At 67.7% G+C, this 57,281-nt stretch carries 49 protein-coding genes and 1 pseudogene (2 of these 50 running past the window's edge); 24 read left to right on the top strand and 26 right to left on the bottom strand.

Annotated elements, in window-relative coordinates:
• Positions 1–887, bottom strand: partial view of a tetratricopeptide repeat protein gene (locus ABZ803_RS14385; protein ID WP_357037120.1) — the 5' end (the start) only. 1,954 nt of this gene lie to the left of the window's left edge; only the first 887 of its 2,841 coding nucleotides appear in the window; its start codon is at positions 885–887; its stop codon lies off the left edge, out of view.
• Positions 888–1,082: 195 nt separating this feature from the next.
• On the opposite strand from ABZ803_RS14385, the gene ABZ803_RS14380 reads away from it, so the two are divergent.
• The 3 genes from ABZ803_RS14380 to ABZ803_RS14370 all read left to right on the top strand — a co-directional run bounded on the left by ABZ803_RS14380 (position 1,083) and on the right by ABZ803_RS14370 (position 4,857).
• A complete protein-coding gene (locus tag ABZ803_RS14380) occupies positions 1,083–2,162 on the top strand; it encodes a saccharopine dehydrogenase NADP-binding domain-containing protein (protein WP_357037117.1) in 1,080 nt (359 codons plus the stop codon).
• 373 nt (positions 2,163–2,535) lie between these two features.
• On the top strand, positions 2,536–3,183 hold the full coding sequence (locus ABZ803_RS14375; RefSeq protein WP_357037114.1) for a hypothetical protein: 648 nt from the start codon (positions 2,536–2,538) through the stop codon (positions 3,181–3,183).
• Between the two features lie 183 nt (positions 3,184–3,366).
• The gene (locus ABZ803_RS14370; RefSeq protein WP_357037111.1) at positions 3,367–4,857 is read left to right on the top strand and encodes a glyceraldehyde-3-phosphate dehydrogenase; all 1,491 of its coding nucleotides are present in this window, start codon (positions 3,367–3,369) and stop codon (positions 4,855–4,857) included.
• 119 nt (positions 4,858–4,976) lie between these two features.
• On the opposite strand, the gene ABZ803_RS14365 is transcribed toward ABZ803_RS14370, so the two are convergent.
• Positions 4,977–5,741: an ion channel gene (locus tag ABZ803_RS14365; protein WP_357037108.1), complete on the bottom strand. Its 765-nt coding sequence runs from the start codon at positions 5,739–5,741 to the stop codon at positions 4,977–4,979.
• A 366-nt stretch (positions 5,742–6,107) separates the two neighbouring features.
• On the opposite strand from ABZ803_RS14365, the gene ABZ803_RS14360 reads away from it, so the two are divergent.
• Together ABZ803_RS14360 and ABZ803_RS14355 are read left to right on the top strand one after the other, a co-directional pair.
• Positions 6,108–7,259: a lipase family protein gene (locus ABZ803_RS14360; RefSeq protein ID WP_357037198.1), complete on the top strand. Its 1,152-nt coding sequence runs from the start codon at positions 6,108–6,110 to the stop codon at positions 7,257–7,259.
• Between the two features lie 244 nt (positions 7,260–7,503).
• A pseudogene (locus ABZ803_RS14355) lies at positions 7,504–8,115 on the top strand (VWA-like domain-containing protein); the annotation flags it as partial.
• A 100-nt stretch (positions 8,116–8,215) separates the two neighbouring features.
• Here ABZ803_RS14355 and ABZ803_RS14350 read toward each other — a convergent pair.
• The gene (locus ABZ803_RS14350) at positions 8,216–13,681 is read right to left on the bottom strand and encodes a carboxyl transferase domain-containing protein (protein WP_357037105.1); all 5,466 of its coding nucleotides are present in this window, start codon (positions 13,679–13,681) and stop codon (positions 8,216–8,218) included.
• A gap of 348 nt (positions 13,682–14,029) precedes the next feature.
• Here ABZ803_RS14350 and ABZ803_RS14345 point away from each other — a divergent pair, with 348 nt between their 5' ends.
• Positions 14,030–14,335 (top strand): hypothetical protein, encoded by a 306-nt coding sequence (locus tag ABZ803_RS14345; RefSeq protein ID WP_357037102.1) that lies wholly within the window; start codon positions 14,030–14,032, stop codon positions 14,333–14,335.
• A gap of 106 nt (positions 14,336–14,441) precedes the next feature.
• Here the strand turns inward: ABZ803_RS14345 and ABZ803_RS14340 are convergent, their stop codons facing one another.
• Positions 14,442–15,023 carry an XRE family transcriptional regulator gene (locus ABZ803_RS14340; RefSeq protein ID WP_357037099.1) on the bottom strand — a complete coding sequence of 194 codons (582 nt, stop codon included), beginning with the start codon at positions 15,021–15,023 and terminating at the stop codon, positions 14,442–14,444.
• Between the two features lie 227 nt (positions 15,024–15,250).
• On the opposite strand from ABZ803_RS14340, the gene ABZ803_RS14335 reads away from it, so the two are divergent.
• Positions 15,251–15,700 (top strand): class I SAM-dependent methyltransferase, encoded by a 450-nt coding sequence (locus tag ABZ803_RS14335; protein WP_357037095.1) that lies wholly within the window; start codon positions 15,251–15,253, stop codon positions 15,698–15,700.
• Between the two features lie 25 nt (positions 15,701–15,725).
• Entirely contained in the window at positions 15,726–16,217 is a 492-nt protein-coding gene (locus ABZ803_RS14330) for a DinB family protein (protein ID WP_357037093.1), read from the top strand.
• A gap of 193 nt (positions 16,218–16,410) precedes the next feature.
• On the opposite strand, the gene ABZ803_RS14325 is transcribed toward ABZ803_RS14330, so the two are convergent.
• The 4 genes from ABZ803_RS14325 to ABZ803_RS14310 all read right to left on the bottom strand — a co-directional run bounded on the left by ABZ803_RS14325 (position 16,411) and on the right by ABZ803_RS14310 (position 19,931).
• Positions 16,411–17,580: a 3-oxoacyl-[acyl-carrier-protein] synthase III C-terminal domain-containing protein gene (locus ABZ803_RS14325; protein ID WP_357037090.1), complete on the bottom strand. Its 1,170-nt coding sequence runs from the start codon at positions 17,578–17,580 to the stop codon at positions 16,411–16,413.
• 187 nt (positions 17,581–17,767) lie between these two features.
• On the bottom strand, positions 17,768–18,259 hold the full coding sequence (locus ABZ803_RS14320) for a nuclear transport factor 2 family protein (protein WP_357037087.1): 492 nt from the start codon (positions 18,257–18,259) through the stop codon (positions 17,768–17,770).
• Positions 18,260–18,282: 23 nt separating this feature from the next.
• Entirely contained in the window at positions 18,283–19,110 is an 828-nt protein-coding gene (locus ABZ803_RS14315) for a TIGR03619 family F420-dependent LLM class oxidoreductase (RefSeq protein ID WP_357037084.1), read from the bottom strand.
• On the bottom strand, positions 19,107–19,931 hold the full coding sequence (locus tag ABZ803_RS14310) for an SDR family NAD(P)-dependent oxidoreductase (protein ID WP_357037081.1): 825 nt from the start codon (positions 19,929–19,931) through the stop codon (positions 19,107–19,109). Before ABZ803_RS14310 ends, ABZ803_RS14315 begins: the two co-directional genes overlap by 4 nt.
• Before the next feature lie 70 nt (positions 19,932–20,001).
• Between ABZ803_RS14310 and ABZ803_RS14305 the strand changes: the two genes are divergently transcribed.
• Positions 20,002–20,601, top strand: coding sequence for a TetR family transcriptional regulator (locus ABZ803_RS14305; protein WP_357037079.1), 600 nt, complete (start codon positions 20,002–20,004; stop codon positions 20,599–20,601).
• Between the two features lie 163 nt (positions 20,602–20,764).
• Entirely contained in the window at positions 20,765–21,880 is a 1,116-nt protein-coding gene (locus tag ABZ803_RS14300) for a hypothetical protein (RefSeq protein ID WP_357037077.1), read from the top strand.
• A 74-nt stretch (positions 21,881–21,954) separates the two neighbouring features.
• On the opposite strand, the gene ABZ803_RS14295 is transcribed toward ABZ803_RS14300, so the two are convergent.
• The 3 genes from ABZ803_RS14295 to ABZ803_RS14285 form a co-directional block, all read right to left on the bottom strand.
• A complete protein-coding gene (locus ABZ803_RS14295) occupies positions 21,955–22,797 on the bottom strand; it encodes a dienelactone hydrolase family protein (protein WP_357037074.1) in 843 nt (280 codons plus the stop codon).
• A gap of 194 nt (positions 22,798–22,991) precedes the next feature.
• Positions 22,992–25,370, bottom strand: a complete 2,379-nt coding sequence (locus ABZ803_RS14290; protein WP_357037071.1) for a SpoIIE family protein phosphatase — start codon at positions 25,368–25,370, stop codon at positions 22,992–22,994.
• Positions 25,370–29,908 carry a HAMP domain-containing protein gene (locus ABZ803_RS14285; protein WP_357037068.1) on the bottom strand — a complete coding sequence of 1,513 codons (4,539 nt, stop codon included), beginning with the start codon at positions 29,906–29,908 and terminating at the stop codon, positions 25,370–25,372. The genes ABZ803_RS14290 and ABZ803_RS14285 overlap by 1 nt, the downstream gene beginning before the upstream one ends.
• A 557-nt stretch (positions 29,909–30,465) precedes the next feature.
• On the opposite strand from ABZ803_RS14285, the gene ABZ803_RS14280 reads away from it, so the two are divergent.
• Positions 30,466–31,923, top strand: a complete 1,458-nt coding sequence (locus ABZ803_RS14280; RefSeq protein ID WP_357037065.1) for an amidase — start codon at positions 30,466–30,468, stop codon at positions 31,921–31,923.
• 76 nt (positions 31,924–31,999) lie between these two features.
• Positions 32,000–32,551: a dihydrofolate reductase family protein gene (locus tag ABZ803_RS14275; protein WP_357037062.1), complete on the top strand. Its 552-nt coding sequence runs from the start codon at positions 32,000–32,002 to the stop codon at positions 32,549–32,551.
• A gap of 163 nt (positions 32,552–32,714) precedes the next feature.
• Here the strand turns inward: ABZ803_RS14275 and ABZ803_RS14270 are convergent, their stop codons facing one another.
• The 3 genes from ABZ803_RS14270 to ABZ803_RS14260 all read right to left on the bottom strand — a co-directional run bounded on the left by ABZ803_RS14270 (position 32,715) and on the right by ABZ803_RS14260 (position 34,843).
• Complete coding sequence (locus ABZ803_RS14270; RefSeq protein WP_357037059.1) at positions 32,715–33,086, bottom strand: TetR/AcrR family transcriptional regulator C-terminal domain-containing protein; 372 nt, start codon at positions 33,084–33,086, stop codon at positions 32,715–32,717.
• Positions 33,087–33,322: 236 nt separating this feature from the next.
• Entirely contained in the window at positions 33,323–33,601 is a 279-nt protein-coding gene (locus ABZ803_RS14265; RefSeq protein ID WP_357037195.1) for a MerR family transcriptional regulator, read from the bottom strand.
• A 513-nt stretch (positions 33,602–34,114) separates the two neighbouring features.
• Positions 34,115–34,843, bottom strand: a complete 729-nt coding sequence (locus tag ABZ803_RS14260; protein ID WP_357037056.1) for an SDR family NAD(P)-dependent oxidoreductase — start codon at positions 34,841–34,843, stop codon at positions 34,115–34,117.
• A gap of 97 nt (positions 34,844–34,940) precedes the next feature.
• Here ABZ803_RS14260 and ABZ803_RS14255 point away from each other — a divergent pair, with 97 nt between their 5' ends.
• Positions 34,941–35,798 (top strand): LysR family transcriptional regulator, encoded by an 858-nt coding sequence (locus tag ABZ803_RS14255; RefSeq protein WP_357037053.1) that lies wholly within the window; start codon positions 34,941–34,943, stop codon positions 35,796–35,798.
• Between the two features lie 151 nt (positions 35,799–35,949).
• Here the strand turns inward: ABZ803_RS14255 and ABZ803_RS14250 are convergent, their stop codons facing one another.
• A complete protein-coding gene (locus ABZ803_RS14250) occupies positions 35,950–36,615 on the bottom strand; it encodes a TetR family transcriptional regulator (protein WP_357037050.1) in 666 nt (221 codons plus the stop codon).
• A 438-nt stretch (positions 36,616–37,053) separates the two neighbouring features.
• Here ABZ803_RS14250 and ABZ803_RS14245 point away from each other — a divergent pair, with 438 nt between their 5' ends.
• Together ABZ803_RS14245 and ABZ803_RS14240 are read left to right on the top strand one after the other, a co-directional pair.
• Positions 37,054–37,818 (top strand): BTAD domain-containing putative transcriptional regulator, encoded by a 765-nt coding sequence (locus ABZ803_RS14245; protein WP_357037047.1) that lies wholly within the window; start codon positions 37,054–37,056, stop codon positions 37,816–37,818.
• Between the two features lie 158 nt (positions 37,819–37,976).
• Complete coding sequence (locus tag ABZ803_RS14240) at positions 37,977–40,052, top strand: serine protease (RefSeq protein WP_357037044.1); 2,076 nt, start codon at positions 37,977–37,979, stop codon at positions 40,050–40,052.
• 231 nt (positions 40,053–40,283) lie between these two features.
• Here ABZ803_RS14240 and ABZ803_RS14235 read toward each other — a convergent pair whose 3' ends face one another.
• Positions 40,284–40,628 (bottom strand): DUF6223 family protein, encoded by a 345-nt coding sequence (locus ABZ803_RS14235; protein WP_357037041.1) that lies wholly within the window; start codon positions 40,626–40,628, stop codon positions 40,284–40,286.
• A 193-nt stretch (positions 40,629–40,821) separates the two neighbouring features.
• Between ABZ803_RS14235 and ABZ803_RS14230 the strand changes: the two genes are divergently transcribed.
• Both ABZ803_RS14230 and ABZ803_RS14225 read left to right on the top strand, forming a co-directional pair.
• Positions 40,822–41,904, top strand: a complete 1,083-nt coding sequence (locus ABZ803_RS14230) for a histidine kinase (protein WP_357037038.1) — start codon at positions 40,822–40,824, stop codon at positions 41,902–41,904.
• Complete coding sequence (locus ABZ803_RS14225) at positions 41,901–42,563, top strand: response regulator transcription factor (RefSeq protein WP_357037035.1); 663 nt, start codon at positions 41,901–41,903, stop codon at positions 42,561–42,563. The genes ABZ803_RS14230 and ABZ803_RS14225 overlap by 4 nt, the downstream gene beginning before the upstream one ends.
• Positions 42,564–42,654: 91 nt before the next feature.
• Here the strand turns inward: ABZ803_RS14225 and sigJ are convergent, their stop codons facing one another.
• The gene (gene sigJ / locus ABZ803_RS14220) at positions 42,655–43,545 is read right to left on the bottom strand and encodes an RNA polymerase sigma factor SigJ (RefSeq protein ID WP_357037032.1); all 891 of its coding nucleotides are present in this window, start codon (positions 43,543–43,545) and stop codon (positions 42,655–42,657) included.
• Positions 43,546–43,679: 134 nt separating this feature from the next.
• On the opposite strand from sigJ, the gene ABZ803_RS14215 reads away from it, so the two are divergent.
• Positions 43,680–44,264: an NAD(P)H-dependent oxidoreductase gene (locus tag ABZ803_RS14215; protein ID WP_357037029.1), complete on the top strand. Its 585-nt coding sequence runs from the start codon at positions 43,680–43,682 to the stop codon at positions 44,262–44,264.
• Positions 44,265–44,274: 10 nt separating this feature from the next.
• Positions 44,275–44,736, top strand: coding sequence for a nuclear transport factor 2 family protein (locus ABZ803_RS14210; protein ID WP_357037026.1), 462 nt, complete (start codon positions 44,275–44,277; stop codon positions 44,734–44,736).
• A gap of 329 nt (positions 44,737–45,065) precedes the next feature.
• Here ABZ803_RS14210 and ABZ803_RS14205 read toward each other — a convergent pair whose 3' ends face one another.
• Positions 45,066–45,458: a group 1 truncated hemoglobin gene (locus ABZ803_RS14205; RefSeq protein ID WP_357037023.1), complete on the bottom strand. Its 393-nt coding sequence runs from the start codon at positions 45,456–45,458 to the stop codon at positions 45,066–45,068.
• A 798-nt stretch (positions 45,459–46,256) separates the two neighbouring features.
• Between ABZ803_RS14205 and ABZ803_RS14200 the strand changes: the two genes are divergently transcribed.
• Both ABZ803_RS14200 and ABZ803_RS14195 read left to right on the top strand, forming a co-directional pair.
• Positions 46,257–46,751 carry a DoxX family protein gene (locus ABZ803_RS14200; protein ID WP_357037020.1) on the top strand — a complete coding sequence of 165 codons (495 nt, stop codon included), beginning with the start codon at positions 46,257–46,259 and terminating at the stop codon, positions 46,749–46,751.
• Positions 46,752–46,893: 142 nt separating this feature from the next.
• Positions 46,894–47,310, top strand: coding sequence for a VOC family protein (locus ABZ803_RS14195; RefSeq protein WP_357037018.1), 417 nt, complete (start codon positions 46,894–46,896; stop codon positions 47,308–47,310).
• A gap of 82 nt (positions 47,311–47,392) precedes the next feature.
• On the opposite strand, the gene ABZ803_RS14190 is transcribed toward ABZ803_RS14195, so the two are convergent.
• The 5 genes from ABZ803_RS14190 to ABZ803_RS14170 form a co-directional block, all read right to left on the bottom strand.
• Positions 47,393–48,337, bottom strand: coding sequence for a hypothetical protein (locus tag ABZ803_RS14190; RefSeq protein WP_357037015.1), 945 nt, complete (start codon positions 48,335–48,337; stop codon positions 47,393–47,395).
• A complete protein-coding gene (locus ABZ803_RS14185) occupies positions 48,318–48,923 on the bottom strand; it encodes a hypothetical protein (protein ID WP_357037012.1) in 606 nt (201 codons plus the stop codon). The genes ABZ803_RS14190 and ABZ803_RS14185 overlap by 20 nt, the downstream gene beginning before the upstream one ends.
• Positions 48,924–49,249: 326 nt before the next feature.
• Entirely contained in the window at positions 49,250–49,651 is a 402-nt protein-coding gene (locus tag ABZ803_RS14180) for an MFS transporter (protein WP_357037009.1), read from the bottom strand.
• A complete protein-coding gene (locus tag ABZ803_RS14175) occupies positions 49,630–50,361 on the bottom strand; it encodes an MFS transporter (protein ID WP_357037006.1) in 732 nt (243 codons plus the stop codon). The genes ABZ803_RS14180 and ABZ803_RS14175 overlap by 22 nt, the downstream gene beginning before the upstream one ends.
• Before the next feature lie 154 nt (positions 50,362–50,515).
• A complete protein-coding gene (locus tag ABZ803_RS14170; RefSeq protein WP_357037003.1) occupies positions 50,516–51,307 on the bottom strand; it encodes an MBL fold metallo-hydrolase in 792 nt (263 codons plus the stop codon).
• A gap of 87 nt (positions 51,308–51,394) precedes the next feature.
• Here ABZ803_RS14170 and ABZ803_RS14165 point away from each other — a divergent pair, with 87 nt between their 5' ends.
• Complete coding sequence (locus tag ABZ803_RS14165; protein ID WP_357037000.1) at positions 51,395–51,994, top strand: ABATE domain-containing protein; 600 nt, start codon at positions 51,395–51,397, stop codon at positions 51,992–51,994.
• Between the two features lie 1,068 nt (positions 51,995–53,062).
• A complete protein-coding gene (locus ABZ803_RS14160; protein ID WP_357036997.1) occupies positions 53,063–54,331 on the top strand; it encodes a TMEM143 family protein in 1,269 nt (422 codons plus the stop codon).
• Between the two features lie 340 nt (positions 54,332–54,671).
• Here the strand turns inward: ABZ803_RS14160 and ABZ803_RS14155 are convergent, their stop codons facing one another.
• Positions 54,672–55,265: a hypothetical protein gene (locus ABZ803_RS14155; protein WP_357036994.1), complete on the bottom strand. Its 594-nt coding sequence runs from the start codon at positions 55,263–55,265 to the stop codon at positions 54,672–54,674.
• A 151-nt stretch (positions 55,266–55,416) separates the two neighbouring features.
• Here ABZ803_RS14155 and ABZ803_RS14150 point away from each other — a divergent pair, with 151 nt between their 5' ends.
• Complete coding sequence (locus ABZ803_RS14150; RefSeq protein WP_357036991.1) at positions 55,417–56,220, top strand: HEAT repeat domain-containing protein; 804 nt, start codon at positions 55,417–55,419, stop codon at positions 56,218–56,220.
• 106 nt (positions 56,221–56,326) lie between these two features.
• On the opposite strand, the gene ABZ803_RS14145 is transcribed toward ABZ803_RS14150, so the two are convergent.
• Together ABZ803_RS14145 and ABZ803_RS14140 are read right to left on the bottom strand one after the other, a co-directional pair.
• A complete protein-coding gene (locus tag ABZ803_RS14145) occupies positions 56,327–56,764 on the bottom strand; it encodes a DoxX family protein (protein WP_357036988.1) in 438 nt (145 codons plus the stop codon).
• A 435-nt stretch (positions 56,765–57,199) separates the two neighbouring features.
• A protein-coding gene (locus tag ABZ803_RS14140) for an alpha/beta hydrolase (RefSeq protein WP_357036985.1) crosses the window boundary here: on the bottom strand, positions 57,200–57,281 show its end. It continues 650 nt past the right edge of the window; 82 of the gene's 732 nt are visible here — the last part of the coding sequence; its start codon lies off the right edge, out of view; it ends in the stop codon at positions 57,200–57,202.

Genomic DNA, 57,281 nt, shown 5'->3' with positions numbered 1-57,281 from the left:
CGGATGAGCAGCGACATCAGTGTCGATTTCCCGGCCCCGGCCGGTCCGATCAACGCCTGCAATCGATCGCCGCCCGCTTCGACGATGTCGGCGAGGGTTTCCTGCACATGCGAGGTCAAAGAGACGCTGCGCACCAGATGATCCACCAGGCCCGCCGCGGGTCTGCCGGTCACCGCGTCTCTGGACCGGGACCGGTTGGGCACCAGCCACAGGCCCTGGTCCCCGCGGCGCACCTGAGTGCCGTTGAAGGACAGATGCCGTGCGGTCTGCCGTTGGCACGCGGTGCTCAGCTCCGGTGTGAGGTCGGCACACAGCAGATTCGTTCCGCTGCCGGGTAGGCCGGTATCGAAGGTGCGCAACAGTGTTCGACTGAAACAGCCGTCGTATGCGTTGCCGTCGTCCGATGCGACCAGCAGTTCCATCCGTCCCGCGGTCTTCTCCAGCATCCGCACCCAGCGGTTCCCCGCGCCGATCGCGCCGGTACCGGCCTCGCACGCATCGACGAGGACGATGAGCCCGTCCAGTGCCCGCGTGTTGCCCAATTGCTCGGCTACGGCATTGACCAGGTTGAAGCCGGAATCGGAGTCCAGAGGCATTTCCGAGTCGGCGGCGAGTAGATAGAAATCCTCGTCGTTGGCGGTGAACCCGTGACCGATGAAGGCGATCAACAGCGTCGCTCCCAGCTCGTCGGCCTGCTGGAACGCGGCTTTGACACGCCGCTTGAGTTCGATGACCGTGGGGTCGACCAGGGGTCCGTCACCGATCGGTAGCCAATGGCCCACCGTGGTGAAAGCCGAGTAGAGCGCCGCGGCCAGCTCACCGGTGAACCCGAGTCGCGGGAATGCCGCGCACTCCGACGCGACAACCAGAGCCAGCCTCTCCGCCATGGAAGAACTATCGGGCAGGGCGACCCACGGGCACAACAGCGCTCGGCGGTAAGGACTGTGCGAACATGCCGGACACCGCGTCCGGACGAGGATCCGCCGCACCCGTCATGATCTTGTAGCCGGGACAGCGCACTCAGTGCGGAGTGACTGCTACTTCCCCTGTCCATCCACGAATAGAAACGTAGGTGACTGCCAATGCCGAAAATCGTGTTGTTCGGCGCCACCGGGTACACCGGCCGCCTGACCGCGGAAGCGTTGATCGCCCGCGGGGCCGCCCCCGTGCTGGCTGCCCGCAATTCCGCCGCGCTCGAGAAACTGGCCGCCGACCTCGGTGGCGCGGAGACCGCGGTCGCCGACGTGACCGAGCCCGACTCGGTACGGGCCCTGCTGGGCCGGGGCGACGTGCTGGTGACGACGGTCGGGCCGTTTCTCCGATACGGCGGGCCCGCACTGGCCGCGGCCGTGGCGGCGGGCGCGCACTACTTCGACTCCACCGGCGAAGGCCCATTCATCAGCACGGTGTTCGACCGCGACGAGGAGGCCCGCAAGGCGGGAGTGGGCCTGCTGACCGCGTTCGGGTTCGACTTCGTGCCCGGCAACCTGGCCGCCGGTCTCGCCTTACGCGAAGCGCCCGACGCCATCCGCGCCGACATCGGCTACTTCATCGCCAGCCCCGGTGCCAGCGGTGGCACCCGAGCGTCGATGGCCGGGATGCTGTTCGAACACGGCTTCGCCCTCCGCGGCGGCCGGATCGTGCCCGAGCGCACCGGCTCACGGATCCGCACCTTCGACGTCGCAGGCCGCCCGCGTACAGGAGTATCGATTCCCGGATCGGAACATCTCGCGCTGAGCCGCGCCTACCCGAAGCTGCGCGAGGCCGACGTCTACCTCGGCCTGCCTCCCGCGGCCGCTCGTGCCCTGCAGGCCGGATCCTTGCTCACCGGCGCGGTCGCGCGGGTGGAGCCGGTGAAGCGGCTGGCCGAAGGCGCGCTGGAACGCGTGGTGAAGGGCTCGACCGGCGGCCCTGGGCGCGAAGCGCGGGCACGCACGCGCTCTTGGGCGATCGCCGAGGCATTGGACGACACCGGCCGCGTCTTGGCGTCGGTGACCTTGGCCGGGGTCGATCCCTACGACTTCACCAGCGCGATCCTCGCCTGGGGCGCACAGGCCGCACTGGACGGCGGCCTGCTCGGCACCGGTGCGCTGGGCCCGGTCGAGGCGTTCGGTCTGGACGCGCTCACCGCCGCCGCGGCCGATGCGGGGTTCAGCCGGTAAGGCTCGCCGCCGCCCAATCGACAGCCTCCACGCGTCGCGAGGTGCGAAGACATTTCCAGCGGCGGCCGCAGGAGTGGTACGCGACGCGTATGCGCTGAGCGCCGATGTCGATGATGATCGGGCAACCGCTGAGCGGGTGGCTGCCCGGCATCGACAACCGTCGCGGTGAACGGCGAGTTCGCCGACCGGACGCACATCGGGTCTTGCCCCGCTCGCCGCGGGAGCTGATCCGCCACCGGATTCACCCTCGACTGTGTCCGGCGGTGGCACCCGCGGCAGGGTGCCTTACCGGGACCAACGGGCGTGACATTTTCGCGACCATTTCGTAATGTATCGGTGACCTGCTCTCGACAGTAAACCGGTAACCGACATAATGCCTGGCCAACACCGCAAACGAACCGCAGCCCGGAAGCTCACCGCTCTGGCTGTGTGCGGTGTCGCGGCAACTCTCGCCGTCGTGCTGTGGGCGGCGTTACGCCCGGTCCCGGCCGCTCAGCACGTGGCGGCGGTCGATTCACCGCAGTCGACCGCCGTCGAAGCCCGCCCGGTCCCGACCGTCGTTCCGCCGATGCCTCAGCCGGTGCCGGCCGCGGCGGCCGTCGAGCCACCCCCACCGTCGGAGAAGAACGCCGCACAGCACCCGCCCCCACCACCTCCCTCCGTCCCGTGCTCGACGGAACTCGCCGGTACGAGGCCGCACGTGGCAAGGGTGGGCAACATGCTCAAGAAGACGTTCGGCCTCACCGACGTCGGTGGCGCCGTCGGCCGTGCCGACGGCGACCACGGTGCCGGCCTGGCCCTCGACCTCATGACATCCGATTCCGCGCGCGGCGACGCGATCGCCGACTTCGTGCTGGCCAACAAGCAGCGTTTCGGTGTGACGTACGTGATCTGGCGGCAGCGGTACAACGACGGCAGCGGTTGGTCGTACCTGGAAGACCGCGGGAGCCCGACCGCCAATCACTACGACCATGTGCATGTGTCGTTCGAGAAGGCTGCCGAAGTGGACGTCACCTGCTGACTACGCACTGTTATGCGCCGACGGGTCGCGAGCACTTCCATCGGCCCGCCGGTCTGCGCCTGACCGCTTGCTTCCATCGACGTCACGACCTGGCGATCTCACCGGTGGGTAGCCGATCGCAGTGATATCGCGGCCCTCACTAGCATCGATCCGGCGAGAATACCGAGGAATCCGAGGACTGCGTTGACTACCGAACAACTTGACCGCTGGAACGCCCAGGAAGCCGCCGCCGAGGCGATGATTCCCATCATCGGCACGTTGTATCGGCGCAAAGGGGTGACGATCCTGCTGCACAGCCGGTCGCTGGTGAACAAGTCGGTGATCAGCATTCTGCGGACGCACCGCTTCGCGAGGCAGATCGAAGGCGAAGAGTTGTCGGTGGATCAGACCCTTCCTTTCCTGCAAGTGCTCAGCGAGTTGGATCTGGGCCCGTGCAAGATCGATATCGGTCAGTTGGTCATGACCTATCGCACCGACGATCGCGGACTGTCGATCCGCGAGTTCACCGCGGCGGTGCTGGCCGAGGTGACCAACGGCAACAAGGCTCAGTCGCCGGGCCCGAGGGACGTCGTTCTCTACGGCTTCGGCCGCATCGGTCGTCTGGTCACGCGCCTGCTTATCGAGAAGGCCGGATCGGGTAACGGTCTGAACCTGCGTGCCGTGGTGGTGCGCAGGGGAGGCGACGACGATCTGGCCAAGCGCGCGTCGCTGCTTCGCCGTGATTCGGTGCATGGCCACTTCAACGGCACAATCAAGGTCGATACCGGCAATGACACGATCACCGCGAACGGGAACGTGATCAAGTTCATCTACAGCGATGATCCGACGACGATCGACTACACCGAATACGGGATCGACGACGCCATCCTGATCGACAACACCGGCAGGTGGCGTGATCGTGACGGGCTGTCGCAGCATCTGCGCCCCGGCATCGCGAAAGTCGTGCTCACCGCACCCGGTAAGGGCGACGTTCCGAATATCGTGCACGGCGTGAACCACCGCAGCCTGGACCTGTCGCAGCGGATCTTCTCGTGCGCCTCGTGCACGACCAACGCGATCGTTCCGCCGCTCAAGGCCATGGACGACGAGTACGGCATCATCCGCGGGCACGTGGAGACGGTTCACTCGTTCACCAACGACCAGAACCTGCTGGACAATTACCACAAGGCGGACCGTCGCGGCCGGTCCGCGCCGTTCAATCTCGTGCTCACCGAAACCGGTGCCGCGTCCGCGGTCGCGAAGGCGATGCCGGACTTCAAAGCCAAGATCACCGGGAACTCGATTCGCGTCCCCACCCCTGACGTATCGGTCGCGATCCTGAACTTGCAGCTGGAGCGCAAGACGACGAAAAGCGATGTGCTCGAGTACCTGCGTCAGGTTTCGCTTGCCGGGCCGTTGAGCCGGAACCTCGATTACACCGCCGCCACGGACGTGGTTTCCAGCGACTTCATCGGATCGCGCGCCGCATCGATCATCGATGCCAATGCCACGATCGTCGAGGACGACACCGCGATCCTGTATGTCTGGTACGACAACGAATTCGGCTACTCGTGCCAGGTCGTGCGGACGGTGCAGTACATCTCGGGCATCGAGTATCCGACCTACCCGCAGATCAGCGCTCGACTGGAGCACACCGACGACACTCGCGTGCCGACTGCGACCGCCGCGCGGTGACTGCCGCGATGGATGTCGCCGACTCTGCTGCCGGGGGATAAACGACCGGCCGCGGGAAGTATCACTGGGTCGTCGCGTGTTGCTTCCCGCGGAGAGGGTCGGGCAACTGGTGGTGATGATCAGTCGGCCGGCACGGTATCCGGCACGACCACAGTGGAGCGCATCTCGGCCACTTCGGCGCGCAGCGCTCGGATCTCGGCGACGAGTTCGGTGATCTCCCGATCGGTATTCTCCACATTCGCCTCGACACTCTTCAGCTGATCCATCACCCAACTGGTAGTGGTGCCGATCGCGAAACTGATGAGGCCGATGCCGAGGGTCATCAGGATCAACGAGATCAAACGGCCTTCGGTCGTCACCGGATACACGTCGCCGTACCCGACGGTGGTCACTGAGACCATCGACCACCACAGCGCGTCACCGAAATTGTGGATCTTGCTGTCGGCCGCCCCGTACTCCGCGTCGAAGAACGCCAGACTGCACAGCAGCAGGAGCAGTATCGAACTGGCGCCGACGAACACCGCGAGCCTGGCTCTGGTCGTCGTGTTCCGGTTCAACGTGCCGATCACGAGCATGGCTGCGCGCAGCAGCCGCAGCGGGCGAAGCGGCGGCAGCACCACGATCAAGAAGTCGACCGGGTGGGTACGCAGGAACCGCAAGCGGCTCCCGGACAGCCACAACCGCACCGCGAAGTCCAGCGCGAACGCCGCCCAGATCATCACGTCGACCCGGGTAAGCCAGGCGTCCAGACGAGGTGAGGCCTCGATATCGAGCACCTGCCAGGCATAGACGCCGAGGAATACGACGGCCAGCACCATCATGGGAATGCCGGTCGTCCGCTCCCAGGATTCCCTGCGTGTGAACTCGGATTGTGTTTCGGGCATCGGACTACCTGTGTCGCTCGGCCGCGGCGTCGGCGACACCGCAGGTTCGACCGGTGGGATTCCGCGAGAGTCCGGCCGCTTCTCACGCTGATTCTCACACGGAGCCCGAGACGCCGTGCTGACCCCGGTCGGCATTCCAGCGTGTTCGGAGCGGGAGCCCGACATCTTTCCGGCGTGTCGCTGGATGTTTGCGCATGGGGTTGGATTTGAATGCAGGCTGGCTGGTCGACGAATGCCCGCGAACTACCCGTGGAGGTCGAGATCGTGATCGGGCGGTTGTTTTGTTTCCCGGGCGGCAGGTTCAGCGGTGTAGCACGGGCCCTCGGTGCCGTCTGCGCCGTGGCCCTGGGGCTGATCCCGGCGACGATGGCGACCGCGGAGCCACTGTATCCGCGGCCCGATCCCGACCCGTTCTATGCCGCCCCGGCGGATCTGGCGGCATATCTGCCAGGTGATGTGCTCGGTGAACGGGCGCTGCCGCCGCTGGCGATCTTCCCCGGCTCCAGCGTCACGCTGGTCAAATTCCGGTCCACCAATTCCCGCGGAGCACCGATCGCGGCGACGACCACGGTTCTCACGCCGTTCGGCCGCCGGCCGGGTGGGCCACTGCTGTCTTATCAGCACTTCATCAATGCGCTCGGCACCGACTGCGCCCTTTCGCACAAACTGTACGGCGACGATCTGAACCTGACGGTGACCACGCCGATCTTGAACGTGGCGCTGGCGCAGGGCTGGAGCGTCGCGCTGCCGGATCACCTCGGACCGCAATTCGCTCTCGGGGCCGCGCGTTTGGGTGGCCAGATCGTACTGGACGGCATCCGGGCGGTGAAGCGGCTGCCCGCACTCGCCGTGCCGTCCAGCCCAACGGTGATGGCCGGCTACTCGGGCGGCGGCCTTGCCACCGCATGGGCGGCCGCGTTGCAGCCGGCGTACGCACCGGAGCTGGAACTCGCGGGCGCGGCCATCGGCGGCGCACCGATGAATCTGCTGACTATGGCCGAGGCGCTGGGCTTGAACCCGCACCCTTCGTTCGGGTTGGCCATGGCAGCGGCGATCGGTCTGGAGCGAGAGTACCCGGATCGGCTGCCGATCAGCGCGCATCTCAACCCGCGTGGCCTCGAAGTCGGCAAGGCCATGGCAAACAGCTGCAGCAATGAAATCTTGATTTCGGGCCTGGACGGCAGCGCCCGGGACTACATCACAGACACCTGGATCTTCGACAGTCGCGAAGCCCGCTCGGTGGTGGAGGAGAACAGCCTCGAATTGTACGTCGGCGTGCCGGAAACACCGATCTTCGAATGGCATTCGCCGGAGGACCAGCAGATTCCGGTCGATGCCATCGAGAACACCCTCCGCCGTTGGTGCACGGCAGGGGTGCGGGTGCAGACGCTGCGGGTGCCCTCGGTCGAACTGGGCCCCGCGCTCGAGCATTTGTCCCCCGCGGTACTGGGTGCGCCCGCGGTAATGCAATGGCTCGACGCTCGGGTTCGCGGAGAGCCTGCCCCCAGCAACTGCTGACACGCGGCTATGCGGGCATCAGCGGTGATCGGCGCAGACAAGTCGGACCACCCCGTCGTCATCCGGCAGGCCGGGTCGGGGCAACCAGTGGGCTGGACGGTATCCGCGATTCGGTTGGTGCCACGCTCGAGCACCGCCCATACTGCGGGGTCGCCTCCCCATAACCCGCGCACCGTGATCGGCTACCTGCTCCCGAGTGCGTTGCAGGCCTGCGTAGATGGCCCGTCACGATCGACGACCGTCCCAAGCATGGCAGCGCTGGGCGGCAGAGGCGTTCCACCCGCCACAGCCATGGCGCGATCTGCTGGGAGCGGCCGTCCGCTCAGCGGTCTGCGGCGCCGGTGCGGGCGAGGACTACACCTACGGCCGGCCGGCGCGGCGCTCGGCCGGGGTGCCCGGCGTGGTGCTGCCGAGTCTGCGGCGAACGCCACCTCGGGTCTCGGTGCTCATCGACACATCCGGGTCGGTCAGTGACACCGAACTGGGCAGCGCGCTGCTCGAAGTGGCGGCCATCTCCCGTGCCGTGGGCGGCCGCCGCGACCTGGTCACCGTGCTGCCGTGCGACGCGGCGGCCAGGATCGTGCACCCGCTGTGTCGTGCCGAGCGAATACCGCTGGTGGGCGGCGGAGGCACGGACCTGCGCACCGGCATCGCCAAAGCGCTGCGAACCCAACCCCGCCCCGACGCCCTCGTGATCCTCACCGACGGCCAGACCCCCTGGCCGGCCCGACGACCACCCTGCCGGACAGTGGTGGGCCTGTTCCGGCGGCAGAAGGACACTTCGTGGCGCGAACAGGACCCCGATTACGTTCCGGACGCGCCGCCCGCATGGGCTCGGGTAGTCGATATCGGGTAGGTGCCCGCTGATGAGGGTCTTCCTGACCGAAATGGCCGTACGCCGGCAAGTCGCCACCACATTAGGTGGGACTCGTCGGCGTACGGCCACGGCGATCGGATCATCCGGCCAGGCGCGCCTCGATGGCCTCGATGATGCGCGGGCGCAGTTCGGAGGCGCGGATGACGGCGTCCACCGAACCGACCTCGACAGCGCGCCGGATATCGTGCACGCGGTCGAATTCCGCGGCCACATCGGCGAGCTTCTCGGTCCGGACCGACGACCGGATCTCGTCGAGTTCCGCGGTCAAGGACGCGCGCTCGGTGCCGGATGCGATCGCGGCGCGCGCTTCCAGGTCCCGCACCCGCGGATCGGCCGCGGTGCGGGTGTCGACCTCACCGGCGAACACCACCGCGGCGGCCGGAGCGCCACCGAGCACCGAGGCGAAGGAGCCCTCCAGCGCGAGCACGGTCATGTTCGGGTTCAGCGCCTTCGAGAACACCACGAACGCGCCGCCGTGATACCGGGAGATCACGCAGAACACGATGGGGCCGCGGAAGTTCACGATCGCGCGCCCGATCTCGGCACCGTACTCGAGCTGCAGCTTCCGCATCGACTCGGGCGAGCCGTCGAAGCCGGACAGGTTTGCCAGCACAACCAGCGGTCGATTACCACTGGCCGCGTTGATCGCCCGCGCGGCTTTCTTCGACGACCGTGGGAACAGTGTGCCCGCGGTGTAGGTGTCCGGGCCGTCGGTGGACGGGAAGCCGCGTCGCGGGACACCCCGCGACTCGATGCCCAGCAGGCATACCGGGATGCCACCGACATGCGCGTCCTGCACCACCGCGGTCTCGGCGTCGGCCATGCCCGCCCACCGCTCCAGCACCGGGTGGTCCTGGTCGGACAGGGCCCGCATCACGGTCCGGATATCGAACGGCTTCTTGCGGTCCCGGTTCTTCGCGGCGGAGAAGATCTCGCCGACGGTCGTGAAGTCGCTGTCCGCCGCGACGTGCGGGAAGTCGGAGACATCGCGATCGATGGGGTCGCTGGTCTGCGCTCGCCGCGGCGTCTGCTCGCCGGGCGCGACGTAGGTGTGGTCGTAGTGCGACATCAGCACGTCCCGCGCGGCGGTCAGGTTCGGCGCCCAGTACTGCGCCTGCCCGTTGGGACCCATCACCCGGTCGTAGCCGCCGATGCCGAAGTTGTCCTCGGCCGACACACCGCCGGAGAAGTCGAGCGCCTGCTTGCCGGTGAGCACCATCGCGGAGTCCGGCGTCATCACCAGGATGCCCTTGGTGTGCATGAGCATCGTCGCCTCGGCGTTCCAGTACGGCTGCGCGCCGACATTGATGCCCGCCACCACGATGTTGATCTCGCCGCCGTCCTGGGTGAACTCGACGATGCGCTTGAGCGCCGCCGCCACCCAGTCCATGTTCTCCGTGCCGGACCGCATCGAGATCCGCGCGCCGGAGGACAGCGCGTACCACTCCAACGGCACCTGCATCCGTTCGGCGAGGTCCAGCGCGGCGATCACGCGGCGGCACTCCGGCTCCGACAGCGCGCCCAGCGACTTCGTCGGATCACCGAGCAGCGCCACCCGCGTCACGCCCTGCGGATGCCGCTCGGTCGGCGTGGTGACCACACCCGCGACGAGGGCCGCGGTGTTGCGCCCCTTGGGCCGGTCGACCGGTACCAGCGTGTGGTTCTCGTCGAGGTCGTACTCGGCGAAATCACCGAGCAGACCGGTCAGTTCGTAGGGGTACACGGTGTTGCGGCTGCTCGCCCGCAGCACCTTCTGCCGATACTCGTCCAGCGGCTCGACCGGCTCGTCGGTGGGTTCGCCGACGGTCACCTCGGTACTGCCGGTGGCGCCAAAGGAGATGCGGACGGCGATCTTGGTCAGCTCGCCGGTGCCCGGGTCCCGCTGCCGCGCGATGAGCAGGATCTCCTCCAGCCCGGCGCCCGCGGCGGTGGGCAGCACGTGTCCGCCGATGGTCTGGAGTTCGGCCCGGGTGACGTCGATCGGCGGCCAGATGTACATCACGATGCGGTTGGTGTTGAAGCGTTTCGCCGACGGCCGCTGCGACTGTGCCCGGCGGATCGAGTCGACGCAGGTGGCGATGGTGCTCTCGGCCGTGGGCAGCGCGAGCAGCCTGCCGTCGTGCTCGCGCAGCGCCGCCAGGTCACGCACCTGCGCGAACGCGATGAGCCGATCGTCGGCCGGGTTCTCCTTCGCGACGCACCGGAACAGGTAGATCTCGTCGTCGTCCGAGGACGGCAGCCTGGTGAGGTCGAACTTGCGCAGCCGCTCCAGCTGCATCCGCTGCGCGATATAGGGATGCAGGCCGCGGATCAGCCGCTCCTCGGCCATACCGGTGGCCGACGGGCGGAAGGTGAAGTGGTGGTGCATCACGGCGCCGCCGCTGCCCGCGACCGTGGCGGTGATGCGGTGCACCTGGCTCGGCCACTGGTGGGTGCCGATGACCTCGTGCAGCGCCGCCGCCATCGCGTCGAAGTCGCCGGGCTGCTTCTCCCAGCTGAGGTAGATGTCGGCGTCGATGGACGTGGCGCCCGCGGCCAGTTCGGTGAGCCCGCGCAGCGCGGTGTCGAGCGCGTCGAAGCTCACCGCGGTGGACACCAGGCTCGAGCCCGCTCGCTCGGCGATCACGAATGTGCAGCCGCCCACCTCGTGGGTGTGCACGCCGGTGAGCCCCTTGTTGCCGTAGTACCGGCGGGTGAGCACCTCCAGCATGACGGTGTGGTCGGGGTAGCCGCGCTCCAGTCGCTGGCCGAGCAGTCGCACCAGCGGTTCGGTGCTGCGCACCATGTCGGAGATGCGCTCGGCGCGATCGGGGGAGCTCGGGTGCGCGTCCAGGTGGCGCAGGTGCCTGCGGACGTTGGTGTACACGCGAGCGCGATTACGCCGCAGCAGCGGCTGGCCGTACCAGGCGAACACCAGGCCGCGGGTGAGATCGGCGATCACGGGGAAGCGCACCTGGGTCGTGGCCACGAGCCGCTCCAGCACGAGACCGACGGGCTCGCGCAGCGCCCGGTCCGGAACCGGCTCCCGCAGCCACTCGCGCAGCAGTGTGGTGATGACCGCGGCGGTGTCGGACGGGCGTTGCTGGGCGAGGAAGATCCGGAAGACCGCGGCTTCCAGGTCGGGGGTGCGCTCCAGATCGGTGATCCCGTAGTGCCCGAGCGCCAGGGCGAGCTTGGCCTGGTAGGACTCGGGCAACCCGGCCCGCTCGACGTCGAGACTCTGCAGATAGGTGTGGAAGTACTCGCGGGCACTGTGGACATGGCCCTGGCCGCCGTCCTCGTCCCACGACCGGTTGTGGGTCAGCTCGGCGAGGTCGGCGAACACTTCCACCAGCTCGAGTTCCTCGGCCAGCGGCCTGCGGTTGTCCGCGATGGCAGCCCGGCGCGCGGTGAGGTATTCGTCGAGCACCCGGCGGTCGTCGTGCGGGTCGACGTCGAAGCCGAGCAGCAGACTGCGCAGGTCCTGCTGACCGCGGGTGGTGCGCTCGTGCGGCTCGACCTGACCGGGCTCGCCGGGCAGGTCCAGTTCCACGGACTCGGTCGCCGCGGGGGCCTCGGCCTCGTCGTCCTCGGCGATCGGCTCCAGCCGCAGCAACGGCGCCCCGGTCTCCACCTGGGTGCCGACGGAGACGCCGCACTCCTTCAAGCGAGCGCGGAACGGCGCGCGCAGCACCGTTTCCATCTTCATGCTCTCCAGCACGAGCACCGGCGCGCCCGCCTCGACCTCGGCGCCGACCTCCAGCGGCGTGGCGACGACAAGGGCGGGTGCGGGGGAGCGGACGACACCGCCTTCGTCGCGGCTGATCCGATGCGTCACACCGTCGACGTCGATCAGGTGGATCGGCCCGTGTGTGCCGATGGTCAAGCGGTAGCGGGCGCCGTTCACCACGATCTGCCCGGTGTGCCGATCGAAGCGCTCGAGGTCGACGTCCGCGGTGCGGATTTCGCCGCAGGCCTCGATGCCGATGCGGAACCGATGGGCACCGATGCGCGCGACGCGCACGCGGTAGCTCGCGCCGCGCAGTTTCAGGTCGAGCGGCCTGCCGCTCTCGTGCTGTACCTGGGGACGTCCACCGGACGCGGTGGACAGCAACCGGTGCCGCTGAACCCGCTCCTCCTCCTCGTAGGCCTCGATGGCGGCGGCCGCGAGCGCGACGGCCGAGTGGCGATGCGAGACGAGGCGGCCCTCGCCGCGGACGCGGTCGATCCAGCCGGTGTCGGCGCTGGCGTCGATCACCTCGGGCTGGTTGAGCAGGTCGAGCACGAAGCTCTTGTTCGTCGCGCCGCCTTCGATGACCACCCGGGTCTGCGCCACCGCCCGGCGCAGCCTGCCCAGTGCTTCGTCACGGTCGCGGCCGTAGGCGATGATCTTGGCGATCATCGAGTCGAAGTCGGCGGGAATCGTGTCGCCCTCGCTGACGCCGGTGTCGACGCGGATACCCGGACCGGCAGGCAGGTTCAGGCGCGCGATGCGGCCCGGGGCGGGGGCGAAGTCGCGGTCGGGGTCTTCGGCGTTGAGCCGGGCCTCGATGGCGTGCCCGCGCTCGACCGGGGGTTCGCCCTCGAGCCTTCCTCCTGAGGCCACCAGCAACTGCGCCCGGACGAGGTCGAAACCGGTGGTGTATTCCGTGATCGGATGCTCGACCTGCAGGCGGGTGTTGACCTCGAGGAACGCGAAGAGATCATCACCGGGGTGGTAGAGGAACTCGACGGTCGCTGCTCCGCGGTAACCCACCGCGATCGCCAGCCGCTCGGCCGAGGCCTTCAGTTCGGCTGCCTGCTCGGGGCTCAGCACCGGTGACGCCGACTCCTCGATGATCTTCTGGTTGCGCCGCTGAACCGAGCAGTCGCGGACACCCAGCGCCCACGCGGTTCCCTGGCCGTCGGCGATCACCTGGACCTCGACATGCCGGGCACCGGTGACGAGCCGCTCCAGGAAGACCACACCACTGCCGAACGCCCGAGCTGCCTCTTGGCGAGTGCGCTCATAGGCGTCGACGAGTTCGGCTTCATCGGTGATCACCCGGATACCGCGTCCGCCGCCGCCCGCGGTCGCCTTCAGCATCAGCGGGTAGCCGATCTCGGCCGCGGACGCCAAGGCGGCGTCCACGGTCTCGACCGGACCGCGGCTCCAGGGCGCGACCGGCACGCCGACCTCCTCGGCGATCAGCTTCGCGCCGATCTTGTCGCCGAGCTTGCGCATCGCCTCCGGGCTGGGGCCGATGAAGGTGACACCGATCTGTTCGCACAGCTCCGCGAACGCCGGGTCCTCCGCGACGAAACCCCAGCCGACCCAGGCGGCGTCGGCGCCGGTCTCCACGAGCGCCCGCTCGAGCGCCTTCAGGTCCAGGTACGGGCGCTCGGACGCCGGGCCGAGGTCGTAGGCGATGTCGGCTTCTCGCACGAACGTCGCGTGGCGGTCGACGTCGGTGTGCAGGGCGACGGTTTCGATCGGCAGCGCGGTCTCCGCAGCCAGATCTCGGACGGCGTGGATGAGGCGCATGGCGGCCTCGCCCCGGTTCACGATGGCAATGCGGCTGAACACTTGCCGGTTCCTTCCTCTCCTAAGCGTTGGCCCGGTCGGGCGAGGTGTGTGACACCCGGTCTCGCGTAGTGTGCACCTTTATCCCAGATATCTACACAGCGTGCGGGTGTTACCCGCACGTAGAGTTTCGAAGTGCCCGCTCGAGGCGCCGGTGGGCGGCCGTCATATCCGGATGATCACAGCAATCGGCATTCCGCACCCGGCCTGGCAACCTCCGCGTAGCGTTCCTCCCGCAGTGTGCACGTTCTCTCCTGAGCAACCACGCAGTTTCTGCTCGATACCGCTCGGACGGCCCGTCCGGGACGGTTACCGATTCAGATCGCACGGAACCAGGACAAGGAGATCGTCATGAAAGCCACACGCCTCGTTCGTCTGGGTCTTCCCCCGTTCTTCGCCGCGGCGGCGGCCCTGTTGTTCTGTCCACCCACCGTCTCCGCCCAGGAGATGTGGAGCTACAACTGTTCGTCCCATTCGCCGGTGTGGGAGGGCAGGGTGACCGCTCTGGACTGCACGGCGTCCGACGGTGCACCGATGAGCGGAGAGATCACGCAGCCGTTCCGGGTGAACGGCGGCGAGATCGTGAGCTGCACGTCCGGATGGGCTCACCTGCCCGACGTGATGGGCAAGGAATGCGGACCCGCGCCGATGCAATAGCCGGTCGACTGCTCGGCGAGTGGGCCTTGCCGCTTCCGGCAAGGCCCATTCGCTTTCTGCTACCCGGCTGACGGGGGCCGGGTCGCTGAAAAAGAAGTGGTCGGGTTCACCGGCCGGGGTCGGCGCGTACGTGTGATCCCACCCCTTGCTGACCGAACAGGATGAGAAGCTCGACCGCGCCGCCGTCGGCGCTGCCCAGCCAATGCGGCACGGAAGTGCCGAACTCGGCCGCCTCACCGGGTGGCAGCGTCAGGTCGCGCTCGCCGAGTACGAGCCGCAAGCGGCCGTTGAGCACGTACAGCCACTCGAAGCCTTCGTGCGTCTGCGGTGTCGGTTCCAGCGGTTCCGGCCGCGCGGGGATGATCATCTTGAACGCGTGGACTCCGCCTGGGCGTCGCGACAGCGGCACGAAGACCATCCCGAAACGCCGGATCGGTTTCAGGTGTATCCGGGGATCGCCGGTGCGCGGGGCGCCGACGAGGTCGTCGAGCGGAACGTTGTAGGTACGAGCGAGCGGCAGCAGTAACTCGAGGGTCGCCCGGCGTTGCCCGCTCTCCAGTCGCGACAGTGTGCTCTCCGATACGCCGGTCGTGGTCGCGAGGTCGGCGAGGGTGATTCCGCGGTCGCGCCGCAACGCGCGCAGCCGAGGCCCCACGGCGTCGAGCACGTCGTTTGTTTCGCGGTCCATCAGCTCATCTTGCCGGAACGGCAAGATCGCGTGCCAATGCGTGCTGTGGCTACCGAGACTGAACGTGTTCCGACAGAAGGAGTCTCCAATGAGCACCACCGACGCGGTCACGTTCTGGAACGGCGTCTACGCCGACCGGCCCGCGGCCGCCGACCCGCGTCCGAACGATCTTCTCGCCGAGACGGTCTCGTGTCTGCCACCCGGCGACGCGTTGGACCTCGGATGCGGTGAAGGCGGCGACGCACTGTGGCTGGCCCGTCGCGGTGGAGCGGCTCATCGGCCTCGCCCGCTCGCACGACCTGGGCGATCGCATCGCCGCCGAGCGGCATGACCTGCGCGAGTCGTTCCCGCAGGGCGCGTTCGACCTGATCTGCGCCCACTACCTGCACACCCCGTTCGACCTGGATCGGGCAACCGTCCTGCGCGCAGGCGCGCACGCGCTGCGTCCGGGCGGCAGGCTGCTGGTGGTCGACCACGGCTCGACCGCGCCATGGTCATGGAACCAGGATCCTGACCTCCGGTACCCGACCCCGCACGAGGTCGCCGCGGGAATCGGGCTGGACCGGGCAAGCTGGAGAGTCGAGCGGGCCGACGCACCACGGCGACGCGCGACCGGACCGGACGGACGCACTGCCGAGGTCACCGATCACGTCCTGCTCATTCGCCGCACCGCCTGACCCGAATCCGACGAAGGAGACCAGCGTGCCAACCATCGCGCGACGCCGCGACACCCCGCCGCCCCGGACCGGAGGCAGCGAAGCCGAGATCCTGCGCGGATTCCTCGACTACCTGCGGGCCGCGATCGCAGCGAAGGTCGACGGCGCCCCCGAACCACGGGTGCGGACAGCCGCCGTGCCGTCGGGCACGAACCTGCTCGGCCTGCTGAATCATCTGACCGTCGTCGAGCGCTCCATGTTCCTCGGAGACGAGGTCACCGATTGGCAGGCGACGTTCCAGGCCGCACCGACCGACAGCGTGGCCGATGTCGTCGCCCGCTATCGGGACACGGTCGAACGTGCGAACGAGATCCTCGACGGGTGCAGCGATCTCGGCGCACCCGTCCCACGGTCGCGACCGGCCCGTCCCGCTCCTACCCTCCGCTGGGCACTCACCCACATGATCGAGGAGACCGGCCGCCACGCGGGCCACGCGGACATCCTGCGCGAACTGATCGACGGCACGACCGGCCGCTGACATCTTCGAGCACTATGTGACGGGCGGTAGCGGTACGCCGGCCATCCTGATCCTCGGCCGACCATAAACCTGGTACGGCCGGTGGCCGAACATGCCCGCACTGGCGGCGACTCGATGCGGTCCGAGCCACCGCCCGGCGCGGGGTGCCGGACAGCAGCCCGCGCCTTCGGTGGATGGCCGCGAGACAGCATGGTCACCGGCGAACGAGGTCGAAGACGAATCCCTCGATCGTGACTCCCGGTGCGAACGAGAAGGCGATACCGGTCGAGACCGGCTTGTCGGCTCCGGTCTGAGCGGCGATCCGTTCGAGCACGAAAATCAGCGAGACGCTCGACATGTTTCCGTACTCAGCGAGAACCTTCCAGCTCGTCGACGAGGCTTCCGGTGGGAGGCCGAGCGATCGCGCGGATTCGAGCAAGATCTTCGGCCCGCCCGGGTGGATTGCCCACGCATCGATGTCCGACTGCCGTAATCCATTGCGGCGCAGCACGTCTCCGACTACGGGAGCAACGCCGTTGTAGATGTACCGGGGTACGTTCTCCGACAGCTCGCACGTGATGCCGTCGTGGTTGACGCCGACCACGATGCCGTCCTCGGTGGCCTCGAACAGATGAGTGAATCGGTCCCGGATGACGATCGTCCCGGCTTCGGCTCGCTCCCCGCCTCGGTTCGCGCCGATGACGACCGCGCCGCAGCCGTCCCCGAAGAGGCTGCCGATCACCGCGTCGTTGAAGTCGTCGACGGGGACGGCCTGCACCGAGTTGAGCTCGATGCACAAGACCATCGCCTTCTTGCCCGGGTTGGCCAGGACGAAGTCCGATGCGGCGCGAATTCCGTTCATCGCCGCCGCGCAGCCCATGAAGTTGACCACCAGGCGAGCCACCGACCGAGGCAGTCCGAGGTTTTCGACGACCGCGACGTCGACGCCGGGCGCGATGACCCCGGTGCTCGTGGCGAACACGAGAAGTCCGACGTCGGCCGGGTCGACACCGTCGAGCGCGCGCCGCGCCACATCGACCGCCAGTGGAACGGCATGGCGGTAGAACAGGCGCATGCGATCCTGGATCGTCGCTGCCGCACCGTTGGGCGCATGGATCCGGGCATCGAGCGGGTCGACCGCGAAACGCCGGGTGTCGATCATGGTATTGCGAAAGATGCGTCGGATCCGCTCCTGCTGCTGCCGATCGGTGAACTGCCCGGCCATCCACTCCGCCGCGACGGATTGGTCGAGGACCAGGCTGGGCGAACCGGTCGCAATCGCCTCGATGACGGGTACGGTCGTCGGGGGCGACGACCGAGTGGTGTGCTCGCGTGCTTGCGCGGTTGTGCGGGTGAGAAGTGCATGGTCGAGAGCAGATGACATAGAGCCCGTTCTTCCTCGCTCGAACGCTTCGGGGAATGTGCACTCCAATCATCAGAGAGCAAACATGCGGCAACTAGTCACCCAAGGTGTGTGGATCCCCACCCCCCGCATCCCGACGCCGCAGCGGAGCCGGGCTCACGAGTCACCTTGCCGCTGTCGAGGCCGGAGTCGATTCGCCCGCCCTGGTTCAATCAGGTGAAACGTCGGCGGGAATCGTCGCGCGCAGTAACCTATGCGCCTCCGGGTCGCCGTCGAGTGCGCGAGTGGTGCGGCGGACGATACGCCAGCCGTGCGGCGTGCGGGCGAGTTCGAACCGGTTCGCCCCGGCACGCCGGACGCGGAAGACGCCGTCCTGGTGGCGAATCAGCAGCGATTCGCATACGGCGACGGCGTTGTCGCCGTCGATGACGACGTGCGCGGGGCCGAGGAAGTGCGAGCATCCCGTCGCGATCAAAGACTGGTGGGCGTCGGAACGGACCATCGCGTGGACATCGGCACGGGAGCGCATATGCCATCCCGCTACGTCGTATTCGCCGTCCTCGGTCCACAGGGCGGCCACCGCGTCGGCGGCGCCGGTGTCCACGAATGGACCGTAGGAGGCGATCAACCTGGTCACCTCGAGTTCGTCCTCCAGGCGGCGCACCCGCTGTTCCAGCCGCGTCAGTCTCGCGTCGTCCATGGTCGGTATCCCTTCGTCGGGTCTCAGAGGGCGGCGGCCACGGAGTGCAGCGCGGCGAGTTGGTCGCAGTAGTTCCCGGCGTCGGAAGCGCGAACCGCGCAGGTGACGACGGTGGCCCCGGCGTCGCGCAGCCGGATGAGGCGGCGGCGTGCGTCCTCGGGGTCGGTGAGCGGGTCCAGTGCGCGACCGGGGTTGAGCACTACTTCGAACCCGTCGGGCAATGTCACCGATCGCAGGTGGTCGGCGAGCGCGGTGGCGGACAAGCCGAAAGGCACCCAGCCGCTACCGGATTCGACCGCCCGGCGCAGCGATCGGCGCGTCCGGCCGCCGACCCAGATCACCGGCTCGGGGGAAGTGGCGTGCGGTTCGATGACGAAACCGTCGACTTCCTTTCGACCCCAGGCAGCGCGTAGCGCGGCCAGCCTTCGGTCGGCGACCGCACCTCGCGCGTCCCACTCGGCCCCGAGCAGTGCGAATTCCTCGGACAGCGACCCGACTCCGACACCGAGGACCACTCGGCCCCCGCTGAGCCGGTCCAGGGTGCCGTAGCGTTTCGCCAGGGCCAGCGGGTGGTGGTAACCGAGGACGAGAACCGAAGTCGCCAACCGTATCCTGGTGGTTCTCGCCGCCAAGAACGACAAGGTCGCCAACGGATCCCAGTACGTCGATCCGCGCGCGGCGGCGGCGTCGGCGGGCACGCCGATATGCTCGGAGCAGGTCAGGTGATCGAATCCGAGAGTATCGGCGGCTTCGGCGATCCGAGCGAGTTCCGCTGCCCCGCCGGTGGCTTCCCACGGCGCGGCGATGCCGGGAACCTGCACCACGATGGGGGTGGACAGTCCGATTCTCATGCGCGTTCCGGTGCGGGAAGGCCGATCAGGCGCCGCATCGTCCGGTCGGCGCGCAGCACGGCAGCCGCGCGATCGGGGTCGTTGCGTTGCGCGGCGAGGCGCTCGTGTCCGGTGACGATGTGCACCGGTCCGTGTCCGAGCATCGCCAGCCCTTCGTCGGCGACATCGTCCGGATCCGACACCGGCATGCCGGGAATGTCGAAGTCGAGACCGACTCGCTCCATCGCCGGGGTCCGGGTCACGCCGAGCACGAGTTCGAGCACGTCGACGTCGTGGTCGCGCAACTCGAGCCACAAGCTTTCGGCGAAGATCCGACCGAACGCTTTCACACCCCCGTACACCGTGTGTTGCCGTGAGCCCAGGTAACCGGCCAGTGATCCGACGAGCAGGATTCCACCGCGCCGCCGGGTGCGCATCGCACGGCCGAAGTGAGCGGTCAACGCCAGCGGTGTGGTGACATTGAGATCGATCACGCGCTGGAAAGCGGCCGAGTCGCCGTCGAGAAAAGGGGCGCTGTGGGTATTGGCACCCGCGTTGTGTACCAGTAATCCGACCTCGACGTCGCTCACCGCGTGTGTCACCGCCTGCGCTGCGGCGGGCTGCGCGAGATCAGTCGCAAGGGTGCGAACTTCCACGCCGAACGTGCGGCACTGCTCGGCGGTGGCCTCTAGCGGATCGGGTCGGCGAGCCACCAGCAGCAGATGTATACCCGCCGCGGCCAACCGCAGGGCGAACGACCGCCCCACCCCTTCGGAGCCGCCGGTGATCACCGCCCAGGGGCCGTAGCGGCCCGGTTCCACCTGCGATCGCAAACTCGCCATGGTTCCCAGTTCTACAACGGAAGCGGGACAAATACTAGAGTGAATTCTAGTTTCTGATCGGAGGTGTGCTGTGCCGCGGATAGCGGAGTCGCGCGAGCCAGGGCGAGCGTCCACAACGAGTCAGATCGCGCGGCGCCGCGCGATCCTGCGTTCGGCCGCGCTGCTGGGCAGCGAACACGGGCTGGAGCGTGTCCAGATGTCCGATGTCGCTGCCTCGGCGGGCGTCGCGCTGGGCACGCTGTATCGCTACTACCCGTCCAAGCACCACCTTTTCTCCGGTGTGCTGGAAGCCGCCGTGCAGGACCTGCCCATCCCGGCCGGGCGACCACCGGATCCGGTCGCGGCGGTCTGCGACTTCATGGAGCAGACCACTACCGGACTGCTGCGGCGCCCCTTGCTGGCCCGGGCCATGCTCGTCTCGGTCAACGCCGTGCGCTCGGCCGGTGCGGTCGCGGTGGATACGACGATGCGCGACCGGATCGTCGCTGTCGCGGGCGTCACCGCACCCGATGCCGAGGACCACCGGCTGGCGCGGCTGGTGGAGCAGTGCGCCTACGGCATCCTCACCTGGGCCGTGGCCGGTCAACTCGACGCGGACGAAGCGGTATCCGATGTACGCCGAGCCTGTGCCCTCCTGCTCGCACCGTGGGCCGACCGCGGACCGGAGTGAACGACACGCTCGTTGCTCGCGGGAGGTTCGCTGTCGCGGCATTCCCACCAGTGGCGAACTTCTGGCTATCGATCCACCTATGCTGCTCGTTGACCGACCGATCGGGGTAGTGAGCGGGAGCGGACGGCCGGCCCGTTTGTGAGGACTACGTGTTGGACAGGCGATGACGCGACTCGTGCACTTCGTGGGCAGCTTGCCCGCACCGTTGACGACCGACGACCGCGAGGTGCTGGAATGGTTCGTCGAGCGCAGCCGAGGCCACCGGCTCACCGGCGTTCCACGGGATCTGGATCCCACGTGGGTCGTGGAGTATCTGCGCGCGCGGGAGAAACACGACGACGTCTTCGAAGTGGTGCGCAGCGGTGACTTCGCCGACTACGCCGACATGCGCGTCTACGGCCTTCGCCGGGGCGCCGTCCTCGAACCCCGGCACGTGGCGATGGACCGGGTCGACCGGATCGCCAAGGCCGCCAACGCCTTCCGCGCACTGCGTGATCGGCGCCCCGAACTGGCCGACACCGGATTGCAGATCAGTCAACCGAATCCGCTCGACCTGGCGCTGTTCGTGTTCGGTGGCGCTGCGGTGGCCGACGGCCTCCCGCTCGGGCGCGCGCTGCGTCACCTTCGGACGGTGACTCCCGCGCTGCGCAACCTGCCGGTTTTCGTGGAGGCCGCGCTGGCCGAAATGGCCCGGCTCACAGCGGATCACGGTGATCTGATCACCTGGCAGGTGGAGTCGCCGATCGCCCAGCTCGCGCTGGTGAAGGCGGCGCGGTTCGGTATGCGGGCGCCGATTGGCCGTCTGGTCGCACGACAGTTGGCCGGCTTCCTCGCGCGGACGCACGAGATCGGCGCACAGACCATCGTGCACCTTTGCTATGGCGACTACCAGCACAAAGAGCTTCTCGCCCCGCGTGATCTCGCGCCTGCCGTCGAACTCTTGAACGCCGTCGCACGCGAGCTGCGCGCTCGCGCGGTGCCGTTGCCGCCCGCGCACATCCCCTGCGCCTACGGTGCTCACCCCGCCCCGGTGGATCCGGCGTTCTACCGGCCGCTGCGCCGGCTGGACGAGGACTGGCGCGTCATCGCAGGGGTGGTATCGCCGGAGGGAGCGCAAGACAGTATCCGTAGCCTGGCCATGTTCGAAGCAGCCGCAGGCCGGACCGCGTACGGTGTGGCGACGGCATGCGGCCTCGGCCGATGCACCGTCGAGGAGGCCGAGCTGGCCGCCGCGGCAACCGTGGCGACCGCTGATGCCGCAGAGGTGTCGGTGATCTGACGCGCCCGGGCGGCTGCCATGTTCTCGGCGCACCTCGATCGGTGTCGGCCCGCGCCATGCGCAGTCTGCCGTCGCTACGGGTTCCGGCCGATCGGTCGGTGATCGGCCAGGAGCCGGCCTCCGAGGAAGTCCAGAACCTGGTGCAGCGCTGCCTGGGTGGGCTGGCCGGGTTCATCGATGAGATGTTCGGTCAGGACCGAATGCGGGCTGAGCACGGCATCGGGATTGGCGTCGGCGTCATCGAGTTCGATCGCTGTGAACGCGTCGCCGAGTTGGTCGCGCAGGAAATCGAATCGTTCGGCGGGCGAACGGCGATCGCCGCGGAATCGCAGCCCCATGACCGGCAATCCGCCCGCACAGCGCTCTTTGACGCGGGCCAGGTCGGCGGGGGACAGGTCGATGGAGTACTTCTGCCGGGAGGTGAATCCGAGGGGCAATCCGGGCTGGGAGAGTACAGGTGCGAGCAATCGGTCGTCGACGGCCATCGCCAGGGCGAATCCGCCGGTGAAGCACATTCCGACCGAGCCGACGCCCGGTCCGCCGCAGCGGTGGTGCTCGTGCTCGGCCAGCGCTCGCAGCCACTGCACGACCGGCGAGGTACGTCCGGTCGCGAGCACGACGAACTCTCGGCTCACGCAGATCGGGCCGAACTGTCCGGCAACGTTCGCCAGCGCCGAGACGAGTCCGTGCGCGGCCGGACTCGGATCTCGGCCCGGATTGCCGTACAGATGCGGAACGACCGCCGTGCACCCGATGGCCGCGACCCGCCGCGCGAAGTCGAAGACGTGCGGCGAGATGCCGGGAAATTCCGCCATGACGATCACGGCGGGTCCGGAGCCCTTGCGGAACAGGGTGCGAGTCTTGCCTTCGTAGGTGAAGGCATCGCGCTGGAAGTCGACGAGAGTGTCATCGGCCATGGTGGGGTCCTCCTCGAAAGTGGACCATCACTATCGGCCGGGCGACGTCGCCGGTTATAGGACGAATGTTCCCGCGACGCTCCGTCGGCGGCCGGGACATCAGCGTGAGCAGTTCGTCATCGACAGCGGGGGAGTGTGCCGATATCCACTGTCGTGGCATTCGATTGGTTACGAAGCGTCAGTCGACCGGCCGCTCACCCGATGCCGTCGCCCGGTCCCACTTGAATGCCCACCACGCAGGTGTCGTCGTCGGTGTTGGCGTCGCTGTGATCGAGCAGATGGTCCAGGCGGTCCTCCAGGCTTCCGGTGAACTGGGCCGACATGGCGAGCAACCGCTCCACACAGTCGTCCAAGAGCCGGTCGCGGCGCTCGATCAGTCCATCGGTGTAGAGCAGGAAGATGTCGTCCGGTTCCAGCTGGAGTTCGGCTTCCTCGTACGTCGTCTCCGCCACAGCGCCGAGCAGGATCCCGTCAGGGGGAGGCAGGGCGGACGCCCGGCCGGCGCGCACCAGCACCGGCGGCAGGTGGCCCGCACGAGCCCATCGCAGTATCCGGGTCTGGGGGTCGTAGAGGCCGCAGATGGCGGTGGCGTAGATGTCGTCGGTCAGGTGATGTGCCACCAGGTTCAGCCAGGTCAGCATCTGCCCCGGCTTGGCGCCGGTGGCCGCGAGGCCGCGCAGAGCGTTGCGCAGTACGACCATGCCGGTGGCCGCCTTGATGCCGTGACCGGTGATGTCGCCGACCGACACCAGGATCTGCTTGGACGGTAGCGTCACCGCGTCGTACCAGTCGCCGCCCACCACATAGTCCTGGTCGGCGGGTTGGTAGCGCACCGCGATGCGCAGACCGAACGCCTCGATGGACGGCTGCGCGGCGGGCATGATCGCCTGCTGGAGTTGCAGCGCCAGCCTGCTCTGTTCGGCGGCCTGCTGCTCGGTGTGCGCGAGGCGGTCCTGGGTGGCCGACAGCGCGACCTCGGTCCAGTGCTGGGCGGAGATGTCCTGGTAGGCGCCACGGATGGCGAGCAGGTGTCCCGCCGTGTCGACCACCGGTTCGGCGATGATCCGAATATGACGGGCGTCGCCGTTCGGCCGGATCAGACGGAACGCCGTGGAGGCCGAGCGACGGTAGCGCAGCAGGGTTCGCAGGAATCCCCGCACCGCTTCCGAGTCGTCGTCGTGGACGTGACCCGGCAGCTGCGCGACCGGGATCGGGTCGGCGGCGGGCTCCAGGCCGTAGAGGTCGTACAGCTGGCTGCTCCACGTGATTTCGCCGGTGGCCGCGTTCTCCTCGAACCCGCCGACGCGTCCCAGGCGCTGGGCGTGTTGCAGCAGCGCCGCCAGCCGCGCCGTCTCGTCCTCCACGCGCCACACCACGAGCACGGCATCCCTGTGACGGCTGATGCTGAGCGCGGCCGGGACGGTCAGCGGTACCTGGCCGACCAATTCGGTCAACATCACCCGCTCGGCGCGGTAGGTCTCACCGGTCGCGAAGACGTGCTCGATCCGCTCGAACAACTGGCCCCCGCCCGCGGCCATCGGGTACACCTCGAGCAGCAATGTGCCGTCGATCAGGCCGCGTGGGCGGCCGGCCGGGTCGATGAAGCACCGGTTGACGTGGTGGATACGGAAGTCGGCGAGCGCGCCGTCGTCACCGAGGTGAGGTAACAGCACCAGGGCCGGGTCGAACAGGCTGTCGGCCAGCAGGACGAGATCGGCGACGTCGGGCAGGTCCGGCGAGCCCGCGGCGGACAGGTCCGACTCCAGAGTGTGCGCGCACAGCTCTGCCAGCGCCTCGAGTTGCCGGTGCACTCCAGGTGGCTGCGGTTCGAGGGGCTGCGGGAAGCACACCTCCAGCACGCCGATCAATTTGCCGCCGGTGCCGGCGGGGATCGCTGCGCGGCCGCCGTCGCGGTCACCGATCGACGGAATCCCCGAGACACGAAGATCCTCGATCCACTGCGCCCGGCGTTCGACCAGCGCCAGCCGCGCCGGGGTCACCACCCCGGGTGGCACGTATCGCCACCGCTCGGCCTCTGGTAGGTCGATGCCGGCGAAACCGGCCAGGGACAGCGATGCGTCGAGGCCCGCCGACCAGATCGCCACTGCCGTGGCACCCAGCGGCGCCACGGCGTGTTCGAGCACCGATTGCGCGACGCGTTGGGTGTCGCCCGCCGCGAGCAACCCGCTCTCCGCGGTACGCAATCGCACCGCCGCCGATGACTTCTCCGCGGTGGCGGTACGCAGCAGGAACTCGTCCACCACCGCGCTGACTTTGTCTTGCGCGGCCTGGTTGACCAGATCGACGGCCACCTCCAGCGAGGTGACACCCGCTTGCTCGGCCAGGGCGTCGAGCTGCCGCGCCGCCGCGGCGGGCCCACACCGTAGCCGCTCGACCAGCACGCCCTTCGCCATCTCGATCAGCGCTCGACCGTCGGCGGTGGCCTGAGCGCGCTGAATCTCCGCACGCAATCGCTCCACGGTGGCCGCGAGGCGGGTGACGGTGGGCTCCGCGGCCGAGTCCGCGTTCGGTGTCATCGCGGTTGCGGCGTCGGTGGCGTCCGAGTCGGTCATCAGGCGCCCAGCCATTGGTGGATGCATGCGAGCAACGCGTCGGCGTCGACCGGCTTGGTGACGTAGTCGTTGGCGCCGGAGGCGAGGCTCTTCTCCCGGTCGCCCAGCATGGCCTTGGCCGTCACGGCGATGATCGGCAGGTCTCGATACTGCGGCATCTGGCGGATCTTCGCCGTCGCGGCGTAGCCGTCCATCTCGGGCATCATCACGTCCATCAGGACCAGATCCGTCTCCGAATGCGCGAGGAGCATGTCGATACCCTCGCGTCCGTTCTCGGCATGCAGCACGGTGACGCCGTGCAGCTCGAGAATGCTGCTGAGCGCGAACAGATTACGGGCATCGTCGTCGACGATCAGCACCGTGCGACCGGCGAGTTTGCCGTCCGGCCGCTGCGGCGCGGCGATCGGCGACTCCTCGCCACGGACGAGGGGCAGCACGTCGCCGGGCGCCTCGGCGGTGACGTGCAGCGCGATCCGCTCCCGCAGTTCGTCCAGACTGGACAGCAACTCCAACGGCCGGCGCACGGTGCGCTCCTGCAGTAGGCGCTCCTGCTCGGAGTCGAGTCGGCGGTTGTTGTGAGCGAGCACCGGGACGTTGCTCATCGCCGGGTCCCCGTCCATCGTCTCCAGCAGCCGCAGCGCGGCGCTATCGGGCATGTCCAGCTCGAGCACCACGCAGTGGAACACCTCGGCGGCCATCGCCGAGGCCGCTTCTTGCACACCGATAGCGGTGACGACCTGGACCGGGCCGCGTGGATCGTTGCTGTCGGCGAGGTCGGCCACCGCGCTCTGCGCGACCAGGGACAACAGTCCCTGCGGACGTTCCTCCACGACCAGCAGTCTGCGGTGCTGCTGCGGCGCTCCGGGTGCGGGGGTGTGTTCGGGATGGCTGCCGGCCTGCTGCGTATCCTCCCGCTCCGGGTGTGACGCCTCCTGGAAGTCCGGCCGGGCGACCGGCAGATACAGAGTGAACGTGCTGCCTTTACCGGGGGTGCTCTCTGCGGTGATCGCGCCGCCGAGCAGGTAGGCGATCTCACGGCTGATCGACAGGCCGAGTCCGGTGCCACCGTACTTGCGGCTGGTGGTGCCGTCGGCCTGCTGGAACGCGCCGAAGATCGTTTCCAGCTGATTTTCGGTGATGCCGATGCCGGTGTCGATCACCCGGAAGGCGACGGCCGGACCGTGCCGCCGCGCGGCGACGGGCAGTTCCCCCGTCCCCGCCGGCTCGATCCTCAGCTCCACGGACCCGCTCTCGGTGAACTTCACCGCGTTGGACAGCAGGTTGCTCAACACCTGCCGCAACCGCGAGTCGTCGGTGAGCAGATCCGCGGGCAGGCCGGGTGCGGTGGTGACGTGGAAGCCGAGGCTCTTCTGGGTGGTCATCGGCCGGAAGGTGGCCTCCACGTAGTCCAGCAGCTTGCGCAACGGTACGGCTTCGGGTGTGACGTCCATCTTGCCCGCCTCGACCTTGGACAGGTCGAGGATGTCGTTGATGAGCTGGAGCAGATCCGAGCCGGCCGAGTGGATGATGCCCGCGTATTCGACCTGCTTGGGCGTCAGATTGCGGGTCGGGTTCTGGGCCAGCAGCTGCGCGAGGATGAGCAAGCTGTTCAGCGGCGTGCGCAACTCGTGGCTCATGTTGGCCAGGAACTCCGACTTGTACTTCGAGGCGAGCGCGAGCTCCTGTGCGCGGGTCTCCAGCTCTTGGCGCGCCTGTTCGATCTCGAGGTTCTTGGCCTCGATGTCGCGATTCTGGGTCGCCAGCAGCGCCGCCTTCTCCTCCAACTCGGCGTTGGATCGCTGCAACTCCTCCTGCTGCACCTGCAACTCCTCCGAGCGAGCTTGCAGTTCGGTGGCCAGGCGTTGCGATTCGACCAGCAGCTCGTCGGTACGGGCGTTGGCGATGATGGTGTTGACATTGACGCCGACCGTCTCCATCAACTGGTCGAGGAAGTCCTGGTGGATGCGGGTGAAGCGGTGCAGCGAGCCCAGCTCGATCACGCCGAGCACCTGGTCCTCGACCACGATCGGCAGCACGAGGAGGTTGACCGGCGCGGTCCTTCCCAGCCCGGAGGAGATGGTGAGGTAGTCGCCGGGCACGTTGTCCACGGCGATCGTGCGGCGGCTGCGCGCCGCCTGCCCGACCAGCGACTGACCGAAGGTGAACCGAGACCGGCTGCCCGGCTTCTCCGGGCTGCCATAGGAGCCGATCAGCCTCAGCTCCGGCCGCTCGGCCGTGTCGTCGGCCAGATAGAACGCACCGAACTGCGCGGAGACCAACGGTGCCAGCTCCGCCATGATCAGCTCGGCCACCACGTGCAGGTCGCGCTGGCCCTGCATGAGTCCGGAGATGCGAGCGAGGTTGGTTTTCAACCAGTCCTGATCCTGGTTGGCCTTGGTGGTCTCGCGCAGCGACTCCACCATCGAGTTGATGTTGTCTTTCAGTTCCGCGACCTCGCCGGACGCCTCGACGGTGATCGAGCGGGTCAGGTCGCCTTCGGCGACGGCGCTGGTGACCGCGGCGATCGCGCGGACCTGACGGGTCAGGTTGCCGGCCAGCTCGTTGACGTTCTCGGTCAGCCGCTTCCAGGTCCCCGAGACGCCCTCCACCTCGGCCTGCCCGCCCAGCCGGCCCTCCGACCCCACCTCACGGGCTACGCGGGTGACCTCGGCCGCGAACGCGGAAAGCTGATCGACCATCGTGTTGATCGTGGTCTTCAGCGCGAGGATCTCGCCGCGCGCGTCCACGTCGATTTTGCGGGTCAGGTCTCCCTGCGCGACCGCGGTGGTGACCTGGGCGATGTTGCGCACCTGGTTGGTCAGGTTGTTCGCCATGGAGTTGACGTTGTCGGTGAGGTCTTTCCACGTTCCCGCCACGTTCGGCACACGGGCCTGGCCGCCGAGCATGCCCTCGGTGCCGACCTCGCGCGCGACGCGGGTGACCTCGTCGGCGAACGCGGACAACGTATCGACCATCGTGTTGATCACGCCGGCCAGCGCCGCGACCTCGCCCTTCGCCTCCACGGTGATCTTCTGGCTCAGGTCACCACGGGCCACCGCCGTGGCGACCTGAGCGATCGAGCGCACCTGGCTGGTCAGGTTCGAGGCCATCACATTGACGTTGTCGGTGAGGTCCTTCCAGGTACCCGACACGCCACGCACGGTGGCCTGGCCGCCGAGATTGCCCTCGGTGCCGACCTCCCGGGCGACGCGGGTGACCTCGTCGGCGAACGCGGAGAGCTGGTCGACCATCGTGTTGATGGTTTCCTTGAGTTCCAGGATCTCCCCGCGCGCATCGACCCGGATCTTCTGGGTCAGATCGCCGCGGGCGACGGCCGTGGTCACCTCGGCGATGGACCGCACCTGTGCCGTCAGGTTGTCGGCCATCACGTTGACCGACTCGGTGAGGTCCTTCCAGGTGCCGGAGACGCCCTTGACGTCGGCCTGGCCGCCCAACCGGCCCTCGGTGCCCACTTCGCGGGCGACGCGGGTGACCTCGTCGGCGAAGGCGGAGAGTTGGTCGACCATCGTGTTGATGGTGTTCTTCAACTCGAGGATCTCGCCGCGCGCGTCCACCGTGATGTTCTGGGTCAGGTCGCCGCGCGCGACGGCGGTGGCGACCTGGGCGATCGACCGCACCTGTGCGGTCAGGTTGCCCGCCATGAAATTGACCGAGTCGGTGAGGTCCCGCCACGTGCCCGAGACGCCCTTGACGTCCGCTTGACCACCGAGGATGCCCTCGGTGCCCACCTCGCGGGACACGCGGGTGACTTCGTCGGCGAACGAGGACAGCTGGTCGACCATCGTGTTGATGGTGTTCTTCAACTCCAGGATCTCGCCGCGCGCGCTGACGGTGATCTTCTGGCTCAGATCGCCGCGCGCGACCGCGGTCGTCACCTGGGCGATGTTGCGGACCTGGTCTGTCAGGTTGCCCGCCATGAAGTTCACCGAGGCGGTGAGGTCGCGCCACACGCCGCCGACGCCGGGCACCTCGGCCTGTCCGCCCAGCCGGCCCTCCGAACCCACCTCGCGGGCCACGCGCGTCACCTCGTCGGCGAAGGCGGACAGCTGGTCGACCATCGTGTTGACCGTGTTCTTCAGCTCGAGGATCTCCCCGCGCGCGTCCACGTCGATCTTCTGCGACAGGTCTCCGCGGGCCACGGCTGTCGCGACCTGAGCGATGTCACGCACCTGGCTGGTCAGGTTGCCTGCCATGGCGTTCACCGAATCGGTCAGGTCCTTCCAGGTCCCGGACACGCCGGGCACCTCGGCTTGACCACCCAGCCGCCCGTCCGTGCCGACCTCGCGCGCCACGCGGGTGACCTCGGAGGTGAACAGTGACAGCTGGTCCACCATGCCGTTGAACACCGTCGCGATCTCACCGAGCAGCCCGTCGGCGTCCGTCGGCAGCCGGGTCCGGAAATCGCCGTCGCGCACCGCGGTCAATCCGGCGAGCAGTTGGTGCAGCTCGCCCTGGTCGGGGGCCGCAGCGTCCGGCCTCGGCGCAGTGTGGACGGCTGCCGCCGCTGTGTCCGTCATTGCCATCCTCGCTCTGGTCCACCGGTTCGAAACTGGAAATCCAGCCGGTCCGAGTGGGAACCCAGCTCGCCGATACCCGTGGACGACGAGTCACCGACCCACGGTTGGGCCGGCGGTTCCCGGCGGTAACACTACGTTCCTCGAACACGAGTCCGCGACATCATCCGTACGCATTCGGCGGACTTCGACCGAGCTGCTCGGCGGTTCGACCCTGGAGATTGCGCTGCGCGTGCCGGACGTCCTGTCCGATTCGGTGAGAGGCGCGCCCGCTCCGCCGCATCGACATATTTCGGATCGTTCCGGCGACGGTTGCTGTGATGCCCGAGGCGGCATGCGGGCACGAGTGGACTGTCGATCGGTGGCATTTCAACATTGCGGCCCGGTGCGAAGCGCTGCCGGTGTGGCTTGCCGTCGGTCTGAATCAACCTCTGCTGGAATGGGTTTCGGTCCTCCGCAGAGCACGGATAGACTCCCACTCGGTGCAGCGAGTCCCGGCTGATACCTGGGCCACGAATTACCGGGCGTGCGTGAAAACCCCGGATGCAAAGGAGACATTCATGCCCGGACCGGAGTTTGCGACTCTGCGTGATCAGGTGGCCGCACTGCGGGCCAAGACCATCTCGGCCACCGAACTGCTCGAGCTGACCATCGGGCGGATCGAAAAATTCGACGACAAGGTCAACGCCGTTGTGGTGCGGGATTTCGACCGCGCCCGCGCCGCCGCGAAGCAGGCCGACGCGGCGCTGGCGCGCGGTGAGCAGACCCCACTACTCGGCGTTCCGGTGGCGGTGAAGGAATCCTTCAACGTTGCGGGCCTGCCGACCACGTGGGGATTCCCCGACGCGAAGGATTGGCAGCCCGACGAGGACGCGGCGCTGGTGACGCGGGTCAAGGCCGCAGGCGGGGTGGTCATCGGCAAGACGAATGTGCCGCGGGCTCTGCACGACTGGCAGTCCTACAACGACATCTACGGCACCACCAACAACCCGTGGGACCTGGCGCGCTCGCCCGGCGGGTCATCCGGCGGCTCCTCCGCCGCGCTCGCGGCAGGGTATGTCTCGCTCGCGCTCGGCTCCGACATCGGCGGATCGCTGCGAGTACCAGCGCATTTCTGCGGGATCTTCGCCCACAAGCCGTCACGGACACTGCTGCCGGGTCGCGGAAACACGCCACCTCGCACGCCCGCGTTACCCGCTCCGCAAGACCTCCCCGTGGTCGGGCCGATGACGCGCAGTGCCGCCGACCTGACGCTGGCGACCCTGCTGCTCGCCGGCCCCGACGAGGTGGAGGCGATCGCATACCGACTGGCGCTGCCACCGCCGCGCAGCGCTGAGTTCGACAACTTCCGGGTGCTGGTCGTCGACACTCATCCGCTGTTGCCGACGTCGACCGTCATCCGCGACGGTTTCGACCGCATCGCTCGAGGACTCGAAAAGGCCGGTGCCGCGGTCACCCGGCACAGCGCGCTGCTGCCCGACCTCACCCTGACGGCGCACACCTACCTGACGCTGCTGATGTCGCAGTTCGGCGCGGACGCGCCGGTCGACACCTATCGCGCGCTCCAGGCCGCCGTCGCCGATATTCCGCCGAACACCGACACCCCGGAGGCGGTCATCGGGCGAGCGTTCGTGGCCAGTCACAGCGACTGGATCAGGGCGGACCGGGTTCGCATCGGCCTCGCCGACAAGTGGCGACGCCTGTTCGACGAATTCGACGTGGTGCTGTGCCCGATCACGCCGACACCGGCCTTCCCCCACGACCATTCGGACATGAACACCCGCACGATCGAGATCGACGGCACCGCATACCCCTACAACTACCACCTCGTTTGGGCGAGTATCGCGACGCTGATCGGGCTACCGTCGACCGCGGCACCGATCGGGCGCTCACCCGAAGGGCTGCCCTACGGCATGCAGATCATCGGCCCCTATCTCGAAGATCGCACCACGTTGCGGTTCGCGGAGTTGATCGAGCAGGAGTTCGGCGGATTCAGCCCACCGCCGGGTTTCGCATAGGAGAGGCGGACACGGCCTGCGAGTTCGTCGCGATGACCGCCGATGAGTTTCGAGTGCCTAGGAGGTCTACCAGGTCATGAGGAGATTGATCTACGGGTTCGGCGTGTCCCTGGACGGCTACATCAACGACCGCGACGGCAGCATCGACTGGAGCAACCCGGACGAGGAGTTGCACCAGTTCCACAACGACCGCTACCGCCGGATCGAGATCTCGCTGCACGGCCGTCGCCTGTACGAGCTGATGGCCGAGTACTGGCCGCATCTGCCCGAGGACGCGTCGCGCATCGAGCGTGAGTTCGGCAGGCTCTGGACGGAGAAGCCGAAGGTCGTCTTCTCCCGGACGCTGGCCGAGGTCCACTGGAACAGCACGCTGGTCAGTGCGAACGCGGTCGAGGAGGTCCGCAGGCTCAAGGCAGGCGGCGATGGCGTGATGGAGGTCGGTGGCGCCGGCTTGGCGGCCTCGCTGATGCCACACGGGCTCATCGACGAGTACCAGCTGTTTCTCTCGCCGGTGGCGCTCGGCGGCGGCACACCGATGTTCCCCGCGCTGGACAAGCGCATCCGGCTCCGATTGGTCGAGACGAGGCACTTCGACACCGTGGTGATGCTGCGCTATCTCGCCGATTGAGGTCCGTTCGAGCACCGCGAAGGGCCGTAATCGCGACCCGATCACGCAGGCGGCGCGGATCGGTCGTGTCCGGTTGTCAGTGCGCCCGCTGCAACGTATCGCTCGCATGGCGAGCGCGGCTCACGCTCGATGGGAGGCGCTCGTTCGGTTCCTCGGCCGCGCGTCAGCTCGCGATGCGGGCTTGGATGCCGTCGAGGAGGAACTCGAGGCCGGTGCGGAAGGTTTGGTCGGCGTCCAGGTGGGCGGCATCGCGTATGACGGTGGCGAGGGCGGGGAAGCGGCCGGTTGCGAAAGTCCGCTCCAGATAGGGTCCGAAGGCGGCCTGCCACTGCCGCTTGTCCATCCCGGTGGCCCGCTCGGCGCGCCGCTCGGTGATCTCCCGGCGCACATCGCCGATCACGTACGCGTTGACCGCGTCGACCACCGGCATGATCCCGTTCGGCGACCCCGCCGCCGCCAGAGCCCGGCTGATCGACCTGCTCTCCGGCTGGGACGCACGGTTCACCGCGCTGATCGCGGCGCGCTGGCCGCGCATCCGGACGACTTTCCCGCCGCCATCGAAGAATACGAACGCGAGATGTTCGAACGCACCAGCGCGGCCGCCCGGATGTCCGCGGACATGCAGGAATTGCTGACGTCGCCGGACGCCGCACAGAAGGTGCTGGCGTTCTCTCAACCCGGCTGAAACGCCACACGGCTCGTGAAGTCGACTGCCAGCGGGGCGGCACGGTGTGGACCGAACTCGGCGCCCGGTGTGGCGGCTGGTGAGGTTCAGCTGTCGGGGTCCGGTGCGGGTGGGTCTTGGCGGGAGAGTTGGGCGTTGAGTTCTAGGGCTTCGGCGAGCTGGTCCTCCAGGACGATGATCCGGCACGCCGCCTCCAGCGGGGTGCCCTGATCGACCAGCGCGCGAGCGCGGGCGGCGATACGCAGTTGGTAGCGGGAGTAGCGACGGTGCCCACCTTCGGAACGCTGGGGTGTCAGCAGTTCGGCGGCGTCGAGGCCGCGCAGGAAGGCAGGGGTGACGCCGAGGATTTCCGCGGCTCTGCCCATGCTGTAGGCGGGGTAGTCCTCGTCATCGAGCCTCTCGGCGGCACCGGAAGCGTCGATGGGGTCGGTGGGGTTTGTGTTCGGTTGCTGCACAACACCTCTGGATTCATACGACGACAGGCCCCGGCGCGTCGTGCGCCGGGGCCCAGGATATCGAGGGGATTTTCACGTCAATTCCGTCGGTCGGCGCGGGGGCCGACCTCGGGTACTGCGCCCGGCACCAGGCCGGGACGCGGAATCTGGGAAGAGTTGTTCAGTGACCACCTCCTGGGTCGCCGGTTGTCTGCGGAATCTCGTCATCCCCTCCGGCGGTCCGGCCGACTGCACCAGGTTCTCTTCTCCGCCGGAGGGGATGGTCCATCTTGCTTCCGGTGCAGGTCACCTGCCCGGCCAACCAGACTTTCATCTCCAACGACAGTGACTGTATACCAAGCCTCCCAGAATGTCTACATCCTGCGATGGAGATTTCTTCCTGCCCAGACAAGGCTCTTTCTCAGCGTCCGGCCGGCCGGCATGTCACCACGGCACTACTCCTGCGTCATCGAAGAACCCGCCGGTCGGTCCGTCGTCGGGCAGGGTCGCGAGACGCACCGCGATCGCCGCGCCCTGCGCGGGTGTGCGGACGCCTCGAAATCCGTTGAGGTCGGTTGCCGTGAAGCCGGGGCAGGCTGCGTTGATCAGGATGTTGGTGTCGCGCAGTTCCTTGACGTATTGGACGGTGACGGCGTTGAGGAAGGTCTTCGACGCCGAGTAGGCCGCGGAGATCGGGCCGGTATCGGCACCGGGAGTGGTCTGCCGGGTGAGGGAGCCGACTGTGCTGGACATATTCACGATCCGCGGCGATGCCGAGCGCCGCAGCAGCGGCAGCACCGCGTTGGTGACGCGGATGACGCCGATCACGTTGGTTTCCACGGCGTCCCGCACCGTCGATGGGGAGACGGCGGAGGGCGTCTGCGGCATGCCGCCGGTTATGGCCGCGTTGTTGACGAGCACATCGAGGCGTCCGATACGGTCCGCGATCACGTCGGCGGCGGCGGCCACGCTCGCGTCGTCGGTCACGTCGAGCGGTACGCCGAACGCGTCGGCGCCACCCGCCCGCAGCTTCGCCACGGCGGCTTCGCGGCGCTGTTCGTCCCGGGCACCGACGCCGACACTCCAACCGAGGGCGCCCAAGCCGGCCGCGATCTCGTACCCGATGCCCTTGTTCGCGCCGGTCACCAACGCGATCGTCTGTTCACTACTCATACGGTCGATCCTGTTCCGAGCCTCGACGGGGCGTCCAACACCGAGTGGGTGGCAAGCGATACCGCTCGGGTATCGACGCTGGTGGGCGACGGATACCATGGGCGTCGTGGAGACGCGGGAGCTGCGATACTTCGTCGCCGTCGCTGAGGAGTTGCACTTCGGACGGGCGGCGCAGCGGCTCGGGATCGCGCAGCCCCCGCTGTCCCGGGCGATCGGGCAGCTCGAACGGCGGCTCGGGGTGGTACTGCTGCGACGAACCAGTCGCGCCGTCACCTTGACCGAGGCCGGGTCGGTGCTGCTCGGGGAGGCCCGAGCGGCGCTGGACGCGGTCGAGGCCGCCGAGCGACGCACCCGGCGCGCCGCCCTCGCCGCGACCGGCCGGGCCGGCGTTGTCTTGGCCACGAAGGCAGGAGCTTCCGTCGAACTGCTGGCCAAACTCCTCGACGCCTACGCCGCCGAACCCGGCGCGGTCACCATCGATGTGCTCCTGTGCGGGATCGGTGAGCAAGAGCGACTGCTCCGAGACGGACGGGCCGACGTGGCGCTCTTGCACCGGCCGTTCGACGCGACGGCCGGGTTCGACACCGAGGATCTGTACACCGAGGGGCAGGTCGCGCTCCTACCGGCCGGGCATCCCCTCGCCGATCGGTCCCACGTGCGGATGGCGGAGGTCGCCGCGCTGCCGGGCCTGCCGATGCCGCGCTGGCCCCGGCGAGACGGCACCTACCCCGACGGCCCCGGCCCACTGGCACGCGACCATACCCAGCTGCTCCAGTTGATCGCCCTCGGACGGGCTTCGGCGATCCTGCCCGAGTCCGTGCGGGCCCATCTGCGCGGCGACCACGCCGCCGTGCCGGTACTGGACGCCCCGGCCGTCACGACAGTGATCGCGTGGCCACCGCACAGCCGATCGAAGGCCGTTGCCGATCTCGTTCGGACTGCTACCCGCCTCTAGCCGCTTCCGCGCGATCTCCACGCCCATGAGCGTCATCGGTAGATCTACCGGCGGGCGGCGCACCGCAGACATCTGCTGGTGTCGCTGACGCTCATCGCCACCGCGGGATTGGTGATATTCGGCGCGCTCGGCGTCATCCTGGCGTACGCGCTCACTGCTTCCGACCGGCTTCCAGAATCGTGCCGACCGCGGCGGTGATATCCAGCTCGGGGTCGAGGGTGGCTGCGGCGCGCAACCCGGCCGCGGCCATCTCGAGCATGCAGTCGACCATTTGCTCTACGTCGAACGGTTCGTCGTTCTGCAACCAGTAGACGGTGGCCTCATCGAGGGCGCCGATGCTCGACCGTGTCATCATGCGCAGGGCGGGGACCTGCGGGTCGAGGCCGAGCAGCGTGCACCACCACTCGATGGCGCGCCATCGCCCGGCTTCGAATGCCTCCCCGGTCTCGGCGTCGGTGTCGCGCCCGCTCAGGACCAGGCGCAGCGCCAAGCCGCGGTGCGCGGCGAGATATCGGAAATGGGCGGCCAATCCGGCGCGGATCTGCTGAGCGGCGGAGAGGTCGGGATCCAACCGCTGTGCTCGGACGATCTTGTCCGCAGCGTCGCGCATGGCCTCCAAGTAGATGCCGCGTTTGTTGCCGAAGTAGTGGAAGAGCAGTCCGTGGGCGACACCAGCGGTCTTCGCGATATCGGCGACGGCCACCTCCTCGTAGCTCTGCGCGGAGAACACTTCGACCGCGGCGTCGATGAGCCGCTGCCGGGTCTCGGCGGCTTGCGTCGCCCGCGCCGTGCGCCCTTTCGGTGCTGCCGCGGTCATCTGTACCCCCTTCCGTCAACGGTCTCCAGTCCGATAGTGCTGGGTTACCAGGCGAAACACAAGTTGATTCAAATTCATTGACATATAGTCAATCAGCGCCGTAGCCTGTGACATGGCACTCATGCGGTTCGCCGCATTCCCGCCCCGAGCGAGCGACCGGACGGTCTTCGCCCTCAAGCGGAGCCGCACCTGTTCCGCACCGGCCAATGACTGTTCCCACCTCACCCCGCTACCGCATATGAGTAGTCCGCTACGCGGCTGTACGTTCTGTGCCCGCGCCGATGGGGTGACTCGTCGACGTTGCTCGCCCCGGGTTGACGTAGTCGGCTACTCGTGCCGTTCGTTCATGGCCTGGGCACGATAGCCAGTGTGAGGTAGCCGAGATCCGGCCGCTGTACGTCTGCCGAATGAAGACCCACGCCGCGATCGAGTGATGAAATGGTGCTCATCGACCACAATGCCCCGCATAGGACGTGTTCCCAGCTCACATTGATCGAGGAATTCGCCCTGCACAGCGGTGGCCGCCGGATTTCCGTCCCGCACGCTGCCGAACGGGTGCTGACCTATCTGGCACTGCTGAATCGACCGGTCTCTCGTGGCCGCCTCGCCGGTGCGCTATGGCCGGAATGCGCTGGTCACTGCGCGGCGCAGCGTCTGCGAACCGCGCTGTGGCGCCTGCGCCGCATTCAGGACGCAGTCGTGGAGATCAACGGTGATCGGCTTCGCCTCCATTCGAACGTGGCCGTCGATCTGGCATACCTGAGCGAATTGGCGCAGAAACTGATTCACCAGCCCTGCTCGGAGGACCTCGCACGCGTCCCGATGCTCCTGAATCGCGCAGCACTGCTGCCGGACTGGGACGAGGAGTGGGTGGTCATCGACCGGGAACGGTACCGATTGGTCTGGGTCGCGGCGCTGGAAGCGGCGGCCGAGTCGTTGCTGAAGCGCCGACAGGTCGGCGCCGCCCTGATGGCCGCGTCGGCGGTGGTGGCAGCAGAGCCGCTCCGGGAAAGCTCCCGCCGGATCCTGATGCGTATTCATCTCGCGCAGGGCAACAAGATCGACGCCCTCCGGGAATACCAGCGATACCGAGGCCTGCTGGCGGCCGAGTTCGGCACGGAGCCGTCGCCGGAATGCGACGAACTTCTCCTTCACGTCCACGAGTGCGGCACCGCGACGATCGAGTCGCTCCCGAATCCCTGACACGAGGTGCACGGGCGCCGTATCGATGGGTGGCGTAGGCCATCGGACACTGCCGTGCCCGACCCAACGGTGAAGTGACGGCGACGTGACGCGCATGAGGAACACTCCGCCGGTAGGGAACCTGACCACATCACCCTTTGCTTCCAGGCGGTTGCATCATGAATTTTCGCGAACAGATCCAGGCGGCGTGGTTGAAGCAAATCGAGGCCGCAGCAGAGCGTTACGTCGAGACCGAGACCAAGCGTGAAGACATCGAGCAACGTCGCAAAATAAAGGACAGCCCGGTTGTCGACTCTCCGGAACAGATCAGCGCTCGGGCGCAGCGGCTGGCGACCAGCGGCGAGGTACCGGTCGAGGCCATGATCGAAGCAGGCAGAACCGAGCCCTCCGACCGGATTACGACGCTCGAGCGAATCATCGGCGCCAGTAATGAACTCCAACCGGTCAACTTCCTTTGCCGCGGCGCTCGCACTGCGGCCACGGTCGCGCGGATCTCGCTGAGTCGTAACGGCCGAGAGGTACCTATGGGCACCGGGTTCCTCGTATCGCCCCGGTTGCTCCTGACCAACAATCACGTACTTCCCGATCAGGACACCGCACGGCAGGTCGTGATCGAGTTCGGCGCCGAGACGACGATCGACAACGAGCCCCACCTTCCCGCGCGGTTCCGTCTCGACCCCGACTTCTTCGTCACCGATGAGCACCTGGACTTCACTCTTGTGCCGGTCCGTCCCGGCGTCGACGGCACGCCGCCCGGGGATGCCGTGGGCTGGTGGAACCGCCTGATCGTGGACCAGGGAAAGATCGTCATCGGTGAGGCGATGAACATCATCGGCCACCCGATGGGCAGGCTGAAGGAGATCGGGATCCGCCGAAACCAGCTCGACTTGCAGCTCGATGACTTCTTGCACTATTCGACCGATACCGAACCGGGGAACTCCGGCTCACCGGTCTTCAACGACCAGTGGGAAGTCGTCGCGCTGCACCACTCGGGGGTGCCGCGCACCGACGATCAAGGCCGGATTCTGCGCCGCGACGGCGCAGCCTGGCACGAGGGCGACGGCGACGACTCGATCGCCTGGACCGCCAACGAGGGAGTGCGCATCAGCGCGATCCTCACGCACCTGGCCGGACTGCAGCGTTCGGCGCACGACCAGCAACTCCTCACCGAACTCGGTCCCGACGCCGGGCCGGTCACCCGACCACCGGCGGTCGGCCACCGCGTCGCACCTGCCGAGGACCGCACCGAGCTGGTATCCGCGGTGCCGCGTGAGAGCACAGAACTCCGCCATGGCCTCCCCGCCCGAGCAGGGGCCTTCGGCGGTACACGTCATCTGCTGTTCCTGCACGGCCGCAGCCAGCACGGCCGGGATCCCGAGCTCGTGCGCCGCGAGTGGACCGCCGGACTCAACAAGGGCCTCACCCTCGCCGGGCTCACTCCGCTCGATCCCGCGGATGCGTACTTCCCCTTCTACGGCGACCGCTTGGCAGCCCTGCTGCAGCCCATGGAGGGAACGGCTCTCGCACCTGAAACCATGGCAATCGACCATGCCCTCGCCATGGCGCCGACCCCGCCGCCGGCTCGCCAACTGTACGAACAGATCCTGCAGAACGCTGCCGCGGATGCCGGCATGCCCGACGAGGACGATCTACCGGCCGACCGCATCGAGGTAGAAGGACTCGGTTCGATCGGCAGCGCGCTCGTGAGCAGGCTGCAGCGACAACTCAGCTGGCTGGCTGCCCGCACCGACCTGGACGAACTCATCATCGCCCAGGTCTTCCGGGACGTCGCCATGTACCTCGCCGACGAGCAGATCCGGCAAGCGGTACTCGACTGTGTCCTCGAGACCGTCCCCGCTTCGGGACGGCTCACCCTGGTCAGCCACAGTCTCGGCACCGTGGTCGCGATGGATGTGCTCACCCGGCTCCAGCCCCAGCTCGACGTCGCCGTGCTGCTCACTCTCGGCAGTCCCCTCGGGCTGGACGCGGTCCACGGCAAACTCCTGGTCCGCGGACCGCACCGGCCGGAGCGTGTCGGCGACTGGCTGAATGCCTGGTCCGCGGTGGACCCGATCACCATCGGCTGCCCGCTGCGCCATATCTGGAAAGGGCAGCTGCGGGAGATCCCCGTCGACAATCCCAAGGAGCGGGCACACAGCATCGCCGAATACCTCGCCCATCCCGCTGTCGCGCAAGCCATCCACAACGGCGTTGCCCCGACGACGGGACCATGACGCAGAGTCCGGCCGCGCCGCCCGCGAGGGCCTGATTGCGCGCCTGCTGCCGAACCAGCCGGGACCGCACCGGCCATGTGCGCGACTACCCACCCCGCGCCGGAGCGGTCGCTGCACGTGATCCGGTTCGGTGCTGCAACACCAGGCTGTGGTGACCCCTCCGTCCGATGTGCCGGATCGAAACGGGCTCGCCGCCGATCTGTCGGGATGGCCACGACCCCGCGCGGGCGGTCAACGGGACTGCGGATTCCTGGTTAGGGCGACCGCGCCGAGGGCTGCGGCGACCAGCCCGACCACCAGGGCCAGGAAGCCGCCGACGATCCCGTATCCGGTGCCGGGACCGCCTTCGGCCGCGGCCACGACCAGCCCGCCGATCACCAGGCCGGTCAACCCCGCAGCCAGCGCGGTCGTCGCGGCGCGACGTCCGGTGTGGCGGATGAGGACGCGGATGCCGGTGACGACCCCGACAAGTCCCACCGCGACACCCACCAGGGACCAGAAACGCCCGGCGGTCAACCCTGAGGCGCCCGACCGGGCAAGGATTTCCGAGGCGGCGAGTACATGAGATACGGACATGACATGCTCCTTCTCCAACGACTGGGACGTGGACATCCTCTCCGCCACACCCGCTTCCGGTCGTCCTGCGCGCGCAGGCACTTCACGCTGCCGCCGAGGGCGTAGGAAACCAGAGGAAGTACTGCCCGCGCAGTAGACGGTGATCATTCCCGTGCACGACGTCCCAACGCGGACACGGGGTTAGGGTGCACCCATGGAACGGGTTCGGGACTGGGCGATCGCCGTGGGCATCGCGGTATTCCAGCTCGTCTCGGGATTGTCGGGGCCCGCGGTCGGGTGGGTGCTGCTGGTCGCGGGCGGGCTGTCGTCGGCCGCGAGCCGCCGAGCGCCGGTCGTGGTGCTGGCGGTGACGGGGCTGACCGCGTTGGCGTACCAGGCCCTCGGGGTCGACGTGCCCGCGGTCGCATTCTTGTTCGCCGTGTATGCCGCGTTCCGTGCGGGGCAGCGGGTGGCGGCCGTGGCGGGATCGGTGATCATGGTGCTCGTCATGCCCTTCGCGTTGCTGATCTCGCCGCGCGGACTGCTCATGGGCGAGGCGTTCGCGCAGACCCGGGGCGTGCTGCAACTGGCGTGGCTGGTCGCCGCGGGCGCGGCGGGTGAAGCGCTGCGGCAGGCCGAGCGGCGGGCCGAGGAGGCCGAGCGCACCCGCGAGGAGACCGCACGGCGGCGGGCCGACGAGGAACGGCTGCACATCGCTCGCGAGTTGCACGACTCGCTGACCCACCAGATCTCGGTGATCAAGGTGCAGGCCGAGGTGGCCGTGCACCTGGCCCGCAAGCGCGGTGAGCAAGTGCCAGAGGCGCTGCTGGCGATTCTGGCGGCCGGTCGCGAGGCATCCCGGGAACTCAGGGCCACCCTGGAGGCCCTGCGCGACGACCGCGCACCGTCGCACGGGCTCGATCACGTGCCGGAGCTGGTGGAAAGGGTCCGCGCGACCGGCCTGGACGCGAGATTGACGGTCGAGGGACAGCGTGCGGACCTGCCCGCGGCCGTGGACCGGACCGCCTACCGAATCGTCCAGGAGTCGCTGACCAACATCACCCGGCACGCTGCTGCCGACACCGCCTCGGTCCATATCGAACACCGCCCCGACGCCCTGGTGATCCGGGTCGACGACGACGGCCGAGCCACGCCGGACACCGTGCCGGTGCCGGGTGTGGGGCTGCTCGGAATGGGAGAGCGGGTCACCGCCCTCGGCGGCCGGTTACACACGGCGCCCCGCGGCGGGGGCGGTTTCACCGTCTGTGCCGAGCTGCCCGTGGAGCGGGCGCCTTGATCCGCGTCCTGCTGGTCGACGACCAGCCGCTGATCCGCAGCGGTTTCCGTGCGCTGCTCGACGTGGAGGACGATATCGACGTGGTGGCCGAGGCCGCCGACGGCGCGCGGGGCGTCGAGCTGGCCCGCGAACACCTGCCCGACATCGCACTGATGGACATCCAGATGCCTGTCGTGGACGGCATCGAGGCGACCCGGCGCATCGCCGCCGACCCGGCCCTGAGCGGGGTGCACGTGGTGATACTGACCAACTACGGCCTGGACGAGCACGTCTTCGACGCCCTGCGCGCCGGTGCGGCCGGGTTCCTGGTCAAGGACATCCATCCGGAGGACTTCCTGCACGCCGTCCGGGTCGCGGCCCGGGGTGACGCACTGCTCGCGCCGTCGATCACGCGCAAACTGATCAACCGGTATGTCAGCCGGCCACTGGACTCCGGTGAGGCTCCCGGTCTGGCCGGGCTGACCAACCGCGAGCGGGAGGTCGTCACGCTTGTTGCCCGGGGCCTGTCGAACGACGAGATCGCCGAGCACTTGGTGATCAGCCCGCTGACCGCCAAGACCCACGTCAACCGGGCCATGACCAAGCTCCACGCCCGCGACCGCGCTCAACTGGTCGTCCTGGCTTACGAATCCGGCTTGGTGATCCCGCGCCGAGCCTGACCAGCACCTCGCCTCGCTCGGCCCGTCCGCTCAGGACTCGAAGCTGCTCGTGGCCACATCCGGCCGGGCGTGGCGACCGCAGGCGTTCGGTTCACCCGGCCGTCCATGGCTGCAATTTCTCCGGATTCCGGATCGCCCAGATGCGGGTGATCCGGCCGTCGGCGATGTCGAAGGCGTAGACCGTGACGATGGCGTCGTCGAGCCGTGCCACCAGGCCGGGCTGGCCGTTCACCGTGCGCTCCAGCAGGGTCACCGCAGGGCCGTAGGTGGCGATCTCCATCCAGGCGCGGGCGATCTCTTCGCTGCCGTGGATCGGGTCGAGGAAGGCCAATGCCAGGCCGCCGCCGTCGGCCGTCGCGGTCGCCTGCGGATCGAGCAACCCGATCAGGGCCTCGATATCCCCTGTCTCCCAGGCTCGTTTGAAATCCCGGACCACCTCGGCGCGCTCGGTGCTCGACGGACCCCGGGTGGTATCGATGCGGCGGCGGGCGCTGGAGGCGAGCTGCCGGCAGGCCGCGGGAGTGCGCCCGACGATCTCGGCGACCTCGGCGAAGGAGTAGCGGAAGACGTCGTGCAGAACGAACGCCACGCGCTCGGCCGGAGTCATCGAATCCAGCACGACGAGAAAGGCCATGCTGATCGACTCGTCGAGGGTGACCCGGTCGGCGGGATCGACGGAGTCGGGACCATCGAGCCATTCGGACCGGCCGGGTACCGGCTCCGGAATCCATTCGCCCACATACCGTTCCCGCCTGGCGCGCGCCGAGCCGAGTAGATCGAGGCAGATCCGGCTGGCAACCGTCGTCAACCAGGCGCCGGGCGCCTCCACCTTCCCGCGCTGCGCCTCCGGCAGCGCGTACCAGCGCGCGTAGGTCTCCTGCACCACATCCTCGGCCTCGGCCAGGGAGCCGAGCAGACGGTAGGCGAGATTGATCAGCTGTCGGCGTTCACTGATCACCGCGCGCAGGTGCGGGTCGGTCATGGTCGTCTCCTTCGGTGTGTGCGTCCTCACCGAAACCGACGAATCAGCGAACCGATTTGTGAGGCGGCCTGACATTCCGGACGGCTGCGTCGTCGGAAGGTTGTGACACCTTCAGCAGAGCAGGAGTTCCGGAAATGACCAGAATCGGGATTATCCTCGGCAGTACCCGCCCCAACCGCAACGGCTCGCAGGTCGCCCGGTGGGTCCTGGAAACGGCATCGCAGCGCGGCGACGCGGAGTTCGAACTGATCGATCTGCGCGACCACCCGTTACCGCATCTGGACGAACCGGTGGCGCCGATGTTCGGCCCATCGAGCAACGCCCATACCCGCGCCTGGGCCGAGCGCATCGCCCCGTTCGACGGCTTCGTGGTGGTGACCCCGGAGTACAACGGCGGGGTCCCCGGAGTGCTGAAGAACGCCTTCGACCACCTGTTCGCGGAGTGGACCGACAAGGCGGTCGGATTCGTCTCCTACGGCGCGGGCGGCGGCGCCCGCGCGGTGGTGCAGTTGCGGACGGTCTGCGGCACGCTGGGCATGGCCGACGTGGGCTATCAGGTCACCGTCTCGGTGCTCACCGATTTCGAGAACTACACCACCTTCACACCGCGCGACCACCATGCCGCCGCCCTCGACAAGACGCTGGATCAGCTCATCGCCTGGAGCACCGCATTGGCGCCGCTGCGGACCGGCACCGAAACCACTCTCTTGAATTCCTGAGGAGCCGATGATGACCGGAATCAACCACTTTCAGTCAGCCGACACCGAGGCGGAGGAAGTCGAGCTTCGCCGAACAATCGACAAGGCGGTCGAAGGACTGCGAGTCAAGGATCTCGAGGTCCTGAGGCAGCTGTACACGCCCGACGTGGTGTCCTTCGATGTCGAGCCGCCGCTCCAGCACGTCGGGATAGCGGCGAAACTCGAGAACTGGGCGAAGGTGTTCCTGGTCTTCGAGAGTGTGACCTACGAGGTGCGCGACCTGACGTTCACCGTAGGCGGGGATGTGGCGTTCGGGCACGCCTTCGCTCGGCTCAGCGGCACGCTGAAGAACGGAGCGGCAACCAGCGGTATGTGGGTCCGGGTCACGTACGGCATGCGGAAGATCGACAACACCTGGCTGATCGCTCACGACCAGGTCTCGGTACCGCTCGACATCTCCAGTGGCAAAGGCGTGGTCGACCTCGAGCCCTGACGGGTCGCAGCAACGTTGTCGAGAACCTGGCGCATCGCTCGAGACGTTGTGATGCCGATATCCGACCGCATCGAAGGCCCGGGGCCGCCCACCACAGCGGCCCCGGGTCTCGCTCGATGCCTTGCTTCTCCTGATCGGCTTCCTCGCAGCCGGCGGTGTCGATCGTCGAGTCTGTCCGCCGCGACCAGTGGCGTCGGCCGAACCGGCGGCCTCCACGGAGAGCCCGCGTGGCGGATGCCGGATCGGACAGCAAGGTGCCGACGGGTGATCGGATGACGTAGCCCCAGGCGATGCGCGGAGCAGACAGGCCGTCGAACGAGCGGCGTAACCTATTCGATCGCTTTTGAGACGATGTCGTCGGCGAGGGGAGCGACCGCCGCGATGATCTCGGCCGTGATAGCCGGCGGCGTACCAGCCGCTCGGAGGGACTGAGTCAGATGTTCGGCGACGCGGTCGAAGTGGTGCCGGGTTATGCCTCGACCTTGGTGGACCTGCTTCATCCGCGGCCCGGTGTACGGCGTCGGTCCTCCCAGTGCGGCGGCGAAGAACTCGACCTGGCGGCCCTTCACTCGCGGCATGTTGACGCCGGTGAAGAACGGCGCCAGTTCCTCGTCGGCCAGGATGCGGGCGTAGAGGTCTTCTACGACGACTTCGAGGGCGGCGTGGCCCCCGGCGCGGGCGTACAGGGTGCGGTCGTAGGGCGTGGCCGACGTTGTGTCCACGGTGGGCTCCTCGGATTGCGGGCGATCAGATGTGCGTTCGGGGACGGCGACTCGGCTTGTCGGCAATGACGACGGATTCGGAGCTGACGAGCGGTGCGGGCCGGTCGGGGTGACATCGCGCTGAATCCGCTGAGAGCTCGAAGATTCCGTAACAACTTCGGTTCCGATATCGCCGCTCACGCCAACCTCCGTACTCGCTCGGCGCCACGGGGTCGCACACCAGGGCGCCGCCCTGCTCGCTTCGCCGCACTCGATAGCACCTGATTATGTTACTGTCTATTCCGCTTGGTAGGCGACTGCCGCAGGTGCGGATCACTCGGTGCGGCACTCGATTGCGGACCGCACGAAAGTGCAGTTAGATCCGCATGAATCCGCTTTGTTCGGCTCATTTCACGCAGACGGTGTGCTGGTTAAGTAAGTTATTCAATATACTGCAGTGAACGCCGGTGCTGCGGGCGGCGAAAATCACGAGGCCTGACAGCGTGGTGAGGCCCGCTGCCCGGCCGGGCTCGGCGGGACCGCAGCGCGGGGTGCCGCGCATTTCGGCGGCCGGTGTCCGGCGTCGAAGCGCTGAATCGTCCACGCTCGGTACCCGCGGCACTGGCCACGGCGGCACGAAGACTCGGACGGCAGTCTGGCGAAGTGACCCGGCTCGGGGGGCGACGGACCTGCGGTCGCCGCGTAGACCGCGGAGGACCGTAACGCCCCGGCATCAGGGCCTCGCGATCGGCCGTCCGCGTGGTGCTCGCTCGGTAGGCTCGCGCGTGGTCGGCAGACGATATCGGGAGGCGAGCGCCGATGGCGGGAACGGATCGCTGGTCATGGCCGCGTGCCCTCGGTACGGACGGCCCGGCGGCAGCGATCTGTATACGGTTGTCGGTGGGGTTGGTGTTTCTCAGTGAGGGGATCCAGAAGTTCCTCTATCCGGACAAATTGGGCCCGGGCCGGTTCGAAAAGATCGGTATCCCGGCGGCGACCTTCTTCGCGAACCTCGACGGCGTCGTCGAGATCACCTGCGGACTCCTGATCGTCGTCGGACTGCTGACCCGCTTCGCCACGCTGCCGTTACTGGTCGATATCGTCCTGGCGATCGTGCTGACCAAGTTGCGAGAGCTGCGCCCGGGCGGGTTCCAAGGAGTAGAAGGCATCTGGGGGATGGCCCACGACGCGCGCACAGATGTCGCGATGCTGCTCGGACTGATCTACCTGCTGTGGGCCGGGCCCGGCGGCTGGTCACTGGACGCCCTGCTCACACGGCCGGAACCACCAGGACGCCGACGATCCGACCGGTGACTCCGAAGCTGGTCCACCCCACGCCGATCACTGCATTGCGGCCCGCAACGCTTCGCGCGCGAGGATCGCGCGGGAAAAGTTACTCGCCAGGTCCTGCAACCTTGCCTCAACGAAGCAAGGTGATCATGACAGGATCTCGATCATGCCGATTTCCACCAGTTCGTTCGACCATGTTCGCTTGACAGTGACCGACATCGACAAATCCCGGGCTTTCTACGACGCCGTCTTCGGCTGGCCGATCGCGTGGGAGTGTCCTGCGGACGCGGACGAAGCCACCCGTGCGCGATTCGGGTTCCTCTTCGGCGGTGTGATCTACCAGATGGGTGATGCACTGCTCGGGCTTCGCCCTGTCGCCAGCGACGAGTTCGACGAAGATCGAGTAGGACTCGACCACCTCGCCTTCGCCCTCGCCACTCGGTCGGATCTCGATTCGGCGGCTGCCTTGCTCGACGAACTCGGCATCCCGCACGAGGGGGTGAAAGATCTCGGTGCCATGTACATTCTGGAATTCCGCGACCCGGACAACATCGCGCTGGAGTTGGTCGTACGCAAGCAGTGATCGCGCCTTTCCCGGAAAGCCTCGGCCTGGGCATCCGCGGTGGCACATATGGCGCATGGAAGTCGTCCTGGCCTGAGCCGTCTCAACAGGTGGCGGGGACCGTGTCGCCCGCGAGCCGGAACTCGAACCGGATCGCGCCCGGACTCTGCGCGGGCAGGACGATGGCCGCGCCGCGCCTGGGTGTCCAGGTCCGGGGGACCAGGATGTAGTGGTCACCGATGCGGCTCAGTGGCGCCAGCCCGTCGTAGCGGAAGCGGTAGGCGGATCCGGAGGCGGGATCGGCGCCGCAGGACGCCATGCGGACATCTGACCCGGAAAGGTGGAGCTCCTTTTCGCTGTAGATGATGACCTGGGAACTGGTGGGCAGTTGCGCGGCCCATTCCCGCGCCCTGGTCTGACCGACCGCAACCGAGTAATCGGTGGCGATCCAGAACAAGTTGATGCCGACCATGAGGAACAGGATCACCCACTCGGCGACCGCTGCCGCCTGTGACGGCGGCGGCGCTGTCGCGGGGAGGCTTTCACGCAGACGCTGACGACGCAGCACGACCAGCAGCCAGAAGATCAGCACTCCAGCGATGATCGACAGCGGTGCCACGCACAAGCCCTTGTTGAGCGGTGTCACGACGTATATCCGGGAGACCCCGTTGAGGAGGACTGCCCCGGCGATCACCGCGATCACGGAGGTCGCCCACCGCCCGGGGCGACGGGCACGGACCGACTCCGGAAGCGCGACGTATCCCCACAGCACCGCCATACCGATGAGACCGACGAGTGTCAACGGCACGAACAGCGCGTCGACGGTGCGCATCAGGTACTCGCGGATGCTCGGATTCAGCGTCGTCGAGTCGACACCGAAGTAGTTGAAGTACCAGTAGACATGTGCCCAGCCGAAGTAGAACAGCACAGCGGTGAGCAGCGTTGTCGGCGCGACCAGTTGCCCGATGGATCTCGCGACGTGAGCGAACCCGTCGAACGCCGATACCGCCGCGGGTGTGGGCGCCTGCTCATCTGGTGGTTGTGACATGCGGCTTGCTCGTCGCCGTCTCGGTGGGCGTTCGGGTTCGGGTGGTCGAGTCGGTTCCGGTGGGGGAGACGGTCGCGGTGGAAGAATCGGTCTGCGATGTCGTCTTCGGTTCGAATCCATCGGTGTCGCAGGGAAATTTCTGCGAGGGCAGTGTCCCGGTGAGAAGCGTCAGTGTCGAGCCGGACGTCAGGATCAGCGACCCGTTCGCCGACTGCTCGGCCGGGGTCGAATCCTGCTTCGCGCCGAGGAAGCCGGAGTATTGGCAAACGCTGCGGCCGGTGTCGGCCTGGTCCTGCGCAATGGCAACGCTCGCGCAGCCGCCGCAAGCGGCGGCTATGCGCTGCACCGCCAAGTCCTCGACCTCGACGATCGGTGCGCCCTGAAGTTCGGTGAACGCCGGAATACGGAAGGGCGCCCCCGCCGCCTTACCGGCATCGGTTTTCCCTGGACGGACCAGCACTTCGTCGCCCTGCGGTGCAGCGGTTGCGGACGGCGACCGGGTTGTCGTCGCGGTGTCCGCTTCCTGGTCGGGTATCGACGTGGCGCACGCCGCCACCGCGACCGCCACCGCACCCACGACCAGCATTCGCCGAGCGAACATTTTCCCTCCCCGCATTCCGGAGTGCGATCACGTCGAGCGTTTGGTCGATGCGCATTCAGCGCATGTCGCACCACTGATCATCGCTCAAATAATCAGCGGCAGCGGTAATTTCCCCACATCTTGTCGCGTTTGCCGATTCCCGAGTCGCGGTGGATAGCGCATACACCTGCGCCGCCCTCGCGCCCCGAAACGACTCGCGGCGCTGAGCCTCGGCAATCGCCGATTCCGGACCCGACTCCGGCCGCACAGTCCTCACCACTTCCGAATCCGACTGACACACAGAGCATTTCCGGTGAAGAACATGAGCCGGGTCAGGGTTTGCGTGCTGTGGCGACGATCGTGGGCACGATGGCCAGTGCCAGGATGCCGCAGCCGATGGCCAGCGTGGGGTAACCGGCAGCGGCGACGACCATTCCCGATGTCATGCCACCGGTGGCGCCGGCGATGGCGATGGTGACGTCGAGGCTGCCTTGCGTTCGGGCGCGGGTCGCCGGCAGCACGGTCTCGGTGATGATCGCGGTGCCCGCGACGAGGCCGAAGTTCCAGCCGAGCCCGAGCAACGTGAGTGCGGCCGTCAACAGGGTGACGGAGTCGTTGGGGGCACAGGCGGCGACTGTTCCGGCGGCGAGCAGAGTCGGCCCTGAGGCCGCTGCGATGGTGAAGTGGCCGAAGCGATCTACGAGCCAGCCCGTCAGCGGCGATGGCAAGTACATCGCGCCGATAGGATGGAGATGACGAGACCGGCGGCGGTGCTGCTGTGGCCGTGGTCGCGCATGTGGACGGGTGTCATTGTCATGACCGCCACCATCACGAACTGAGTGAGCACCATGGCAATTACACCGACCCACACGCCGGGGCCGCGCTTTTCGACCGCAGGACGCGCCGGAATGTCGGCATCATCAGGCTGCGCGACGACCCGGTCGGCCTCGCGCGTGCGGGCGAGGAGCAGCGGATCGGGGCGCAGCCAGACGGCCAGTACCACTGCCGCCGACGCGTATGCGGCGCCGGCGAGCAGGAACGGTCCGGCCAGGTGGGGAATGCCGAGTTGCTGTGCCAGATCGCTGGTCGGCGTGGTGAGGTTGGGGCCGGCCACGCCGCCGAGTGTCGTGGCGACCAGCACGGTGGACACGGCACGGGCGCGGTGGGCGGGGTCGGCCAGATCGGCTCCGGCATACCGGGCCTGCAGATTGGTGGAGGTTCCGGCGCCGTAGACGAACAGCGCGGCGAACAGCAGGATCGGATTGTCCGCGACAGCGGCGGCGATAATTCCGACGCTGCCGATGGCGCCGGCCAGATAGCCGGCGACCAGGCCGGTGCGGCGGCCGCGGGCTTGCGAGATTCGTCCGACGGTAACGGCAGCCAGGGCGGAGCCAGCGGTGCCGAGCGCACTGGGCAGACCGGCGAGGCTGGTCGAGCCGAGCATGTCCTGCGCCAGCAGGGCACCGACGGTTAGGCCCGCCGCCAGTCCCGCTCCGCTGAGGGCCTGCGCGGCGACGAGGACGAACAGGGTGCGACGCTGCGCACGGGAGCCGGGGGCATCGCCGATGTGGGCAGGTACCGAAGTCGTCACGACGGACTCAGACCCTCTCGCCGAGGTCGAGGCGGTCGCGGAGTCCGGCGGCGGTGAAGGCGGCGACCAATTCGGCCCGGCCTTCGGTGAAGTGTGCCCAACCCTCGTAATGAACGGGAACAACCTGACGCGCACCAAGGATCTCGGCGGCCGCGGCGGTCTGGGCACTGTCGAGAACGATCGGCGCGCCGTCGAAGAGAACGGAGAAGCGGGGCGCTCCGGCGAAGAGGATGGCTGTGTCCACCGGCGCGAAACGCTCGGCGATCTGCTCGACCGCGGTCAGTGAGGCGTTGTCGCCGCTGACATAGATGGTGGGCAGGCCTTCTCCGGTCAGCACGAATCCGACGACCTGGCCGGTGATCGGTTCGACCTCCTCGCGTGTGCCCGGCCCGTGGACCGCGGGCACGCCGGTCACGGTGATCGTGCCGACGCCGGGGCGATCCAGCTCGATCGACTCCCAGTCGGCCAAGCCTTCGGCCCCGTTCCCGAGGCGTTGCGCGCCGCCAGGTGTGGTGAGGGTGAGCGGCACGTCGGCGAGCAGGGCGCGGCCGGAGTCGTCGAGATTGTCCGGGTGCTCGTCGTGCGAGAGCAGAACCACGTCGACGCGCCCGAGGTCGGCCGGGGCGACGGCGGCCGGCGCGGTCTTGGTCAGCAGGCCGCCGGGCTGCGGGAAGTCGCGGGGCGCATCGAAGGTCGGGTCGGTGAGGAATCTCAGCCCCCCATATTCGAACAAAGCGGTCGGCCCGCCGAAGATGCGCACGCGGACGTGCTGGTCGGTGGGGCTTGCGGGGGATGCCACGACGAACTCCTCACGGATGAAATCCAATCTATCCGTGAGGAGGGTAGGCCGTTCTCACGGATAAAAGCAACTTGTAACATGAGAGTCGTGGAAGACGTGCGAGAGATGTCGACCGGCGGGCCCGCCTTGCCGTCCGCACCGGGCGCCGAGCAGTACCTCGCCCTCGATTTCGCCGACAGCGCCTATGCGCTCCCCGGGGGGCACTTCATCGACCTGCTCGGCACTCCGGCATCGACGAACCGGTGGCTCGCCGAACGTGGCCTCGCCCCCGCCGATGCGGGAGTGCAGGAAATGTGCGCGACGCAGCTGCGCGCACTACGCGAACACATCAGGGCATTGTTCGCTGCCCGCGTCGCGCGCCAGCCCGCACTACCGGCGGCACTCGCCGCCGTCAACGACGCGCTGAGCAGAACCCCGACAGCCCCCCTGCTGAAATGGGATGATGCGAACGGTCCCTACCGTGCCGCGGTGTGTCCACCCAACGAGATCCTCGACCGCGCGCTCGCGACGCTCGCCGCGGACGCCGCCGACCTGCTCACCGGTTCCGACGCCGATTCCCTGACAACTTGCGACTCAACTCCGTGCAACCGCTACCTGATCCGCCACGGTCGCCGGCACTGGTGCTCCACGCGCTGCGGCGACCGCGCTCGCGCAGCCCGCGCCTACGCCCGCGCCAAAGCGAACTGAGCGTGCCGCCGATCTACGGAGCCTTCGGCGCCACGAGTGGCATTGAAGAAGGCGAACACCGGCGTGGAGTCGCGATCTCATGGTCGGGCTTCCGGCTGTCGTCATGGTCTCGACCAGTGGAGATATGACTGAAAGCGCTGTGCCCGTACTGATTCGGCGGTAGCATCCTGGCCTGGAGAGGCAACTCCGAAGAGACCGTGTCCGGGGAGGAACGTGGATCTTATGACGACCAGCGATTTGATACCCACTCCGCGTCGCACGCTGCTGCGTATGGCAGTAGGCGTCGGAATAGCCGCTGCTGCGGGATGTCTGATCATGGAGAACGCTGCACCGGCTTCGGCCACACAGCGCCTTTGGAAGAGATGTGCGCGTTGCAGTGGTCTCTGGTTCTCGGGCAACAATACCCGTGGTGGCTGCCCAGCCGGCGACATCTTCGACGGCGGCCACCACGACGATGGAACGGGCGACTTCATCTTGAAGGAAGACCCTGATGGTGGCCAGGGTCAGTCCGAATGGAGGTGGTGTCGGCAGTGCCAAGGGCTCTGGTTCGAAGGGAATTTCGGCTTTCGCGGAATATGCCCTTCGCCTCAGTTCAGCGAACAACCCGGTCACGTGGCTTTCGGATCCAGCAATTACCGACTGGAAGACGTGACCAATCGGGATGGGGTAGGGGGATCACCCAAGTGGCGCTGGTGCCGTAAGTGTTCGGGTTTGTTCTACGACGGCCATACTCCGGCAGCCTCGGGCGTTTGCCCGGCCGACCGTCAGCACCACGACATCATAGGGAGCGGTGACTACATTCTCCGCGCGGCGGACTCCACACGTCTACCGTCACCACCCTACTGATCTATCAGGCGAACGATGGCCTCCTGCGCGTAACCGGCACCGGCTACCGATTCCGGCACGAAACCTACCGACAGTGGTTCCGACGACCCCGCGTAGGAGTCGGAGAGCGATAACCTCCCTTCTGCCAGGACAGTTCGCACCTCGGCATGCGCGTGCGTTCGGCATCCATGAGCGCCCCATAGGGTGGTAGCCGACGGTCCGGTCCGTCGAGAGGAGTTGCCGATGGATGCCGAACACTTCCTGCCGTTCCGCAAGAGCGCGGTGATCTCTTTGTGCGCCGACGAGCTTCCCGACGCGGAACGCGAATCGTTCGCCGAGTTCGCGCGGCTGCTGGCGGCAATGGTGCATCACGAGTTCCATGTGCGTGGTGAGACGGTGCTCGACGCCTATCACCTGGTCGACCCCGCGGAGGATGAACGGGCCATCCGTGCCGCTACTCCCGAGGACCGGGCGGCAGCACGGGCGCGGGTAGAAGCCGAGCTGGTCGCGCTGGCCGAGGCGGCGGATTTCACGCGCATCGATGCCGCTGAGATCGAGCGCGCGTTCGCCGAGCACTCCCTGGTGAAAGTGCGGCTGGAACTCGACGAGGAGGACATCGATACCGCGATGTTCTTCCGACGCGGGGTCTCACAGCGCACCGAGCAAGTTCGGTGGCTGTTCGGCCTACGGCGGCGCAGCGTCGAATTCACCAGCTACGGCAAGGTTCTCGTATATATCGCGTTCGCCGAGCGGCCGGAGGAGGTCGCGGATCGACCCAACGGCGGTGTGCTGCTGAAGCTGTTCGGGAACGTGCCGCGAAACGACCTCGAGATGCTGTATCCGATCGTTCGGATCCGGATGCGACCACTGGACAAGCTGCTGATCGGCGTGCCCGCGGTGGTCTCCGGAATTATCGTGGTCGTCACGAAGCTGGTGGCTTCGCTGGGGCCGCTGGTTCTCTTGCTGGCGTTCTGGCTCGGACTGCGCGAGGAATCCGTGCGGTTGGATCGGGCCACGCTGCTCACCCTGGGCGCCGGTGTGGCGGCCTTCGGCGGTTACCTGGTGCGCCAGTTCTCCAAGTTCAAGAACCGCAAGATCAAGCTGATGAAGACGCTGTCGGAACACCTCTATTTCCGCAATCTCGACAACGACGCGGGAGTGTTCCACCATCTGCTCGGCGCTGCCGAGGAATCGGAGGTGAAGGAGGCCGTCCTCGCCTACCACTTCCTGCGCACCGCCGACCGGCCGATCACCGCAGCCGAACTCGATCAGCGGGTGGAGGAGTGGTTCCGTCGGCGGTGGGAGGCAACCTTCGACTTCCGGATCCGCGACGGGGTCAGCAGGCTCCGAAAATGGGAACTGCTCGTCGAGGACGAGCACGGCGCACTGGAAGCGGTGGCGCTGACCGAGGCGAAACGTCGGTTGGATCATCACTGGGACAACCTGTTTCGAATCCACCCCGAAACAGGCGACACCGCGGCTGCGCGGCGAGTCGGGGTCAGCGCCGGCTGAGACGTTGCCCACGAATCGACTTGACAGCAGGGAAGTGCGCTCGATCGGCGGCCCTGTGCCACCGATGCGCTCCGCTCACGGCCGGACGTCTCGAAGTGCAGCTCCCAGCGCGCTGACGCCATGTCTGCAGCGTGACACATTGGGGCACAATGCCGTACGCGTTGCCGGCCAAGGGGACCTGCGACGGTTTCAGCTCGGGCGGGTCGAGTGAATCGCCCGGTGGAAGCCGGGCTGCCACAGTGCGTCTCGGCGCTTCCGCGACCCGGTGCCACGGAGCTGGGGCGAGCGCGGAAGCGCTGCGTGTCGTCTCAGCCGAGCGGCGCGCGCGGCCCGGCATCCGTCAGAACTTGCCGGTGTGGTGTTCGATCCGGTGCCCGAGCCGGGTGGCGAATTCGGTGATGAAGTCCTCGGTCAGGGGTGGCCAACCCCAGAAGTCGAAGGCGAGGGTGCCCAGGGCGAAGCCGTCTGTCCATTGCCAGGTGGTGATGGGGCTCGGCGTGGTGCAGAAGGGGCAGATTGCCGCGCCGGTGCCTGTTCGTTTCCAGGTGTCGATCGCGTCCGAGAACCGCTGCCATACGGCGGGATCGGCTTCCCATTGTCGCGGGTAGTCGATGATCACGGTGGTGGCCTGGCAGCGTGGGCATACCGCGGAGGCCGGTTCGATGGCGCCTTGGCCGGGATAGTGGTCGTGGCGGCCGGTGATGACGGCAACGGGGCCGGGTATCCAGTCGGCGCCCCATTCACGGGTGATCCGCGGCCAGTCGGGGCCTGGCAGATAGCCTTCGTCGGCGTGGAGGCTGTACATCGCGTCACGTGAAGTCTGCCGAAGCAGCCATCGCCGCGACACCATCCAGTCCACCATGCGCTCGGCCAGCGTGCTCGCGTCGGCCGAGGTCACATCGAGGTCGACGATACGTTCGAAATAGTTACCCACACCCGCATCCTGCCACCGAGGACCGATGGCCGTACCCGGTCGGATGGGCGCCGTCGGCGGGCGTCGGCACTCGGGGTGAGAAGCTCATCGTTCATCCGCTGACGCCCGAGACGTGGCGGGGGAACGGATCATCGCCAGGTACCGTTGGGCGGTGAACCCAGCTGATACGCGAAGCCTCAAAGACGGCGATCTCGAGACTCGCGGAGCGAATCTGCGGCTGCTGCTCGCGCGGGCTGCTGACGGGGACACATCCGCCGAGGAAGCACTGCGCGCGCTCGTCCGCGACTATCCCGACTACCACCGGTCGCTGTACAGCCGGGCGTTGAACCAGGCAGCGGTCTTCGGCGACGACACCCTGAAGGCGCCCCTGCTCGCGTCACTCGCCGACACTCGGTACAACTGCCAGGCATGGGCGGCGATGGGCTGCGCGGCGCTCGGCTTCCGCGATGCGGTTCCCGGCTTGATCGCGATGTTGGACCATTCGCAGGAGATGGCTCGCGAGCAAGCGGTGATCGCTCTGGGCACCCTCGGCGACGAATCGGTCGTCCCGGCGCTCGCGCCCGTGCTGCGGGACCCGATCGCAGGAATGCGCGAACGTGCCGCCGATGCCCTCGGCATGATCGGCGGTGACGCGGCCTTGGCCGCACTGTGGGACGAATTCGAGAACCGCCGGTACTTCCGCATCGGCTATATCGCCAGCGCGCTGGCCAAGTTTGCCCCGGACGTCATTCCGAGGCTGTGCGCGGCGGCCGGCAGTGCGGACCCGGACCAGCGCTATTGGGCGGCTGTCGCGCTCGGTTCGACGGGCGATGATCGTGCCGTGCCGACGCTGGAACGGCTGATGGCCCACGACCGGGGCTCCACAGTCTTCGATGGCATGGTGAGCGTCGCCGCGAAGAAGGGCCTTCGCACGCTACGACGAATCCAAGCCGCAATCGCGGCCCGCGAATCCTGAAAAGCCACCGGACCGATCGCCGCCAACCCGACGGGCGATCGGTCCGAGAACGCACGACCGGCGATCGGTGGTGGGCCACCGATCGCCGGTCTTACTCATGGATTTGTCATCGTGAGAGCGAGTTACGCAGATCGGTGATGGTAGCGCGGCGCTCGTAGGCGATCCAGGCGAAGATCGCGGCAAGCACCAGTGGGAAGATCCCCATCAAGGGCTTGTCGGCGATGAAGGCCTGCGTCCCGGCGGCGAGCACCGTGAGAACGGACAGACCCGCGGCAGCCAAGGCACTGAGCCGTGGCACCATCAGGCCGATACCACCCGCGACCTCCGCGACTCCGATGAAGATGAGCAGCCCGAGGGGGATGGTGAGATTCTCGGGGGCGTTGTCCATCAGGGTGTTCGGAATAACAAGCTTCGGCCCGCCGGAAGCGATGATGAAGAACAGGCCGAACAGGATCTGCAGGGTCCACAGGACGCGGTTGCGGACCTTGCCGGGACGACCGGTGACGTCGTTGGAGAACTCGGCGGTGGGGTTGGCGGTGGTCATTTCTGGTCCTTCTGGTCGGTCGCGCCGGGTTGGTAGCGCGTTCAACGGATAGGACGGAGCACCGTCCGAGAATTCATCGCTGTCGGCGAAGATTTCCCGAACCGGTGCCGTACCGGCTCAGCGCCGGGTTCCGCAGAGCTGCACCACGCGCGGCCGGGCCGCGCTACGCCGCTCGGATCGAAGACCAACCGCTTGACGTGACATCTCGCGGATCTGGTCGGCACTTCTCCTCGCAACACCCGCGGTACCTTCACCACGCCGATCCTGAGAAGCGTCGCCCCGACCGGTCGGTACCGCGGATGGGCGGTACCGCCGCGGTCGGGGCGTTTGTGCATCTGCCGACCAACCGCCATCGAGGAGGGCCGGGACCTGTCCTCGATGAGCGGTGTCGGGCCGACAGTTCCTATCGTCTGCTGTCGGCCTGACGGCCCGGCCTCACTTCAGGTGCCGGGTGAAGAACCGGTTCGCGTCGTCTCCTTCGAACGCCGGAACGCCGGTGTGCCCGCCCATGTTGGCG

Origin of the sequence: Nocardia sp. NPDC047648, from assembly GCF_040642815.1 — a bacterium.
Taxonomy (GTDB): Bacteria; Actinomycetota; Actinomycetes; order Mycobacteriales; family Mycobacteriaceae; genus Nocardia; species Nocardia gamkensis.
Note: the sequence above shows the minus strand (reverse complement) of the source record. Positions and strands in the feature narration are given on the sequence as shown.

Excerpts from the sequence above, each read along its gene's own strand:
- ABZ803_RS14380 (WP_357037117.1), top strand. The coding sequence starts at position 1,083 with ATGCCGAAAATCGTGTTGTTCGGCGCCACCGGGTACACCGGCCGCCTG.
- ABZ803_RS14375 (WP_357037114.1), top strand. The coding sequence starts at position 2,536 with ATGCCTGGCCAACACCGCAAACGAACCGCAGCCCGGAAGCTCACCGCT.
- ABZ803_RS14365 (WP_357037108.1), bottom strand. The coding sequence starts at position 5,741 with ATGCCCGAAACACAATCCGAGTTCACACGCAGGGAATCCTGGGAGCGG.
- ABZ803_RS14360 (WP_357037198.1), top strand. The coding sequence starts at position 6,108 with ATGGCGACCGCGGAGCCACTGTATCCGCGGCCCGATCCCGACCCGTTC.
- ABZ803_RS14345 (WP_357037102.1), top strand. The coding sequence starts at position 14,030 with ATGAAAGCCACACGCCTCGTTCGTCTGGGTCTTCCCCCGTTCTTCGCC.
- ABZ803_RS14340 (WP_357037099.1), bottom strand. The coding sequence starts at position 15,023 with ATGGACCGCGAAACAAACGACGTGCTCGACGCCGTGGGGCCTCGGCTG.
- ABZ803_RS14325 (WP_357037090.1), bottom strand. The coding sequence starts at position 17,580 with ATGTCATCTGCTCTCGACCATGCACTTCTCACCCGCACAACCGCGCAA.
- ABZ803_RS14320 (WP_357037087.1), bottom strand. The coding sequence starts at position 18,259 with ATGGACGACGCGAGACTGACGCGGCTGGAACAGCGGGTGCGCCGCCTG.
- ABZ803_RS14315 (WP_357037084.1), bottom strand. The coding sequence starts at position 19,110 with ATGAGAATCGGACTGTCCACCCCCATCGTGGTGCAGGTTCCCGGCATC.
- ABZ803_RS14310 (WP_357037081.1), bottom strand. The coding sequence starts at position 19,931 with ATGGCGAGTTTGCGATCGCAGGTGGAACCGGGCCGCTACGGCCCCTGG.
- ABZ803_RS14300 (WP_357037077.1), top strand. The coding sequence starts at position 20,765 with ATGACGCGACTCGTGCACTTCGTGGGCAGCTTGCCCGCACCGTTGACG.
- ABZ803_RS14295 (WP_357037074.1), bottom strand. The coding sequence starts at position 22,797 with ATGGCCGATGACACTCTCGTCGACTTCCAGCGCGATGCCTTCACCTAC.
- ABZ803_RS14290 (WP_357037071.1), bottom strand. The coding sequence starts at position 25,370 with ATGACCGACTCGGACGCCACCGACGCCGCAACCGCGATGACACCGAAC.
- ABZ803_RS14285 (WP_357037068.1), bottom strand. The coding sequence starts at position 29,908 with ATGACGGACACAGCGGCGGCAGCCGTCCACACTGCGCCGAGGCCGGAC.
- ABZ803_RS14280 (WP_357037065.1), top strand. The coding sequence starts at position 30,466 with ATGCCCGGACCGGAGTTTGCGACTCTGCGTGATCAGGTGGCCGCACTG.
- ABZ803_RS14275 (WP_357037062.1), top strand. The coding sequence starts at position 32,000 with ATGAGGAGATTGATCTACGGGTTCGGCGTGTCCCTGGACGGCTACATC.
- ABZ803_RS14270 (WP_357037059.1), bottom strand. The coding sequence starts at position 33,086 with ATGCGCGGCCAGCGCGCCGCGATCAGCGCGGTGAACCGTGCGTCCCAG.
- ABZ803_RS14265 (WP_357037195.1), bottom strand. The coding sequence starts at position 33,601 with ATGGGCAGAGCCGCGGAAATCCTCGGCGTCACCCCTGCCTTCCTGCGC.
- ABZ803_RS14260 (WP_357037056.1), bottom strand. The coding sequence starts at position 34,843 with ATGAGTAGTGAACAGACGATCGCGTTGGTGACCGGCGCGAACAAGGGC.
- ABZ803_RS14255 (WP_357037053.1), top strand. The coding sequence starts at position 34,941 with ATGGGCGTCGTGGAGACGCGGGAGCTGCGATACTTCGTCGCCGTCGCT.
- ABZ803_RS14250 (WP_357037050.1), bottom strand. The coding sequence starts at position 36,615 with ATGACCGCGGCAGCACCGAAAGGGCGCACGGCGCGGGCGACGCAAGCC.
- ABZ803_RS14245 (WP_357037047.1), top strand. The coding sequence starts at position 37,054 with ATGGTGCTCATCGACCACAATGCCCCGCATAGGACGTGTTCCCAGCTC.
- ABZ803_RS14240 (WP_357037044.1), top strand. The coding sequence starts at position 37,977 with ATGAATTTTCGCGAACAGATCCAGGCGGCGTGGTTGAAGCAAATCGAG.
- ABZ803_RS14235 (WP_357037041.1), bottom strand. The coding sequence starts at position 40,628 with ATGTCCGTATCTCATGTACTCGCCGCCTCGGAAATCCTTGCCCGGTCG.
- ABZ803_RS14230 (WP_357037038.1), top strand. The coding sequence starts at position 40,822 with ATGGAACGGGTTCGGGACTGGGCGATCGCCGTGGGCATCGCGGTATTC.
- sigJ (WP_357037032.1), bottom strand. The coding sequence starts at position 43,545 with ATGACCGACCCGCACCTGCGCGCGGTGATCAGTGAACGCCGACAGCTG.
- ABZ803_RS14215 (WP_357037029.1), top strand. The coding sequence starts at position 43,680 with ATGACCAGAATCGGGATTATCCTCGGCAGTACCCGCCCCAACCGCAAC.
- ABZ803_RS14210 (WP_357037026.1), top strand. The coding sequence starts at position 44,275 with ATGACCGGAATCAACCACTTTCAGTCAGCCGACACCGAGGCGGAGGAA.
- ABZ803_RS14200 (WP_357037020.1), top strand. The coding sequence starts at position 46,257 with ATGGCGGGAACGGATCGCTGGTCATGGCCGCGTGCCCTCGGTACGGAC.
- ABZ803_RS14195 (WP_357037018.1), top strand. The coding sequence starts at position 46,894 with ATGCCGATTTCCACCAGTTCGTTCGACCATGTTCGCTTGACAGTGACC.
- ABZ803_RS14190 (WP_357037015.1), bottom strand. The coding sequence starts at position 48,337 with ATGTCACAACCACCAGATGAGCAGGCGCCCACACCCGCGGCGGTATCG.
- ABZ803_RS14185 (WP_357037012.1), bottom strand. The coding sequence starts at position 48,923 with ATGCTGGTCGTGGGTGCGGTGGCGGTCGCGGTGGCGGCGTGCGCCACG.
- ABZ803_RS14180 (WP_357037009.1), bottom strand. The coding sequence starts at position 49,651 with ATGTACTTGCCATCGCCGCTGACGGGCTGGCTCGTAGATCGCTTCGGC.
- ABZ803_RS14175 (WP_357037006.1), bottom strand. The coding sequence starts at position 50,361 with ATGCTCGGCTCGACCAGCCTCGCCGGTCTGCCCAGTGCGCTCGGCACC.
- ABZ803_RS14160 (WP_357036997.1), top strand. The coding sequence starts at position 53,063 with ATGGATGCCGAACACTTCCTGCCGTTCCGCAAGAGCGCGGTGATCTCT.
- ABZ803_RS14145 (WP_357036988.1), bottom strand. The coding sequence starts at position 56,764 with ATGACCACCGCCAACCCCACCGCCGAGTTCTCCAACGACGTCACCGGT.